At 74.2% G+C, this 57,671-nt stretch carries 19 protein-coding genes, 1 tRNA gene and 1 pseudogene (2 of these 21 only partly in view); 18 read left to right on the top strand and 3 right to left on the bottom strand.

Features of this window, described 5'->3' with window-relative positions; translation table 11 throughout:
* On the bottom strand, positions 1–1,313 hold the 5' portion of the coding sequence (locus tag A6A06_RS24560) for a thiamine pyrophosphate-binding protein (protein ID WP_073764524.1). Its footprint begins 346 nt before the window's first position; only the first 1,313 of its 1,659 coding nucleotides appear in the window; its start codon is at positions 1,311–1,313; the stop codon falls past the left edge of the window.
* 360 nt (positions 1,314–1,673) lie between these two features.
* Here A6A06_RS24560 and A6A06_RS24555 point away from each other — a divergent pair.
* The 16 genes and pseudogenes from A6A06_RS24555 (at position 1,674) to A6A06_RS24480 (ending at position 53,018) form a co-directional block, all read left to right on the top strand.
* A tRNA-Leu gene (locus A6A06_RS24555) sits at positions 1,674–1,758 on the top strand.
* A gap of 515 nt (positions 1,759–2,273) precedes the next feature.
* Entirely contained in the window at positions 2,274–5,156 is a 2,883-nt protein-coding gene (locus A6A06_RS24550; protein WP_199931121.1) for a helix-turn-helix transcriptional regulator, read from the top strand.
* Between the two features lie 359 nt (positions 5,157–5,515).
* Positions 5,516–6,562 carry a 3-deoxy-7-phosphoheptulonate synthase gene (gene aroF, locus A6A06_RS24545; RefSeq protein ID WP_073763511.1) on the top strand — a complete coding sequence of 349 codons (1,047 nt, stop codon included), beginning with the start codon at positions 5,516–5,518 and terminating at the stop codon, positions 6,560–6,562.
* Between the two features lie 253 nt (positions 6,563–6,815).
* Positions 6,816–7,247: pseudogene (locus A6A06_RS24540) on the top strand (winged helix-turn-helix domain-containing protein); the annotation flags it as partial.
* A gap of 463 nt (positions 7,248–7,710) precedes the next feature.
* Positions 7,711–8,703 (top strand): ParB and winged helix-turn-helix domain-containing protein, encoded by a 993-nt coding sequence (locus A6A06_RS24535; RefSeq protein WP_242440921.1) that lies wholly within the window; start codon positions 7,711–7,713, stop codon positions 8,701–8,703.
* Between the two features lie 465 nt (positions 8,704–9,168).
* Entirely contained in the window at positions 9,169–11,235 is a 2,067-nt protein-coding gene (locus tag A6A06_RS24530) for an ABC transporter ATP-binding protein (protein WP_073763509.1), read from the top strand.
* 104 nt (positions 11,236–11,339) lie between these two features.
* Entirely contained in the window at positions 11,340–20,810 is a 9,471-nt protein-coding gene (locus A6A06_RS41070) for a non-ribosomal peptide synthetase (protein WP_073763508.1), read from the top strand.
* Positions 20,807–25,462: a non-ribosomal peptide synthetase gene (locus A6A06_RS24520; RefSeq protein WP_073763507.1), complete on the top strand. Its 4,656-nt coding sequence runs from the start codon at positions 20,807–20,809 to the stop codon at positions 25,460–25,462. Before A6A06_RS41070 ends, A6A06_RS24520 begins: the two co-directional genes overlap by 4 nt.
* Positions 25,463–25,524: 62 nt before the next feature.
* Positions 25,525–40,542 carry a non-ribosomal peptide synthetase gene (locus A6A06_RS24515; RefSeq protein ID WP_079194302.1) on the top strand — a complete coding sequence of 5,006 codons (15,018 nt, stop codon included), beginning with the start codon at positions 25,525–25,527 and terminating at the stop codon, positions 40,540–40,542.
* 36 nt (positions 40,543–40,578) lie between these two features.
* Positions 40,579–47,154 carry a non-ribosomal peptide synthetase gene (locus tag A6A06_RS24510; protein WP_073763505.1) on the top strand — a complete coding sequence of 2,192 codons (6,576 nt, stop codon included), beginning with the start codon at positions 40,579–40,581 and terminating at the stop codon, positions 47,152–47,154.
* Positions 47,151–47,375: an MbtH family protein gene (locus A6A06_RS24505; protein WP_073763504.1), complete on the top strand. Its 225-nt coding sequence runs from the start codon at positions 47,151–47,153 to the stop codon at positions 47,373–47,375. The genes A6A06_RS24510 and A6A06_RS24505 overlap by 4 nt, the downstream gene beginning before the upstream one ends.
* A 69-nt stretch (positions 47,376–47,444) precedes the next feature.
* The gene (locus A6A06_RS24500) at positions 47,445–48,731 is read left to right on the top strand and encodes a cation:proton antiporter (protein WP_073763503.1); all 1,287 of its coding nucleotides are present in this window, start codon (positions 47,445–47,447) and stop codon (positions 48,729–48,731) included.
* Between the two features lie 65 nt (positions 48,732–48,796).
* Positions 48,797–50,314, top strand: a complete 1,518-nt coding sequence (locus A6A06_RS24495; protein WP_242440920.1) for a tryptophan 7-halogenase — start codon at positions 48,797–48,799, stop codon at positions 50,312–50,314.
* Between the two features lie 25 nt (positions 50,315–50,339).
* Positions 50,340–51,530, top strand: a complete 1,191-nt coding sequence (locus A6A06_RS24490; protein ID WP_073763501.1) for a cytochrome P450 — start codon at positions 50,340–50,342, stop codon at positions 51,528–51,530.
* An 8-nt stretch (positions 51,531–51,538) separates the two neighbouring features.
* Entirely contained in the window at positions 51,539–52,753 is a 1,215-nt protein-coding gene (locus A6A06_RS24485; protein WP_073763500.1) for a cytochrome P450, read from the top strand.
* A gap of 49 nt (positions 52,754–52,802) precedes the next feature.
* Complete coding sequence (locus A6A06_RS24480; protein WP_073763499.1) at positions 52,803–53,018, top strand: ferredoxin; 216 nt, start codon at positions 52,803–52,805, stop codon at positions 53,016–53,018.
* A 156-nt stretch (positions 53,019–53,174) separates the two neighbouring features.
* On the opposite strand, the gene A6A06_RS24475 is transcribed toward A6A06_RS24480, so the two are convergent.
* Together A6A06_RS24475 and hppD are read right to left on the bottom strand one after the other, a co-directional pair.
* Positions 53,175–54,374: an alpha-hydroxy acid oxidase gene (locus tag A6A06_RS24475; protein WP_073763498.1), complete on the bottom strand. Its 1,200-nt coding sequence runs from the start codon at positions 54,372–54,374 to the stop codon at positions 53,175–53,177.
* Positions 54,364–55,461 carry a 4-hydroxyphenylpyruvate dioxygenase gene (gene hppD, locus A6A06_RS24470; RefSeq protein WP_073763497.1) on the bottom strand — a complete coding sequence of 366 codons (1,098 nt, stop codon included), beginning with the start codon at positions 55,459–55,461 and terminating at the stop codon, positions 54,364–54,366. Before hppD ends, A6A06_RS24475 begins: the two co-directional genes overlap by 11 nt.
* 374 nt (positions 55,462–55,835) lie before the next feature.
* Here hppD and A6A06_RS24465 point away from each other — a divergent pair, with 374 nt between their 5' ends.
* Complete coding sequence (locus tag A6A06_RS24465) at positions 55,836–57,239, top strand: aminotransferase-like domain-containing protein (RefSeq protein WP_073763496.1); 1,404 nt, start codon at positions 55,836–55,838, stop codon at positions 57,237–57,239.
* Positions 57,236–57,671, top strand: partial view of a prephenate dehydrogenase gene (locus A6A06_RS24460; protein ID WP_073763495.1) — the start only. The gene runs 701 nt beyond the window's last position; only the first 436 of its 1,137 coding nucleotides appear in the window; its start codon is at positions 57,236–57,238; the stop codon falls past the right edge of the window. The genes A6A06_RS24465 and A6A06_RS24460 overlap by 4 nt, the downstream gene beginning before the upstream one ends.

Genomic DNA, 57,671 nt, shown 5'->3' with positions numbered 1-57,671 from the left:
CCGAAGAGCGCCACCACCTCCTTGTCCGGCCGTGCCTTCTTCGCGGCCATCACGAACGGCACGCCGACGCCGAGCGTCCCCAGCGGCCCCGGGTCCATCCAGTGGCCCGGCGCCTTCGGCTGCACCACCTGCCCGGAGAAGGTGACGATGTCGCCGCCGTCCCCGATGAAGAGCGAGTCCTCGGCCAGGAAGTCGTTGATCTCGCTGACCAGGCGGTACGGGTGGATCGGCGCGGCGTCCGAGCGGAGCAGCGGCAGCCGCTCGGCCACCGCGGCCTCCTCGGCGGTCCGCAGCTCCTCGATCCACTCCTTGCGCCGGCCGGTGCCCGTCTCCAGGCGGCCGGAAGCGGCCTGCGCGGCGGCGGCCAGGACCAGTCCGGCGTCGCCCACGATGCCCAGGTCGACGTCCCGGTTCCGGCCGACGGTGCGGTAGTCCAGGTCGATCTGGACGACGGTCGCGGTGGGGGAGAGGCGCCGGCCGTAGCCCATCCGGAAGTCGAACGGGGTGCCGACGATCACGATCAGGTCGGCGTGCGCGAAGGCGTGGCGGCGGGAGAGCTGGAAGTGGTGCGGGTCGCCGGGCGGCAGCGTGCCGCGGCCCGCGCCGTTCATGTACGCGGGCACGTTCAGGGCCCGTACGAAGCCGGCCGCCGCGTCCGTGCCGCGCGTGGTCCACACCTGGCTGCCGAGCAGGACCGCCGGCCTCTCGGACCGTACGAGCAGGTCGGCCAGCTTCTCGACGGCGTCCGGGTCACCCGTCGACCGGGTGGAGGCGCGGTAGTGCCCCGCCCGGGGCAGGCGCGCCGCGTCGCGCGGCACCTTCCCGTCCAGCACGTCCCGGGGTATCTCCAGGAACGCGGGCCCCGGAGCACCGTGGAAGCACTCGCGGAACGCCATCGAGACCATGTCCGCCGCCCGCGCGGTGTCCGGGACGGTCGCCGCGAACTTGGTGACCGGCGTCATCAGCTCGACGTGCGGGAGGTCCTGGAGCGACCCCATCTTGTGCTGGCTGCGGGCACCCTGGCCGCCGATCAGCAGCATCGGCGACTCGGCGCGCAGGGCATTGGCCACACCCGTCACGGCGTCCGTCGTACCGGGGCCCGCGGTGACCACGGCACAGCCGGGCCTGCCGGTGATCCGGGCATGGGCGTCCGCCGCGTGCGCGGCGACCTGCTCGTGCCGTACGTCCACCACGTCGATGCCCTCGTCGGCGCAGCCGTCGTAGATGTCGATGATGTGACCGCCGCAGAGCGTGTAGACGACGTCCACGCCCTCCGCTTTGAGGGCTTTGGCGACCAGGTGACCGCCGGAGATGAGGTCCTGGGGGGCTGGGGAGGTCTGGGGGGTCTGAGGAGCCTGGTGGTTCGGGGCGCCGTCGGGCACGGGGCATCGCTTCCCTTCGATGGCTTGCGCTTCCGGGGGCGACGCGGTGCGGCCGGACCCGGGCTGCCGTCGTAGATCGCATACAGTCGACGAATACTGTATGGAGTCTTATCCCGCACCGGGCCGCCGATGTCCAGGGCCGAGGGTGCCGTTCAAGCCACCGGGAGGGCGCCCGGCCGGTGGCATAACCTGCACTTATGCCCGCAGGGGACACGCCGGTGAAACCCACTCCGAAACCTTGGTATTGTTGTCCATGTCGCCGCGGGGAACACCCCGCGAAGACCACACCTGGTCCGGGTGGCGGAATGGCAGACGCGCTAGCTTGAGGTGCTAGTGCCCTTTATCGGGCGTGGGGGTTCAAGTCCCCCCTCGGACACACATCACAACCCCACGGTCTCTCACGGACCGTGGGGTTTTGTCGTTGGCCCGCGCGCTGCGCCAGGGGCGGTTGCGAGGGTCGGCGTGCGCCCCCCGGGCGTGCTCCCTGCCCGGAGGTCGGGATGTGGGCTGGGGCTTGTGGGGTGGGTGGGGTGGAGTGGGGGTGGTGAATTCTGGTGGTGTGGAATCGGGGCTGTTTTCCGATGGGTTTTGTTACTTTCGGTGAGGGTTTTGGGAGAGGTCGCGAAGGGGGGCCGGGAGGGGAATGGTGGACTCCTGAAATACTTTCCGGGGCGGCCTGGTCGGAGGGCCCGGCCGAGGTAATGTTGATGGAATAAGGAACATGTTAGGCGGAACGATCGGCGCCGGTGCGGACGCGGGCGGTGACTGTTCCGGAGGCCGGGAAAACCGGTCGTGTGGATTTCCTGTGACTGTTGGAGCCGAAGGGTCGGTCGCGACTGGGTATCTGTCCAACTGAACGACGGGAGTCCGGATACGGGGGTGAACCGGCTCATGAAGTTGGTGGAGCGGGACACGGAACTCTCCGTCCTGGAGGGCGCACTCGACGCGTGCGCGGCCGGACGCGGGGGAGTGGTGGTCGTCAGCGGCGCGGTGGCCGGCGGGAAGACGGCGCTGCTGCGTGCCTTCCGGGAGCGGGCCGCGCCCACGGGCGCCCTGTGGTTGCAGGCCACGGCAGCCGCTGCGGAGAAGGGCATGCCGCTGCGGGTGGCCGGGCAGCTGCTGCGTACCGCCGAGCTGGCCGGGGCCGGCGCGGAACCGGTGGTCTGGCTGCCGCCCGCGGCCGGGGGCGGCGGCGCGCCGGTGCGGGCGGCCGGGGACACCATTCCCGCGGAAGTGGCCGTGAACGTTTTTCCGCGGGTGTGCGGCATTCTGTTCGCCCAGGCCAGGAAGCGGCCGGTGGTGGTGTGTATCGACGATGTTCACCAAGCCGATGCCTATTCGCTGGAATGTGTGTTGTATGTGGTGCGGCGACTGGATGTCAGCAGGATTCTGGTGGTTCTCGGGGAGAGCAGTGGTTCGGAGTGGGAGGACAGTCCGGCACGGCAGGAATTGCTACGGCGTCCGGGGTGCCGCTTTCTTCGGGTCGGTCCATTGCCGCGGGACGGCGTCGTCGCCATGCTGGCCGCCGGGCAGAAAGGGCGGCGGTCGGCGCCGCCCGTTTCGGAATTCCACCGGCTGAGCGGTGGCAGCCCGCTGCTGATGCGGGCGCTGCTGGACGACTACGCGGACGCGGAGCGGGCGGGGAGCGCCGAGCTGGTGCCCGGTGAGGCGTACGAACGTGCCGTGGCGCTGTGCCTGAGCCGCAGCGACGTCCTCACGCGCCGTGCGGCGTGGCTGCTGGCGGTGCTCGGGGAGCGGGCCGCGCGTGTCGAGCCCGCCGAGGTGCTCGGGGTGTCCCGCCCGGAAGGCGAACGCAGTCTGCGGGCCCTGCACGACATGGGGCTGCTTGCCGCGGGCCGGTTCCGCCACGAAGCGGGCCGGACGGCGGTGCTGCGCCGGGCGGCGCCGCCGCGCAGTGCGGGCCTGGAGGCCCGTGTCGCCCAGGTGCTGTACGAGCACGGTGCGCCGGCGGGCGTACTGGCCCGCCATCTGCTCGCCGCCGGGACCGCGGACGCCCCGTGGGCGCTGCCCGTACTGCTGGAGGCGGCCGAAGCCGCGCTGGCCCGCGACGAGGTGGGGTTCGCGCTGGACTGCCTGCGCGTGGCCGGGAACAGCTGCGCGGACGAGCGGCAGGCGCTCAAGGTCAGGGTCGCGCTGGTGCGGGCCGGGTGGCGGGTCGATCCGTCCGCCGCCGTACGGCATCTGCCGGCGCTCACCGACGCGGCCCGGGACGGCCGTCTCACGTCTCGCGACATGAAAGCGCTGGCCGGCCATCTGCTGTGGTACGGCAGGGCAGACGATGCCCTGGAGGTACTCCGGGGTGTGGAGCCGGAGGAGGGAGCGACGAGGGCGGGAGCCGGTGGTGGTGCGGGGCCGGGGCTGGATCCGGCGCGGGTCTGGTTCGCTTACGGGTATCCGGGGCTGGCGGGAAAGTACCGGGCCGAGGCGGCCGCAGGCCCGTACCGGAGTGCGGCGGCGGGCGCCCGGGGCCCTGGCCTGACGCCGGAGCAGGACACCCAGCAGCGCGCGCTCGCTCTGATGGCGTCCGTGCTGGACCAGGGCGGGGCCGGGGACGTGATCGGACGCGCGGAGCGCATCCTCCACGAGACCCGGCCGGAGGACCGCACCCCGGCGGCGGGCCTGGCGGCGCTGGTCGCGCTCGTCGTCGCCGACGGGCTGCGGGAGGCCGCACGCTGGTGCGACATCCTCCTCGCGGAGGCGCGGGAGCACCGGACACCGATGTGGCAGGCGCTGTTCGCCTCGGCCAAGGCGTTCATCGAGATCAGACTCGGCGAGCTGGCCGCGGCGGAGGAGTCGGCGCACACCGCGCTCACCGTCGTTCCGCCCGAAGGATGGGGGGTGGCCGTCGCGGCGCCGGTCGCCGCGCTCCTGTACGCGAAGGCCGCCATGGGGCGGCTGGACGAGGCGGCGGCGCACCTGGAGGTCCCCGTGCCCGACGCGGCGTTCCGGACGCCCGGCGGGCTGCTGTACCTCTGGGCGCGCGGCCACTACCACCTCGCCGCGGGCCGGCCGTACGTCGCGCTGGAGGACTTCCACCGCTGCGGGGACCTGATGGCGGGGTGGCACCTGGACCTGTCCGCGCTGGTGCCGTGGCGCACCGACGCCGCGCAGGTCCACGTCTCGCTGGGGGACGACCGCCGCGCGCGGGCCCTGCTGGAGGAGGAGCTGACCCGTACCGGGTTCCGCCCGCTGTGGACGCGGGGCGTCGCGCTGCGGGTGCTGGCGGCGCTGGCCGAGCGCGCGGACCGGCCGCGGCTCCTCGGTGAGGCGATGGACATCCTCCAGCGCAGCGGGCACCGGCTGGAGCTGGCGTACGCGATGGCGGAACTGTCGTACAGCTACTGGGACATAAACGACGACGGCCGGGCACGGGTCGCGGCGCGCAAGGCGCAGCAGCTGATGCGGGAGTGCGGTATCAAGGCGCCCGTCCTGAAGGCCTCGCCGGTCGGCGCGGCGCGTGCCTGTCCGCCCGAGCGGTCCGGTGCGTGCGGTGCGGGGCAGAGCGCCGAGCTGAGCGGCGCCGAGCTGCGGGTCGCGACGCTCGCCGCCCGCGGGTACACCAACCGGCAGATCGCCGGGTCCCTGTTCATCACGATCAGCACCGTGGAACAGCATCTGACCAGGGCGTACCGGAAGCTGGGCGTACAGCGCCGTACCGACCTGGCGACGCGGCTGGGGCCGGACGCCGAGGCGGGCGCCGGGCTGGAGGGGTGCGGTGACGGCGCTCAGCGGGACTGCCTGCGTGTCGGGTAGCCAGGGCGGGCGGGGTGGGCGACGGCGTGCGGTGCTGCGGTGGATGTTGCGCGGTTGGACACTCGTGCCGGTGCGTGTGGAATCATTGAAGGCGTTATCACATTCCGTGAACTCCGTTGCAATGCAAGGCAGTTGCCGTACCGAGGCGACTCGACCGGAGTTGGCGGGTGCACGCGTGACAGGGCCTGGCCCGGAAGTGTCCGGGCGGGCGGGGACCGGGTGAACGGTGCCGCGGAGATCCGCCCGAAGCGCCCTGGTCCCAGCAGTCGATCCGGCGCACGGCGGTGCGGGCGTGCGCCGGTTTCTCGTCAACCACATCGGGCCGGCCGGTGCCGGCCGAGCAACGGGAGGAACCCCTCATGGTGGTGGTGATGGCCCCAGGGGCCACGCAGGAGGATGTCGACGCCGTCGTCGGCCTGGTGCGCTCGGCGGGTGGTGATGCCTTCGTCAGCCGGGGAGTGACGCGGACGATCGTCGGACTCGTCGGGGACGTGGACGCGTTCGAGGCGCTGAACCTGCGCAGCCGCAAGGGGGTTCTCGACGTCGTGCGGATCTCCGTGCCGTACAAGCTGGTCAGCCGGGAGCACCACCCCGCGCGGTCGGTCGTGCGGGTCGGCGGTGTGCCGATCGGGCCCGACACCCTGTCCGTCATCGCGGGCCCGTGCGCGGTCGAGTCCGCCGAGCAGACGCTCACCGCGGCGCGGATGGCGCAGGCCGCCGGGGCGTCGCTGCTGCGCGGCGGCGCGTTCAAGCCGCGCACCTCGCCGTACGCCTACCAGGGGCTGGGCGAGGCCGGGCTGCGCATCCTCGCCGACGTGCGGGCCGAGACCGGGCTGCCGGTGGTCACCGAGGTCATCGACCCCGGCAGTGTCGAACTGGTCGCCTCCTACGCGGACATGCTCCAGATCGGCACCCGCAACATGCAGAACTTCGCGCTGCTCCAGGCGGTGGGTTCGGCCGGCAAGCCCGTGCTGCTCAAGCGCGGGTTCGGCGCGACCATCGACGAGTGGCTGATGGCCGCCGAGTACATCGCGCAGCGCGGCAATCTGGACATCGTGCTGTGCGAGCGCGGCATCCGTACGTTCGAGACCGCGACCCGCAACACGCTGGACATCAGCGCGGTGCCGGTGGTCCAGCGGCTGTCGCACCTGCCGGTGATCGTGGATCCGTCGCACTCCGGCGGCCGCCGGGAGCTGGTGCTGCCGCTGATGCGGGCGGCGCTGGCGGTCGGTGCGGACGGCGTCATGATCGATGTGCATCCGGCGCCGGAGACGGCGCGGTGCGACGGTGACCAGGCGCTGCTGGAGGCCGACATGCGCGAGATCGCCAGTACGGCCACGATCCTGTCGCCGTTGATGGGCCGGACGCTCACGCAGCCGATGCCGGTGGCCGCGGTCGCCTCCTGATGTCCCCGGCCCCTGCCGGCGGAGTGCGCGCCGCCGGTAGGGGTACCCCGACGGGCGGCTGGACGAAAGCGCACACGACCCACCGTCCGGCCGATTGGTACAGGCCATTCTCGGCGCGTGCGGCCGGACGCGTGTGGCAGCTGGGAACCGGTGTTCCCCGGTGCACGGCGCCGTCCGCGATAGGGGTACCGGTGCTGAACCCGTAATGTCGTCATTGGCTGACGTGGCGCCGATCCTGCGGTATGTCGGAGAGATGCGATACGCACAGGGCGGCGGTCTGACCGCCGAGCGGCGGGAGTTCCGCGAACGGCTGCGGCTGAAGGCGGTCGAGCGGTTCGCGCGGGGCGAGGTCAACGCGGTGATCGCCAGGGATCTGCGGGTGAGCGTGCGGTCGGTGCAGCGGTGGCGCAGGTCCTGGCAGCAGGAGGGGGAGCGGGCGCTGGACTCGAAGGGGCCGGCGTCCCGGCCGCGGCTGAGCCCGGCCCAGTTCCGCCAGTTGGAGGCGGAGCTGGCCAGAGGGCCGGGGGCCTACGGATGGACCGGGCGGCGCTGGACGCTGGAGCGCATCCAGACCGTGATCGCGCGGCGCTTCCACGTCACGTACACGGTGCAGGGTGTGCGCAAGCTGATGCGCCGTCACGGGTGGACGTACCTCGCTCCGGCGGGCGAGGGGGCCGGGCGGGACGCCGGCGGCTGGGCGCGCGCGGAGGACGGGCGGGGCGGGCGCCCCGCACGGCCATCGCGGACCGAATGATCGGAATGGGCGGACGCACCATTTTCCGGGGCGGGGTGACGCCGGTGAAGGGAGTGATTCCGGCGGTTCGCGGAATGCGACATTGCAGGTTCAGGTGCGTCAGGTAGGGGTGCCCCGTAGATAAAGGCACTGTTAGAGTATGTATCTGAATGGGGGAAGATGGTTTGTTTGACAATGTGTTCCGCTTCGCGTCGGGCGTTTTCTGCGTGCGCGGGAACCTTCCTCCCCCGCCGGGAGTTGTAGCGGGTCGAGAAGCGGGGGTGGGTGCTACGCCTGAACGGCCCGGCGATGTCCAAATCGGGCAGACGTCGCCGATGCACGGGCCTGCCGTACGTCGTTAGGGTGCGTCAGCGCGAGCTTGCGCACGGGGGAATCACAACGCGAGGAGCCTGGAGTGGAACCTGGGCAGGCGCACCTGGATATGCAGACGGTCGTCGAAGTGGAGATCGAATCACTTTCGGTGGCCGGTTCTCCGCGCATATCCGGGGAAGATTCGGAACATGTGGAAATGCTGACGGTGGCGCAGGCGCCGCTGCCGCCCATCATCGCGCACCGCGCGACGATGCGGGTCATCGACGGTATCCATCGACTACGAGCCGCCGAACGGCGCGGCGACGACAAGATCGCGGTGCGGTTCTTCGACGGTGACGAGGCCGACGCCTTCGTCCTGGCCGTCGAGTCGAACATCACGCACGGCCTTCCGCTGTCCATGGCGGACCGCAAGAACGCGGCCGAACGCATCATCCGTTCACACCCGTTGTGGTCGGACCGGATGATCGCCTCGGTCACCGGTATCGCGCCGGGCACCGTCGCGGAGATCCGCCGGCGGGTGTCCGGCGCCGCCGCCGGGCGCGGCAGGATCGGCCAGGACGGCCGCTTCCGGCCGCTCAACGGAGCCGAGGGCCGCCGGCTCGCCGGCAACCTCATCACCGAGAACCCCGGTCTGTCGCTGCGGCAGATCGCGCGGGCGTCCGGGATCTCACCCGAGACGGCGCGCGATGTCCGCAACCGGCTGCGCCGGGGCGAGGAACCGCTCCTGAAGGGCCGGGGCCGGCAGGCGCGGGCCCCGCAGGAGCAGGTGCCCGTGGGGGCCGCCGTCCCGGGTGACGGCGGCGACGCCGCGGTACCGGCCCGGATGCCGGCGCAGGACCGGACGGTGGTCGTACGCCGCCTCAAGGTCGACCCGGCCCTGCGGTTCAGCGAGACCGGACGCACGCTGCTGCGGCTGCTGAGTATTCACACGATCAGCGCGGAGGAGTGGGACGACATCATGGCAAACATTCCTCCGCACTGCAGCGGCATCATCGCCCAACTGGCCCGTGAGTGTGCGGATATCTGGGCGGACTTCGCCCAGCGGGCCGAGCAGAATGTGGCCGAGGCCGTCTGACAGGCGGCCGGGCCGTGTCCAAGTGAGGAAAGCAACCGGTTGGACGGCCTCCGGGCCGTCCAACCGCACCTGGTGAAATGCGCGATACGGTCGGTACCGGCGGGCGGACGCGAAAGCGTCGCCCGTCGGGCCGCCCGGCACCTGGCACCGTGAATTATCCGGTGTACCGGTGTGCCGCGGGCCGGTGATTCACCTTCACCTTTTCCGTGGACGGCCAGAAGACCCCGGTGCCGCCCCGGGCGGATAGGCCTGGCTGGCGGGAGTTGCCATGGGTATCGTCGCAATGACGCACCGCACCGGGGCACCTTGCGGTCACCGCACCGCGGTCGGCCAAAGTTCGTGAAAGCTCGCCGAATATGACGTCAAAGGGCGCCCGCGGGTGCCGTCTTTCCCGTGCGGCCGACCGCATGGACAGGAATAAGGAACCAGGAACCAGGAATCCCGACCCAGGAGGTTTCCGCTGATATGTTTGCCGGACAAGGCTCGGGCATCATGCTGGCGACGTACGACGACCCGGGCAATTCCACGGCTTCGCAGCGGCTCCGGCCGGGAACGCTCCGCCGGATTCTCGCCTATGCGAAACCCCATCGCCGCGAATCGGTCCTCCTGCTGCTGCTGACCGTGGTGGACTCGCTCATCATCGTCTCCACGCCGCTGCTCCTCAAAGAGATCATCGACGTCGGCATCCTGCAGAAGGACACCACGGTGCTGACGGTCGTCTCGCTCATCGTCGCGGGCCTCGCCGTCCTCGACGCGCTCCTGCAACTCGCGCAGAGCTGGTACGCGGGCCGGATCAGCCAGGGCGTCAGCTACGACCTGCGGGTGCAGGCGTTCACCCACGTACAGCGCCAGCCGCTGGCCTTCTTCACCCGGACCCAGACCGGGTCCCTCGTCAGCCGGCTCAACACGGACGTGGTGGGCGCGCAGCACGCCCTGGGCACCCTGCTGGGCTCGCTGTCCAGCGTGTTCACCCTGGTCCTGGTGCTCGGCAGCATGTTCTACCTGTCGTGGCTGGTCAGCCTGATCGCGCTGGCGATCCTGCCGGTGTTCATGATTCCCGGCGCGCTGGTCGGACGGCGGCTGACGCGCTACTCCCGCGAACAGATGCAGATGAACGCCGAGATGGGCGCGACCATCGGCGAGCGCTTCAACGTGGCGGGCGCGATGCTCTCCAAGCTCTTCGGCCGCCCGCGGGAAGAGGGGCAGCTGTTCGCGAAGCGTGCGGGCAAGGTACGCGAGGTCGGCATCACCTGGACGGTCCTGAGCCGCCTCACGGTCATCATCATGACGCTGCTCGCCGCCGTCGTCACCGCCCTCGTCTACGGCCTCGGCGGCGCCATGGTGGTCAACGGGACCTTCCAGGTCGGCACGCTGGTGGCGCTGGCCGCCCTGCTGGCCCGCCTGTACGGGCCGATCACCCAGCTGTCCAGCGTCCAGGGCGAGGCGCACACCGCGATGGTCAGCTTCGACCGGATCTTCGAGCTGCTCGACCTGAAGCCGCTCATCACCGAGCGCGCGGACGCCACCGAACTGCCCGCGCCGGGCAGCGGACCGGCCCCCGAGATCACCTTCGACGAGGTGTCCTTCCGCTACCCGCGGGCCAGCGAGGTCTCCCTGGCGTCGCTGGAGTCCAACGCGCTGCCGGCCGACGAACGCTCCCAGGAGCCGCCCGAGGTGCTGCGCGACCTGAGCTTCACGGCGCCGTCCGGCAAGCTCACCGCCCTGGTGGGCCCCTCCGGTGTGGGCAAGACGACCGCCACGCACCTGGTGTCACGGCTGTACGACCCGTCGGCGGGCAGCGTCCGCATCGCCGGGCAGGACCTGCGCGATGTCACCCTCGACTCGCTGCGCCGGACCGTCGGGGTGGTGTCCCAGGACGCCCACCTCTTCCACGACACCATCCGCAACAACCTGAACTACGCCCGCCCCGGCGCCACCGAGGAGGAACTCGTCGAGGCGTGCCGGGCCGCGCAGATATGGGACACGATCAACTCCCTGCCCAGCGGGCTCGACACCGTGGCGGGCGACCGCGGCTACCGGCTCTCCGGCGGCGAGAAGCAACGCCTGGCGCTGGCCCGGCTGCTGCTGAAGGCGCCCTCGATCGTCGTCCTCGACGAGGCGACCGCGCACCTGGACTCGGAGTCCGAGGCGGCCGTCCAGCGGGCCCTGAAGACGGCGCTGCACGGCCGTACGTCCGTCGTCATCGCCCACCGGCTGTCCACCATCCGCGAGGCCGACCAGATCCTGGTGTTCGACGAGGGCGGCATCCGCGAGCGGGGCACGCACGAGGAACTGCTCGAAGCCGGCGGGCTCTACGCGGAGCTGTACCACACGCAGTTCGCCCGGCAGGCCGTCAACGGCAGCGGGCCCGCGCCGGACGCGCCCGGCCCCGAGGAGGAGCGCCGTCCGCAGGAGGCGGCGCCGCAGATGATGCCGGGCGGCATGGTCTTCTTCGACGGGTCGGGGCCCGACGACGGGGGCGCGCCGGGCGGCGGGGTGTGGCACACCGGCCAGGGCCCCGGCGGGCGCTGACCGGCGGCCGCTCACACGGGGAGGACGCGCCACCGCGGCGGGGGACCGCCGCGGTGGCGCAGCAGGCAGAAGCGAGCACGGGGTTGTCCGTCGAAGGGGGAGACATGGAAGGCCAGGCACAGTTCACTGCGCCCCTGACCGATTGCCAGGAGGGGACGTGGCTGGCCCAGCGCGCGGAGAACCCGTCACGGCAGCACGACATCAGGCAGTACGCCGATGTCACGGGCCGGCTCGACACGGACGTCTTCCAGCGGGCGCTGCGGCAGGCCGTCGCCGAGACGGAGGCACTCCGTCTGCGGTTCACCCGGGACGGCGGCGTCCCCGTACAGGTGATCGGGGCGGCCGGGGAAGAGCCCGCGCTGCGGCGCGTCGACCTCACCACCGAGAACGAACCGTGGGAAGCGGCACAGGCGTTGATGCGCGCGGACGGCCGCCACCCGGCCGACCCCATCGCGGGAGACCTGTCCGCGCACATCCTCTTCCAGCTGGCTCCCGACCGGTACGTCTGGTACCAGCGCCACCACCAGCTGCTGGTCGACCACTTCGGGAGCACCCTGCTGGCCCGCCGCGTCGCCGCCCTCTACAGCGCGATACTCCGCGGCGAGCCGTACCGCCCCCCTGGACACGCCCCGCTGCGGGAGCTGTGGGAGCAGGACTCCGCCTACCGGAAGTCGCCGCACCACGACGCCGACCGCCGGTACTGGCACGAGCACTTCGCCGACCGCCCGGAGCCGGCCACCGTGCCGGGCCACCGGTCGGCCACCCGCGACGCCCACCCCCGCGCCTCCGGAAGCCTGTCGGCCGCGGGCCGCGAGGCGCTGCGGACCGCGGTGGACCGCACGGGCGTCAGCCGGGGCGCACTCGTCATAGCCGCCGTCGCCACCTTCGTGTGCCGTACGACGGGTGCGGACGAGGCGCTCCTGAGCTTCCCGGTCGACGGGCGTACGGGTACCGCGGCCCGGCGGACGCCCTGCGCGACGGCCAACGTGCTGCCGCTGCGGCTGCCCGCGTCGCCCGGCGACAGCCTGTCCGGGCCGGCCCGCGCGGCGCAGCGGGAGATCGACGGGCTGCTGGAGCACCGGCGGTACCGGGGCGAGCGCCTGCACGCCGAACTCGGACGGCCGGGCGGACGGCGCAACTTCGGGCCCTCCGTCGCCGTCCCGTCCAGCAGCATGGGCCTGCGCTTCGGAGAGTGCCGGGGCACCCTCCACGACCTGCCGGGCGGGCCCGTCGAGGCGTTCTCCGTGGTGGTGCGCGAGCTGCCGGACGACGCCGGGACGAGCGTCGTCCTCGAAGCCGACCCCGCGCTGTACGACCAGGAGTGGGCCGGTGCGGCCCACCGGGCCTTCGTCCGGCTGCTGGAACAGGCGGCGGCCGAACCCGAGGCGCCCGTCGGGCGGTTCGGTGTGCTGGGCGCGCCGGAGCACGGGCTGGTCGTGGAGGGGTGGAACGCCACCGGGGCCGAAGGGCCGGGCACCTCGGTGCCGGAGCTGATCGCCCGGCAGGCCGCGCGGCGGCCCGGCGCCGTCGCCGTATCCGACGGCGGACGGTCGCTCACCTACGCCGAGCTGGACGCCGAGGCGGGCCGCCTGGCCGCGTACCTGACCGGTCAGGGGGTGTCCCGCGGCAGCCGGGTCGCCGTGCTGATGGAGCGTTCGGCGGGACTGCTGGTGGCGCTGCTCGGTGTCTGGAAGGCGGGAGCCGCGTACGTACCGGTGGACGCGGCCTACCCGGCGGAGCGGGTGGCGGTCATGCTGGCCGACTCCGCGCCGGAGGCCGTGCTGTGCACCGGGAGCACCCGGGCCGCGGTGCCGCCGGGCCGGTACGGCCGGCCCGTGGTGCTGGACGATCCGCGGGTACGGGCCGCCGTGGCCGGATGCCCCGCGTGGGATACGGCGGTCCGGGTGGGGCCGGAGGACCTGGCGTACGTGATGTACACCTCCGGCTCGACCGGGGTGCCGAAGGGCGTGTCGATGCCGCACGGCAGCGTCGCCGGGCTCGTCGGGCAGCGGGACTGGTCCGTCGGCGCGGGCGACGCGGTGCTGATGCACGCGCCGCACGCCTTCGACGCCTCGCTGTTCGAGGTGTGGGTGCCGCTGGTGTCCGGCGCGCGGGTGGTGGTGGACGGGCAGGGCGTGGTGGACGGGCCGCGGATCCGTGCGGCCGTGGCGGCGGGGGTCACGGCGGTACATCTGACCGCGGGGTCGTTCCGGGTGGTGGCCGAGGAGTCGCCGGAGTGCTTCGCCGGGCTGCGCGAGGTGCTGACCGGCGGTGACGTGGTGCCGCCCGCGGCCGTCGCCCGGGTGCGGGCAGCCTGCCCCGAGGTGGCCGTACGGCATCTGTACGGGCCGACCGAGGCCGCCCTGTGCGCCACCTGGCACCGGCTGCGGCCGGGCGACCCGGTGCCGTCCGTCCTGCCGGTCGGCCGCCCGCTGGACAACCGCCGGGTGTACGTGCTGGACGCGTTCCTCCAGCCCGTACCGCCCGGTGTGACGGGGGAGCTGTGCATCGCCGGCACCGGCCTGGCGCGCGGCTACCTGGCCCGCCCCGGGCTGACGGCGGAGCGGTTCACCGCCAGCCCCTTCGCCCCCGGCGAGCGGATGTACCGCACCGGCGACATGGTGCGCTGGACCGACGACGGTGAACTGGTCTTCGTCGGGCGGGCGGACGCGCAGGTCAAGGTGCGGGGCTTCCGTATCGAGCCGGGGGAGATCGAAGCGGCGCTGGCGGCCCACCCGGCGGTCGGCGAGGCGGTGGTGGTGGCCCGCGAGGACCGGCCGGGCGAACGCCGGCTGGTGGCGTACGTCGTCGCACAGCCGCCGGAGGGGAAAGCAGAGGAGCCGTCCGAGGGCGGCGCGCGGGACGGGCAGCCGTTCCGCGACGAGCCGGGCGGTGAGCGGACCGCCGTGGGCGTGGGCAGCGCCCCGGAAGCGCTGCTCACCGGGGCGTCCGGCGGTAGCGCCGGGGCGGGCCGGGACACCGGCGCGCTGCTCGCCGCGCTGCGCGAGTTCGTGGGCGGGCGGCTGCCGGAGTACATGGTGCCGTCGGCGTTCGTACCGCTGGACGGGCTCCCGCTGACCGTGAACGGCAAGGTGGACCACCAGGCGCTGCCCGCCCCCGACTTCACCGGGCGCACGTCCGCACGGGCGCCGCGCGGCGCCGCCGAGGAGACCCTGTGCGCGCTGTTCGCGCGGGTGCTCGGCCTGGACCGGGTGGGGCCCGAGGACAGCTTCTTCGAACTGGGCGGCGACTCGATCATGGCGGTGCAGCTCGCCTCGCGGGCGCGCCGCGCCGGACTGGTGCTGACCACACGGCAGGTCTTCGACGAGCGGACCCCGGAGCGGCTGGCACAGGCGGCCGCCTCCCCGGCGGACGAACCGCCGGGTACGGACACGGAGACCGGCGAGGTGCCCTGGACGCCGCTGACTCGCGCGGAGGGCGGGGCCTACGCGCGCTGGGTGGTGCTGGCGGCCCCGGACGGCCTGCGGGCGGACATGCTGTCGGCCGCTGTCGCCGCCGTCCTGGACACCCACGCCGTGCTGCGCGCGCGGACGGCCGCCGGGGACACCGGCCCGCGCCTGGTGGTGCCCGAGCGCGGCACGGTCGACGCGGCCGCTCTGGTCTCCCGGGAGACCGTGGCCGCCGCCGACCTGGACCGGGCCGCCGAACGGGCGGCCCGCGAAGCGGTGGCCCGCCTCGACCCGTCGGCCGGGGCCAACCTCCACGTGGTGTGGCTGGACGCGGGCCCGGCAGAGCCCGGCCGCCTGGTGCTCGCGGTCCACCACGCCGTGGCGGACGCGGAGTCCTGGCGCATCCTCGTCCCGGACCTCCTGGCCGCGTGCGAGGCCGTGGCGGCCGGCCGAACGCCTCGCCCCGGACCGGTGGGCACCTCCTTCAGGCGCTGGGCGGGCCTGCTGGCCGCACAGGCGACGCAGCGGCACCGGGTCGCGGAACTGGACGGCTGGCGCGCCGTCCTGAACGGCGGCGCCGGGCCCGGCAGCCTGCCGGACGGCTTCGCATGCGCGGGTACGCAGCCAGCGGCGGGTACGCAGAAACCGGCGGGTACGGAGAAACCGGCCAGCACACAGACACCCGCAAGCACACGGACACCCGCGGGCACACAAACACCCACAGGCACGCCGAGCCCAACGAACACGGCCCCCACCGCACCGGCCCGCCGCATGGTCTGGACGGTCCCGCCGCAGCAAGCGGCAGTGCTGGTGGACCGGGCCCCGGCGGCCTTCCACTGCACCCCCGACGACGTCCTGCTGACCGCGCTGGCCGCCGCGGTCGCGTACGGGAGCGAAGACGCCGGGACCGGCGGTGTCCTGCTGGACATCGAGACGGACGGCCGCCGCGGGGGCCCGGACGGGCTCGACCTGTCCCGTACGGTGGGCCGGTTCACCGGCGTGCACCCCGTACGGCTGGACCTGTCCGGCACCGCCCTGAGCGAGGTCCTCGCGGGCGGACCGGCAGCCGGGGCGCTCCTCAAGTCGGTGAAGGAACAGGTGCGTTCGGTCCCCGGCGACGGCCTCGGCCACGGCCTGCTGCGCCACCTCGACCCGGAGCCGGACCCCGCGCTCGCCGCTCTCCCGGCTCCCCGGATCGCGTTCAGCTGCTCGGGACGCCCGGAACAGGGCGGCCCCCGCCTCGCGGCCGGGGCCGCCGCGACCGGCCGCGGCGAGCCGTCCCCGTACGCTCTGGAGGCCGGAGCGGCGATCAGCGCCACCGCCGACGGGCCCACGCTGACGCTCACGCTCACCTGGCGGCACCGCGGCGAACAGGGCCGGACCGACGCCGCGGCGCATCGGCTCGGCCGCCGCTGGGTGGAGATGCTGGGCGGCCTGGCCACCCACGCCGCCGCACCGGGAGCGGGCGGCCACACGCCCTCCGACTTCCCGCTGCTCAGCCTCACCCAGGACGGCGTCGCGGAGCTGGAGGCCGCCGTGCCGCGGCCGGCGGACATCTGGCCGTTGTCGTCCCTCCAGGAAGGGCTGCTGTTCCAGACCTCCTTCGAGGAGGAGGGCCCCGACGTCTACGAGACGCAGTGGATGCTGGAGCTGACCGGGCCGCTGGACGCCGCCCGGCTGCGCGCCTCGTGGGAGACGCTGCTGGACCGGCACGCGGCCCTGCGCGCCGGCTTCCACCGGCGTGCGTCGGGCGAGGCCGTGCAGATCGTGGCCCGTGAGGTGCGCCTGCCCTGGCGGGAGATCGACCTGTCGGGTCTGCCGGAGGCCGACGCGCTCTCCGGCATCGAGGAACTGGCCACCCGGGAGCAGGAGCGCCGGTTCGACACGGCCGCCGCCCCGCTGCTGCGGCTGCTGCTGATCCGCCTCGGCCAGGACCGCCACCGGCTCATCGTCATCAGCCACCACATCCTGATGGACGGCTGGTCCATGCCGGTCCTGCTGTCCGAACTGGCCGAGGTGTACGCGGCGGGCGGCGACGGCTCGGCCCTGGCCCCGGCCGCGTCCTACCGCGACTACCTCGCCTGGCGCGCCCGCCAGGACAAGGACGCCGCACGGGCCGCCTGGGCCGCCGAGTTCGACGGCGCCGAGGAGCCGACGCTCGTCGCCCCGGGCGCGGCCGACCGGGGCCCGGTGGACGCCGGCCACGTCGTCACCGACATCCCCGCGAGGACCACCCGCGGCCTCGCCGGGCTGGCGCGCCGCCACGGCCTGACGGTGAACACGGTCATGCAGGGCGCCTGGGCCCTGGTGCTGGCCCGGCTGGCGGGCCGTACGGACGTGGTGTTCGGCGCCACCGTCGCGGGCCGGCCGCCGGAGCTGCCCGGCATGGAGTCCATGGTGGGCCTGCTCATCAACACGGTGCCGGTACGGGTACGCCTGGACGCCGCGCAGCCGGTGCTCGCCATGCTGCGCGAACTCCAGGAGCGCCAGTCCGCGCTGGTGGCCCACCAGCACCTGGGCCTGCCGGAGATCCAGCGCCTGGCCGGTCCCGGCGCCGTCTTCGACACGCTCGTCGTGCACGAGAACTACCCCCGCGCGGTGGCCGCGCCCGACTCCCCGGACGCGCTCGCCTTCGCCGTCCTGGGCACGCGCGAGGCCACGCACTATCCGCTGACCCTGGGTGTCATCCCGGGCGAGCGGCTCCGCGTGCACGTGGCCCACCGCCGCGGCCAGGTCGCGGCGGACCTCGCCGGGAAGCTGGTCGGGCGGCTGGTGCGGGTCTTCGAGCAGCTCATGGAGGACTGCTCGGTGCCGGTGGGGCGCGTGGGCGTCCTGGACCCGGACGAGCACGCGCTGGTGGTGGCGGACTTCAACCGTACGGACGCGCCGGTGGCCCCCGCGACGATGCCCGCGCTGTTCCGTGCCCAGGCAGGGCGGACACCGGACGCCGTCGCCGTATCGGACGGGCGGCGGGCGCTCGGATACGCGGAACTGGCGCACGAGGCCGGGCAGCTGGCCCGGCACCTGACCGGTCTCGGCGTGGGCCCCGAGCGCCGGGTGGCGGTCGTCGTCGAGCGGTCGGTGGCGATGGTCGTCGCCGTGCTGGCCGTGGCGATGGCGGGCGGGGTGTACGTGCCCGTGGACCCCGAATACCCGGCCCAGCGCGTGGCTTTCGTCCTGCGGGACGCGGAACCGGCGGTGGTGGTGTGCACGGCACGGACCCGGGACGCGGTCCCGGACGGGGCGTACGCCGGCACGGTGGTCCTGGACGATCCGGCGGTGGCCGGAGCCGTGGCGCGCCTCGCGGGCGGCCCGCTCTCCGACGCCGAACGGCCCGCGCCGCTGCACGTGGACCACACGGCGTACGTCATCTACACCTCCGGTTCGACCGGTGTGCCCAAGGGCGTCCTGGTGCCGCACCGGGGGCTGTGCAACCTCGTCGCCGACCGGATCGGCCGCTACCGCCTGGGCCCGGACAGCCGCGTCGTCCAGCGCGTCTCGCCCAGCTTCGACGTCTCCATGGGCGACATCTGGCCGGTGCTGTGCGCGGGCGGACACCTCGTCCTGGCCCCGGCGGGACAGCAGTCCTTCGGCGAGGACCTGGCCGATCTGCTGCGCGACAAGGAGGCCACCCATGTGGCGCTGCCCGCCGCGTTCCTGCCCCAGCTGCCGTCCGACGGCCTGCCCCGGCTGCGGGTCCTGGTCACCGGCGGCGAGCCGATGACCGACGAGGTACGCCGCCGCTGGTCCGAGGGGCGGGAGCTGTTCAACGAGTACGGCGTCACCGAGGCGACGGTCACCTCCACGGTGACCGCGCCGCTGACCGGTGACAGCGCCCCCGCGATCGGCCGCCCGATCGCCAACTCCCGGACGTACGTCCTGGACGCCTTCCTCCAGCCGGTGCCGCCGGGCGTCCTCGGCGAGCTGTACGTGGCCGGGGCGGGCCTGGCACGCGGCTACCTGGGGCGCGCGGGGCTGAGCGCCGCGCGGTTCGTGGCGAACCCGTTCGCGTCCGGCATGGGGGTCCCCCCGGCCGAAGGCTGGGGGAGGATGTACCGGACCGGGGACCTGGTCCGGTGGACCGGCGACGGCGAACTGGTCTTCGCGGGGCGGGCGGACGCCCAGGTCAAGGTGCGGGGCTTCCGCGTCGAACTCGGTGAGATCGAGGCCGCGCTGACCGCCCACCCGGCGGTGGCGGACGCGGTCGCGGTGGCCCGCGAGGACCGCCCCGGCGAACGCCGCCTGGTCGGCTACGTCGTACCCGCAGGACCGGGGCTGGACGAACGGTCCGTCCGTACCCACGTCGCCGGGACGCTGCCGGACTACATGGTCCCCGCGGCCGTGGTGGCCCTCGACGCGCTGCCGAGGACACCGAACGGGAAGCTGGACCGCGCGGCACTGCCCGCGCCCGACTTCGCCGGGCAGGTCTCCGGGCGGGAGCCGCGTACGCCCGCCGAGACGGTGCTGTGCGCGCTCTTCGCCGAACTCCTGGGCCTGGACCGGGCCGGCGCCGAGGACAGCTTCTTCGAGCTGGGCGGCGACTCGATCATGTCGCTCCAGCTGGTGTCCCGGGCCCGCGGCGCCGGATTGCTGCTGACCTCCCGCCAGGTCTTCGACGAACAGACCCCGGAACGGCTGGCCGAGGTGGCGGAGCCGGTGCGGGCCGCGCCCCGCGCGGACACCGCCGGGGCGGGGACCGGCGAAGTGCCGTGGACGCCGGTGATGCGGCTGCTCGGCGAGCGGATCACCGGCGGCCGGTTCGCGCAGTGGATGACGGTGGGCGCCCCGGCCGGGCTGGGCCGGGACGTCCTGGCCGCCGGACTGGCCGCCGTCCTGGACACCCACGCCATGCTGCGGGCCCGGGTCGTGCGACGGCCCGGCGGACCGGTGCTGGCCGTCGGCGGCCGGGGTTCGGTGGACGCCGACGCCCTGGTCACCAGGGTGGACGCGGCGCGGGCGCCGGACGGCGCCCTCGACGGCCTCGCCGAACGGGCCGCCCGGGAAGCGGTCACCCGGCTCGACCCGGCCGCGGGCGTCCTGGTCCGCGCGGTCTGGCTGGACGCGGGACCGCACCGGACCGGCCGGCTGGTCCTGGCCGTGCACCACCTCGCGGTCGACGGCGTGTCCTGGCGCATCCTGCTCCCGGACCTGCGGGCCGCCTGCGAAGCGGTCGCGGACGGGCGCACACCCGAGCCCGGCCCGGTCGGCACGCCCTTCCGGCAGTGGGCCGAACTGCTGGCCGGCCAGGCCACGCAGCCGCGGCGCCTCGCGGAACTGCCGTACTGGACCGCCGTACTCGACGGGCCGGGCCCGGTGCTCGGCACCCGCGCCCTCGACCCGGTCACGGACACGCAGGCGACCGTGCGCCACCGCTCCTGGCACGTACCCCGCGAGCAGGCGGCGATCCTGGCAGGCCGGACACCCGCGCTCTTCCACTGCGGCGTGCACGAGGTGCTGCTCGCGGCCCTGGCGGGCGCGGTGGCCCGCGAACTGCCGCACGGCGCTCTCGTCGTGGACATCGAGGGGCACGGGCGCGAACCGGCCGCCGGTGCGGACCTGTCCCGGACGGTGGGCTGGTTCACCAGCGTGCATCCCGTACGGCTCGACCTGTCCGGCGTGGACCTGCACCAGGTCCCGGCGGGCGGGCCGGAGGCCGGGGCGCTCCTCAAGGCGGTCAAGGAGCAGGCGCGCACGGTGCCCGGCGACGGCCTCGGCCACGGGCTGCTGCGCCACCTCAACCCGGAGACCGCCCCCGTGCTGGCCGCCCTCCCGGCTCCGCAGATCGCCTTCAACTACCTCGGCCGGTTCCCCGCGGGCGCCGCCCGGCCGTGGGAGGCGGCGGGCGGCACCGCACTGGGCGGCTCCGACGACCCGGACATGCCCGCACCGCACGCCCTGGAGGCGGGCGCGGTCATCCGCGACACGCCGCAAGGGCCCGAACTGACACTGACGGTCGGCGGACCGGCCGGCGTCCTCGACGACGAGGCCGTCACCCGCCTGGGGCACCGCTGGCAGGACCTGCTCGGCGGCCTGGCCGCCCATACGGCCGCACCCGAGGCGGGCGGCCACACGCCCTCCGACTTCCCGCTCCTGGACCTCGGTCAGGACGAGGTCGAGGAGTTCGAAGCGATTGCGGCACGGCTCGAAGGGGGACTGTCGCTGTGAAGACCTCAACACCCGCCACGGGACCGGCATCCGGCAAGGGCTCGGCGCTCGCCGAGGTGTGGCCGCTGTCCCCGTTGCAGGAAGGGATGCTCTTCCACGCGGGCTTCGGCGACCAGGGGCCCGACGTCTACGTCATCCAGCGCACCCTGACCATCGACGGCCCGCTGGACGCGGCCCGCTGGCGCGCGTCCTGGCAGGCACTGCTCGCCCGGCACGCGGCGCTGCGCGCCAGCTTCCACCGCCGCAAGTCCGGTGAGGCGGTCCAGCTCATCACCCGGGAGGCCGCGCTGCCCTGGCGCGAGGCCGACCTGTCCGGCCTCCCGGAGGCCGACGCGCTGGCCGAGGTCGCCCGGCTGGCCGCCCGCGAGTGCGCGGAACGCTTCGACCTCGGGGTGGCGCCGCTGCTGCGGCTGCTGCTCGTCCGCCTCGGCGACGGCCGCCACTGCATGGTGCTGACGGCCCATCACATCCTGCTCGACGGATGGTCGATGCCCATCCTCTTCGACGAGGCGACCACGGCCTACGCGGCGGGCGGCGACGCCACCGTACTGCGGCGCACCGCCTCCTACCGGGACTACCTGGCGTGGCTGGGCCGGCAGGACAAGGACGCCGCGCGGGAGGCGTGGCGCGCCGAACTCTCCGGGGACGGCGAGCCGACGCTCGTCGCCCCCGCCGACCCGGCCCGTACCCCGGTACTGCCCGACCAGGCCGGGGCGGACCTGCCCGCCGGCCTCACCCGGGCCCTCACCGACCTGGCCCGCCGCCACGGCCTGACCGTCAACACCGTGGTGCAGGGCGCCTGGGCGCTGCTCCTGGCCCGGCTCTCCGGACGCGACGACGTGGTCTACGGCACGACCGTGGCCGGACGCCCGCCGGAACTCCCCGGCGTCGAGTCGATGGTCGGTCTCTTCATCAACACGGTGCCGGTGCGGGTGCGCCTCGACGCGGGGCAGCCCGTGGCGGAGATGCTCAAGAACGTACAGGCCCGCCAGTCCGCGCTGCTGCCGCACCAGCACCTGGGCCTGGCCGACATCCAGAAGCACGCCGGGCCCGGAGCCGGCTTCGACACGCTGGTGGTGTACGAGAACTACCCCCGCTCGGCCGCCGGACCGGGCGGGCCCGGCACGCTCACCTTCACCACGCTGGGCCTGCGCCAGGCCACCCACTACCCGCTGACCCTCGGCATCCTCCCCGGCGACCGCCTGGAGGTGGAAGTCTCCTACCGGCCCGACCTGGTCACCGCCGGACTGGCCCGCGCGCTGACCGGACGGCTGGTGCGGGTGCTGGAGCAGCTGGTCGCCGACCCGTCGGTGCCGGTGGGCCGGATCGGCGTCCTGGACGCGGACGAGCGGCACCGGGCCGTGGAGGGCTGGAACGTTACGGCGGCGGCGACCGCGGGGGCCACGGTGCCGGAGCTGTTCGCGGCACGGGTGGCGTCCGCGCCGGATGCCGTGGCCGTGGCGGACGGGCGTCAAAGTGTCCAGTACGGCCGGTTGGACGCGGACTCGGACCGCCTTGCCGCGTATGTGAGCGGTTCGGGTGTGCGGCGTGGGGACCGGGTCGCGGTCGTGATGGAGCGGTCCGCCGGTCTGATCGCGGCGCTGCTCGGGGTGTGGAAGGCCGGGGCGGCGTACGTGCCGGTGGACGCCGGATACCCGGCGGAGCGGATCGCGTTCCTGCTGGCCGACTCGCAACCGGCGGCCGTGCTGTGCACCGAGGCCACCCGGGCGGCGGTCCCGGCGGACGTGTCCGGGCAGGTGATCGTGCTGGACGACCCGAAGGTGCGGGCGGCGATGGCGGAGGCCCCGGCCGTCGCGCCCCGGCCGTCCGTCACCGCCGGAGACCTGGCGTACGTGATGTACACCTCCGGCTCGACCGGTGTGCCGAAGGGGGTGGGGGTGCCGCACGGGAGCGTGGCGGCGCTGGCCGGGGAGCGCGGCTGGGAGCTCGGCCCGGACGACGCGGTGCTGATGCACGCGCCGCACGCCTTCGACGCCTCCCTGTTCGAGATATGGGTGCCGCTGGTCTCCGGCGCCCGGGTGGCCGTGGCCGCGGCCGGTGCGGTGGACGCGCAGCGGGTGCGGGAGGCGGTGGCGGCGGGCGTCACGGCGCTGCACCTGACCGCCGGTTCCTTCCGGGTGGCGGCGCAGGAGGACCCGGAGTGCTTCGCGGGGCTGCGCGAGGTGCTGACCGGTGGTGACGTGGTGCCCGCCGCGTCGGTGGCGCGGGTGCGCGAGGCGTGCCCGCAGGTGTCCGTACGGCACCTGTACGGGCCGACCGAGGCCACGCTGAGCGCCACCTGGCACCGGCTCCGGCCGGGCGGGCCCGTCCCGGACGTGCTGCCGGTCGGACGCCCGCTCGCCAACCGCCGGGCGTACGTGCTCGACGCGTTCCTCCACCCCGTACCGCCGGACGTGACCGGCGAGCTGTACCTGGCCGGTGCGGGCCTGGCACGCGGCTACCTCGACCGGCCCGGCGCGACGGCCGAACGCTTCACGGCCAGCCCCTTCGTGGCCGGTGAGCGTATGTACCGTACGGGCGACCTCGCACGCCGCACCCCCGACGGCGACCTCGTCTTCGCCGGACGCGCCGACGCGCAGGTCAAGGTGCGCGGCTACCGGATCGAACCGGGCGAGATCGAGGCCGTGCTCGCCGCGGCGCCGGGAGTGGCCGAGGCCGCTGTCGTCGCCCGCGAGGACCGGCCGGGCGAACGCCGGCTGGTCGGCTACGTCGTGGCGGACGGACGGGACGCGGACGGCCCGGAGCCGGACGGGCAGGCCCTGCGCGAGCACGTCGCCCGCACGCTGCCGGACTACATGGTGCCCGCCGCCGTCCTCGTCCTGGACGCCCTGCCGGTCACCGCCAACGGCAAGGTGGACCGCACGGCCCTGCCCGCCCCCGGCTTCGCCGGGAAAGCCGCCGGACGCGCACCGCGCACGGCGGCGGAAGACATCCTGTGCGGGCTCTTCGCCGAGCTGCTGGGCCTGGCACGGGTCGGCGCGGAGGACAGCTTCTTCCGGCTGGGCGGCGACTCGATCATGTCCATGCAGCTCGCCACCCGGGCCCGCCGCGAGGGGGTGGTGTTCAGCGCCCAGGACGTGTTCGAACAGGAGACGCCGGGGGCGCTGGCCGCCGTTGCCCGGCTCGCCGACGAGGTACGCGCGGCACCGGACGCGGGCCTGGGCGAGGTGGCCTGGACACCGGGCATGACGGAGCTCGGAGCGTACGCGCTGAGCAGCGGCTTCGCGCAGTGGATGGTCGTCACCACCCCCGCGGGCCTGCGGCCCGACGTGCTCACCGGCGGGCTGGCCGCCGTCCTGGACACGCACGACATGCTGCGGGCCCGCGTGGAGCACGCGGACCGCGGACCGCGCCTGGTGGTGCCGGGACGCGGCACGGTGGACGCCGCCGCGCTGCTCACCCGTATCGACGCGGCGGACGCACCGGCCACCGCCCTGGACGACCTGGCCGAGCGCGCGGCCCGGGAGGCGACGGAACGGCTGGACACCGCGTCGGGCGTGCTGGTGCAGGCCGTATGGCTGGACGCCGGGCCCGCGGAGCCCGGCCGGCTGGCGCTGGTGGTGCACCACCTGGTGGTGGACGGCGTGTCCTGGCGCATCCTGCTCCCGGACCTGCGGGCCGCCTGCGAAGCGCTGGCGGACGGGCGCGCACCGGAACCCGAACCTGTCGTCACCTCCTTCCGGGAGTGGGCGGGCGCCCTGGCGGCACAGGCCACCGAAGAGCGCCGGGTCGCCGAACTGCCGGATTGGACCGCGGTGTTCGAGGGAGTCGCACCGCCGCTGGGCGGGCGGGCGCTCGACCCGGCGGAGGACACCCTGGCCGGAATGTCCCGGCGGACCTGGACCCTGCCGGGGGCCACGGCCGCCACGCTCGTCGGCAAGGCGCCCGGGGTGTTCCACTGCGGCGTGCACGAAGTGCTGCTCGCGACGCTGGCGGGCGCGGTGGCCCGCGAACTGCCGCACGGCGCTCTCGTCGTGGACATTGAGGGGCACGGGCGCGAACCGGCCGCCGGGGCGGACCTGTCCCGGACGGTGGGCTGGTTCACCAGCGTGCATCCCGTACGCCTGGACGTGTCCGGCATCGCCCTCGACGACGCGTCGCGCGGCGGACCGGCCGCCGGTGAGCTGCTGAAACGGGTCAAGGAGCAGGCACGGGCGGTGCCCGGCGACGGCCTCGGCCACGGACTGCTGCGCCACCTGAACCCGCACACCGGACCGGAGTTGGACACCCTCCCGGGCGCCCACATCGGGTTCAATTACCTGGGCAGGTTCGCCGGTGCGGGCCGCGCCGCGGCGACGGGGGACGCCTGGCAGCCGGCCGGCACCTCGGTGGTCGGCAGTTCGGCCGACCCCCGCACACCTGCCCCGCACGCCCTGGAAGCAGGGGCGTACGTCCAGGACGGACCGGACGGACCGGAACTGGCCCTCGTACTCGGCGGACCCGCCGGCCTCTGGCCGGACACCGCCGTCGAGCGGCTCGGCCGGCGCTGGCTGGACCTGCTGGACGGCCTGGCGGCCCACACCGCAGACCCGGCCGCGGGCGGGCACACCGCCTCCGACTTCCCCCTCCTCGACCTCGGTCAGGACGAGGTCGAGGAGTTCGAAGCCGGTTTCACGGACGGCGCCCCGTAGCCCGCGAGCCGCAGTCAGGACCTCGTAACCCGCTGAACGCACGTCGTTGTGAGGAGTAAGCGATGACCCGATCTCTTGTCGAGGACGTGTGGCCGCTCTCGCCGTTGCAGGAAGGGCTGCTGTTCCACGCCGCCTTCGACGAGGAGGGCCCGGACGTCTACCAGGGCCAGCGCACGCTGGCCCTGGACGGCCCGCTGGACGCGGACCGGCTGCGTGCCTCCTGGGAGGCGCTGGTCGCCCGGCACCCGGTGCTGCGGGCGGGCTTCCGGTGGCGCAGGTCGGGTGACGCGGTCCAGGTCGTCGCGCGCGAGGTCGAACTGCCGTGGCGGGAGGCCGACGTCTCGGGCCTCGGCCGGGCCGACGCCGCCGCCGAGGCCGAGCGGCTGGCCGCGGGGGAGCGGGCCGAGCGGTTCGACCCCGCGGTGCCGCCCCTGCTGCGCCTGCTGCTGATCCGCCTCGGCGCCGAACGGCACCGGCTGGTCATCACCTCCCACCACGTCCTGATGGACGGCTGGTCCATGCCGGTCCTGCTCAGCGAGCTGACCACGGTGTACGCGGCGGACGGCGACGCCCGCGGCCTGCCCGCGGCGGCCCGCTACCGCGACTACCTGGCCTGGCTGAACCGGCAGGACAAGGACGCCGCCCGCGAGGCGTGGCGCGCCGAGCTGGCCGGCAACGACGAACCGACCCTGGTGGCACCGGCCGACCCGGCCCGGCTGCCGGTGGTCCCCGAAAGCCTGATCAGCGAGATCCCCGCGGACCTGACGCGCGGCCTGGTGGAGCTGGCCCGCGCCCGCAAACTGACGGTCAACACCGTGGTGCAGGGCGCCTGGGCGATGCTCCTGGCCCGGCTCGCCGGGCGCGACGACGTGGTGTTCGGCGCCACGGTGGCCGGCCGCCCCGACGAACTGCCCGGTGTCGAGTCGATGGTCGGCCTGTTCATCAACACGCTGCCGGTCCGCGTCCAGCTCGACGGCGGGCAGCCGCTCCACCGGCTCTTCGCCGGAATCCAGGAGCGGCAGACCGCGCTCATGTCCCACCAGCACCTGGGCCTGGGGGAGATCCAGAAGCTGGCCGGGCCGGGGGCGGTCTTCGACACGCTGGTGGTGTTCGAGAACTACCCGGCGGCGCCCGCGGGCGCGACCGGCCCCGACGCCTTCACCCTCCGCTTCCTGGAAGGGCGGGAGACTTCCCACTACCCCTTCACCCTGGTCGTCGTGCCGGGCGAGCGGATGCTCTGCAAGCTGGACTACCGCACCGACCTGTTCGACCGCCGCGCCGCCGAGGCCGTGTTCGCACGGCTGGTACGGGTGCTGGAGCAGGTGGTGGCCGACCCGTCGGCACCGGTGGGCCGGACCGGCGTCCTGGGGGCGGACGAGCGGCACCTGGTCGTGGCGGGATGGAACGCGACGGCGGCGGAGGCGGCAGGGCCGTCGGTGCCGGAGCTGTTCGCGCGGCGCGTGGCGTCGGCACCGCACGCCGTGGCCGTCAGGGACGAGCGGCGGGCGCTGACGTACGGCGAACTGGACGCGGAGTCGGGGCGGGTGGCCGCATACCTGGCCGGTACGGGCGTGCGGCGTGGCGACCGGGTCGCGGTGGTGATGGAGCGGTCCGTCGATCTGGTCGTGGCGCTGCTGGCGGTGTGGAAGGCCGGGGCGGCGTACGTGCCGGTGGACGCAGGGTATCCGGCGGAGCGGATCGCGTTCCTGCTGGCCGACTCGGAACCGGCGGCCGTGCTGTGCTCGGAGGCGACGTGCTCGGCGGTCCCGGTGGACGCGGGCGGCCGGCTGGTGGTGCTGGACTCGCCGGAGGTCACGGAATGCGACGGCCCGGCCCCCGGAGGGCCGGTCGGAGCACAGGACTTGGCGTACGTGATGTACACCTCCGGCTCGACCGGTGTGCCGAAGGGGGTGGGTGTGCCGCACGGGAGCGTGGCGGCGCTGGCCGGGGAGCGGGGCTGGTCGCTCGGCCCGGACGACGCGGTGCTGATGCACGCCCCGCACGCCTTCGACGTGTCGCTGTTCGAGATCTGGGCGCCGCTGGTCTCCGGTGGCCGGGTGGAGGTGGCGCGGCCGGGCGCGGTCGACGCGCAGCGGATCCGCGAGGCCGTGGCGGCCGGGGTGACGGCGGTGCACGTCACGGCGGGGCTGTTCCGGGTGGTGGCGGAGGAGGCGCCGGAGTGCTTCGCGGGGCTGCGCGAGGTGCTGACCGGTGGCGACGTGGTCCCGGCCGGGTCCGTCGCCCGCGTACGGGAGGCGTGCCCGCAGGTGTCCGTACGGCACCTGTACGGGCCCACCGAGGTCACGCTGTGCGCCACCTGGCACGTCCTGCCGCCCGGCGCGGAAGCGGGCGGCGAACTGCCGGTGGGCCGCCCGCTGGACAACCGGCAGGTGTACGTCCTGGACGCGTTCCTGCAGCCCGTACCGCCGGACGTCGTCGGTGAGCTGTACGTCGCCGGTACCGGGCTGGCGCAGGGCTACTGGCGGCGCGCGGGGCTCAGCGCCGAGCGGTTCGTGGCGTGCCCGTTCGCCTCCGGCATGGGGGTCCCCCCGGCCGAAGGCTGGGGGAGGATGTACCGGACCGGCGACCTGGCGCGCTGGACCGGCGACGGCGAACTGGTCTTCGTCGGGCGGGCGGACGCGCAGGTCAAGGTGCGCGGGTTCCGCGTCGAGCTGGGTGAGGTGGAGGCGGCGCTGGCCGCGCACCCGGCGGTCGGCCAGGCCGTGGTGGTGGCCCGCGCGGACGGGCCCGGTGAACGGCGCCTGGTGGGCTACGTGGTGCCCGACGGGCAGGAGGCGGACGCGGACGAGGTCCGCGAGCACGTCGCCAAGGTGCTGCCGGACTACATGGTCCCCGCGGCCGTGCTGGTGCTGCCGTCCCTGCCGGTGACGGTGAACGGCAAGGTGGACCGGGTGGCCCTGCCCGCCCCCGACTTCGCGGGGCGGGTCTCCGGCCGGGCTCCGCGCACCGGGGCCGAGGAGGTCCTGTGCGGCCTGTTCGCCGAGGTGCTCGGTCTGGACCGGGTGGGGGCCGACGACGGCTTCTTCGCGCTGGGCGGCGACTCGATCGGCTCGATGCAGCTGGTGTCGCGGGCCCGCCGCGCCGGACTGGTGCTGACGCCCCGTCAGGTCTTTGACCTCAAGACGGCCGGGCGGCTGGCCGCGGTGGCGGTCCGCACCGGCGCCGCGGCCGGTGAGGCGTCCGACACGGGCGACGGCGACATACCCTGGACGCCCGTGATGCGGGCGCTGGGGGAGCGCGCCGCCCGCCCGGGATTCGCCCAATGGATGATCATGGGTGCGCCGGCCGGGCTCGGAGCGGACACACTGACCGCCGGGCTGGCCGCCGTACTGGACACGCACGCCGTGCTGCGGGCCCGCGCCCGCACCGGCCCGCAGCCCACCCTGCACGTCCCGGACCGCGGCACGGTCGACGCCGCCGCGCTGGTCACCCGTACCGACGCCACGGACGCACCGGCCGACGCCCTGGACCGCATCGCCGAGGACGCGGCCCGCGAGGCCGCCGCGCGGCTGGACCCGGCCGCGGGCGTGATGGTCCGGGCCGTGTGGGTGGACGCCGGGCCGCGCCGGACCGGCCGACTGGTCCTGATCGTCCACCACCTGGTCGTCGACGGCGTGTCCTGGCGCATCCTCGCCCCCGACCTGCGGGCCGCCTGCGAAGCCGTGAGCGCGGGAGAGACACCGGCACTCGACCCCGTCGGCACCTCCTTCCGCCGCTGGGCCGGGCTGCTCGCCGCCCAGGCGTCCGGCGAGAGCCGCACGGCCGAACTGGCCGGCTGGGCCGCCCTGCTGGACACCACGGCCCCGCAGCTCGGCACCCGTACCCCCGACCCGGACACGGACACCGCGGCCACCCTGCGCCGCCGCGCGTGGACGGTCACCGGGGAAGCGGCGGCCGCCGCGCTGAACCGGGCACCGGCGGCGTTCCACTGCGGCGCGCACGACGTGCTGCTCGCGGCGCTGGCGGGCGCGGTCGCCCACTGGCGGCCCGGCACCGGCGCCGGACTCCTGGTGGACGTCGAAGGACACGGCCGGGAACCGCTCGACGGCACGGACCTGTCCCGTACGGTCGGCTGGTTCACCAGCGTCCACCCGGTCCGCCTGGACCTGTCCGGCATCGACCTGCCGCAGGCGCTCACCGGCGGACCCGCGGCCGGCACGCTGCTCAAAACCGTCAAGGAACAGGCACGCGCCGTACCCGGCGACGGGCTCGGGTACGAACTCCTGCGCCACCTCAACCCGGAGACGGGCCCCGCGCTGGCCGCCCGCCCGGCCCCGCAGATCGGCTTCAACTACCTCGGCCGCTTCGCCGCAGGCGCGGACGGCGGCGCCGTCGGCCCGTGGCAGACGGCGGGAGCCACCGCGATCGGCGGCGCCGCCGCCCCGGATCTGCCCGTCCAGCACGCCCTGGAGGCGAGCGCCGTCGTACGCGACACCCCGGACGGACCGGCCCTGGACCTCGCGCTGAGCTGGCCCGCCGCCCTCCTCGACGAGACCGCGGCGGCCGGGCTCGGCCAGGCATGGCTGGACCTCCTCGGCGGCCTGGCCGCGCACGCCGACGGCCCCGGCGCGGGCGGGCACACCCCCGGCGACTTCCCGCTCCTGGACATCACCCAGGAGAGCGTGGAGGCACTGGAGGCCGCCGTGCCGTCCCTGACGGACATCTGGCCGCTGTCGCCCCTCCAGGAAGGGCTGCTGTTCCACGCCGCCTTCGACGAGGAAGGCCCGGACGTCTACGAGACCCAGCGGCTGCTGGAACTGACCGGGCCCCTGGACGCCGACCGGCTGCGCGCGTCGTGGCAGACGCTGCTGGCCCGGCACGACGCGCTGCGGGCCGGCTTCCACCAGCGGGAGTCCGGCGACACCGTGCAGGTCGTCGCGGGGGAAGTGGAGCTGCCCTGGGGCGAGGCCGACGTGTCGCCGCTGCCGGAGCCGGAGCGGCAGGCCGCGCTGGACCGGCTCGCCGCGAACGAGCGGGCCCGGCGCTTCGACCTCGCGGCGGCCCCGCTGCTGCGGCTGCTGCTCGTACGCCTGGCGGCGGACCGGCACTTCCTGGTGGTGACCAGCCACCACATCCTGCTGGACGGCTGGTCGATGCCGATCGTCCTCGACGAGCTCGGCGCGGCCTACGCGGCGGGCGGGGACGGCGCGGGCCTGAAGCGGACCGCCTCCTACCGTGACTACCTGGCGTGGCTGGGCGACCAGGACAGGGACGCCGCGCGGGCCGCCTGGCAGGCGGAACTCGCCGGTGCCGAGGACTCCACGCTGGTGGCCCGCTCCGACCAGGGCCGGGCCCCGGCGGAGCCCGAGACCGGCGCCGCCGACCTGTCCGAGGAAGGCACCCGGGCCCTGACCGAACTGGCCCGGCGGCACGGCCTGACCGTCAACACCGTGGTGCAGGGCGCCTGGGCGATGGTGCTGGCCCGCCTGGCCGGGCGGACCGACGTGGTCTTCGGCGGCACCGTGTCCGGCCGCCCGCCGGAGCTGCCCGACGTCGAGTCGATGGTCGGCCTGTTCATCAACACCCAGCCGGTACGGGTACGGCTCGACGCCGCCCAGCCGGTCCTGCGGATGCTCACCGGCCTCCAGGAGCGCCAGTCCGCGCTCATGGCCCACCAGCACCTCGGACTGCCGGAGGTCCAGGGCCTGGCGGGGCCCGGCGCGGTCTTCGACACCATGCTGATGTTCGAGAACTACCCGCGGACCACCGCCACCCTGTCCGGCTCGATGCGAGCGGGCGGCGAGGTGACGATCTCCCAGGCCAACCTCGTGGCCGGCACCCACTACCCGCTGGCCGTGGGCGTCGTCCCCGGCGACCGGCTCCGGATCTATGTGACGTACCGCCCGGACCTGTTCGACCGGCGCGAGGCCCGGCAGCTGGGGGCGCGCGTCGTGCGCGTACTGGAGCAGATCGTGGCGGACCCGCGGGCACCCGTAGGCCGGATCGGTGTCCTGGACGCGACGGAACGCGGCAGGGCCGTGGCGGAGTGGAACTCCACGGCTGCCGCGGAGCCGACCGCCGTCTCGGTGCCGGAGCTGTTCGCCGGGCAGGTGGCACGGGCCCCCTCGGCGGTGGCCGTGGCGGACGGGCGGCGAACTGTCCAATATGGCGAGTTGGACGCGGAGTCGGACCGCCTGGCCGCGTATCTGAGTGGCCTGGGTGTGGGGCGTGGCGACCGGGTCGCGGTGGTGATGGAGCGGTCGGCCGGTCTGGTGGCTGTGCTGCTGGGGGTGTGGAAGGCCGGGGCGGCGTACGTGCCGGTGGACGCCGGGTATCCGGCGGAGCGCGTCGCGTTCCTGCTGGCGGACGCGGGTCCGGTGGTCGTGCTGTGCACCGGGGCCACCCGGGCGGCGGTTCCGGCCGGTGCGGCCGGGCAGGTGGTTGTGCTGGACACGGCGGAGGTGCGCGCCGCGGTGGCGGCCTGCCCAGTCGGTACACCACAACGGGCAGTCGGAGCGCAGGACTTGGCGTACGTGATGTACACCTCCGGCTCGACCGGTGTGCCGAAGGGGGTGGGCGTGCCGCACGGGAGCGTGGCGGCGCTGGCCGGGGAGCGGGGCTGGTCGCTCGGCCCGGACGACGCGGTGCTGATGCACGCCCCGCACGTCTTCGACGCCTCGCTGTACGAGATCTGGGCACCGCTGGTCACCGGCGGCCGCGTGGTGGTGGCCGCCCCCGGCACGGTCGACGCCCGGCGCGTACGCGAGGCGGTGGCGGCGGGCGTGACGTCCGTGCACCTCACGGCCGGGCTGTTCCGGGTGGTGGCGGAGGAGGACCCGGAGTGCTTCGCGGGACTGCGCGAGGTGCTGACCGGCGGTGACGTCGTCCCGGCCACCTCCGTCGCCCGCGTACGGGAGGCGTGCCCGCAGGTGTCCGTACGGCACCTTTACGGGCCCACCGAGACCACCCTGTGCGCCACCTGGCGGCAGCTGCGGCCGGGGGAGCCCGTGACGGACGACGTGCTGCCGATCGGGCGCCCGCTGCCCCACCGCGGGGCGTACGTGCTCGACGCGTTCCTGAAGCCCGTACCGCCGGGCGTGGACGGTGAGCTGTACCTGGCAGGCGCGGGCCTGGCGCGCGGCTACCTCGACCGCGCCGGTGCGACGGCCGAGCGGTTCGTCGCCTGCCCGTTCCCGCCCGGCATGGGGGTCCCCCCGGCCGAAGGCTGGGGGAGGATGTACCGGACCGGCGACCTCGCCCACTGGACGCACGACGGCGAACTGGTCTTCGCCGGGCGGGCGGACACCCAGGTCAAGGTGCGCGGCTACCGCGTCGAGCCGGGTGAGGTGGAAGCGGCGCTGGCCGCACACCCGGCGGTCGCCCAGGCCGTGGTGGTGGCCCGCGAGGACCGCCCCGGCGAGCGCCGCCTGATCGGGTACGTCGTGCCGGACGGCCCGGCCGTGGACGCCGAGGCGGTCCGCGCCCACGTCGCCGGGCTGCTGCCCGAATACCTCGTCCCGGCCGCCGTGGTGACGCTCGACGCGCTCCCGGTGACCGCGAACGGCAAGGTCGACCGAGCCGCGCTGCCCGCCCCCGACTTCGCCGCGCGCGCCGCGCAGCGGGCGCCGCGCACCGGGACCGAGGACACCCTGTGCGCGCTGTTCGCCGAGGTGCTGGGCCTGGACCGGGTCGGCGTCGAGGACAGCTTCTTCGAGCTGGGCGGCGACTCGATCATGTCGCTGCAACTGGTGTCCCGGGCCCGGCGCGCCGGGGTGGTCGTCACGCCGTGGCAGGTCTTCGAGGAGAAGACCCCCGAGCGGCTCGCCGAAGTGGCGGAGACGGCCGGGGACGGCGCGGACACCCGCCGCGACACACCGGACGACGGGGCGGGCGAGGCCGCCTGGACCCCGGTCGTACGGGCCCTCGGCGTACCGGCCGCCACCCGCGGCGAGTTCGCCCAGTGGGCGGTCCTCGGAGCCCCCGCCGGACTCGGCCAGGACGTACTGGCCGCCGGACTGGCCGCCGTACTGGACACCCACGACATGCTGCGGGCCCGCGTGACGGACGGCCCCGAACCGGCACTGCACCTCTCCGCGCGCGGCGCCGTGGACGCCGCCGCGCTGGTCAGCCGCGTCGACGCCGCGCACGTACCGGACGCCGGCCTGGACGAACGGGCGGACCGGGCCGCACGGGAGGCCGTACGGCGCCTGGCACCCGCCGACGGCGTCCTGGTCCAGGCGGTGTGGCTGGACGCCGGACCCGCGCGGACCGGCCGGCTGGTGCTCGCCGTCCACCACCTGGCCGTCGACGGCGTCTCCTGGCGCATCCTCGTCCCGGACCTGCGAGCCGCCTGCGAAGCCGTGGCGGCGGACCGGACACCGGACCTCGACCCGGTCGGTACGTCCTTCAAGCAGTGGTCGGCCCTGCTGGCCGAACAGGCCGCGGACCCCGCCCGCACCGCCGAACTGGAGCACTGGACCGCCCTGCTGGACGGCCCCGACCCGCTGGCCGGTGAGCGGGCCCTCGACCCGGCACAGGACACCGCGGCCGCGATACGCCGCCTCACCTGGACCGTGCCGGGGCCCACGGCCGCCGTCCTCGCGGCCCGGACACCGGCCGCCTTCCACTGCGGCGTCCACGACGTGCTGCTGGCCGCGCTGGCCGCCGCCGTCACCCGGCGGCAGGAGGAACGCGGCCAGGACACCGGCGCCGGAGTCCTGCTGGACATCGAAGGGCACGGGCGTGAACCGGTCGCGGGCGCCGACCTCTCCCGTACGGTCGGCTGGTTCACCAGCACGCACCCGCTGCGGCTGCGCCTGACCGGCCTCGACCTGACCCAGGCCCTGGCGGGCGGGCCCGCGGCCGGCGCGCTGCTCAAGTCGGTCAAGGAACAGGCGCGGGCGGTACCCGGCGACGGGCTCGGATACGAGCTGCTGCGCCACCTCAACCCGGAGACCGGCCCCGCGCTGGCCGAGCTCCCGGCCCCGCAGATCGCGTTCAACTACCTCGGCCGGTTCACCGCCGGAGCCGCCCCGGAGACGACGGCGCCCTGGGAGATGGCCGGTGAGACGGCACTCGGCGGCTCCGTGGACGCGGACATGCCCGCCCGGCACGCCCTGGAGGCGGGCGCGGTGATCCAGGACGGCCCCGACGGGCCCGCACTGACCCTGACCCTCGGCTGGCCCGGCGGCCTCCTGGACGAGGACGCCGCGCAGCGGCTCGGACAGCACTGGCTGGCGGCGCTCGGCGGCCTGGCCGCGCACACCGACAGCCCTTCCGCGGGCGGGCACACCCCCTCCGACTTCTCCCTCCTGGAGCTCACCCAGGACACCGTGGCGGAACTGGAGACCGCCGTGCCGTCCCTGGCCGACATCTGGCCGCTCTCGCCCCTCCAGGAAGGACTGCTGTTCCACGCGGCCTTCGACGAGGACGGCCCCGACATCTACGAGGGCCAGCGGATGATGGAGCTGGCCGGGCCGCTCGATGTCGCCCGGCTGCGGGCCACGTGGGAGACGCTGCTGATCCGCCACCCGTCCCTGCGGGCCAGCTTCCACCCCCGCGCGTCGGGCGAGACCGTGCAGGTCATCGCCCGGGACGTACCGCTGCCGTGGCGCGAGGCGGACCTGTCGGCACTGGCCGACGACGACGTACCCGCCGCCCTCCAGGAGCTCGCCGACAGCGACCGCGAGCACCGGCTCGACCTGACGGTGGCGCCGCTGCTGCGGCTGCTGCTGGTCCGGCTCGGCGAGCGGCGGCACATGCTGGTGCTGACCAGCCACCACATCGTCAAGGACGGCTGGTCCCTGCCGGTCCTCATCAACGAGATGGCGTCGGTGTACGCGGCGGGCGGCCACGACCGCACGCTGCCCCCGGCCACCTCCTACCGCGAGTACCTGTGCTGGCTGGAACGCCAGGACAAGGAAGCCGCGCGGGCCGCATGGCGCGCGGAACTGGGCGGGGTGGACGAGCCGACCAGCGTGGTGCCCGCCGAACTGGTCCGCGCGCCCGCCGTACCGGAACGCATCCGCTTCGAGCTGACCGACGAACTCACCCGGGGCCTGACGGACCTGACCCGCGGGCTCGGCCTGACGGCCAACACCGTCCTGCAAGGCATGTGGGCGCTGTTGCTGGCCCGGCTGACCGGCCGCGACGACGTCGTCTTCGGGACCACCGTCGCCGGGCGCCCGCCGGAGCTGCCGGGCGTCGAGTCCATGATCGGCCTGTTCATCAACACCCTGCCGGTACGGGTGCACCTGGACGGCGCGCAGCCGGTCGTCGAGATGCTCACCGACCTCCAGCGGCGCCGTACCGCGCTGCTGGCCCACCAGCACGTCGGACTGCCGGAGATCCAGCACCTCGCCGGACCCGGCGCGACCTTCGACACGCTCGTGGTCTACGAGAACTACCCCCAGCCGCCCGAGCAGCCCGCCGACCCCGACTCCCTCGCCGTCCGCCCGGCCGGCATCCCCGAGGACCGGGGCCACTACCCCCTCACCTGGATCGTGGCACCCGGGGAACGCACACAGGGCGACTTCATCTACCGGCCGGACGTCTTCCCGCGCGCCCGCGCCGAGCGGATGCAGGCCGCCCTGGTCCGCGCCCTGGAACAGGTGGTGGCGGACCCGCGCACGCCGGTGGGCCGCGTCCGCCTGCTGGGCGAGGACGAACGCGAGCTGGTCGAGACGCGGTGGAACCGGACGGCGGCGCCCGCCCCGCCCGCCACCCTGCCGGAGCTGTTCGCCTCCCAGGCCGCGCGGTCGGCGGACGCGACCGCACTGGTGACGGACGACCGCACGCTGACCTACGGCGAACTGGCGCAGGAGGCAGGCCGCCTGGCCCGCCACCTCGCCGCGCTCGGCGTCGGGCCGGAACAGCGCGTCGCGGTGGCCGTGCAGCGGTCGGCCGCGATGGTCACCGCCGTGCTGGCCGTGTCGATGGCGGGCGGCGCCTTCGTACCCGTCGACCCGGACCACCCGGCGGAGCGCGTCGCCTGCGTACTCGCCGACGCCGGACCGCCGGTGGTGCTGTGCACCACGCAGACCCGGCACGTCGTACCGGACGGATTCGCCGGACGGGTCGTGGTCCTGGACGACGCGGCGGAGGCGGCCGGGATCGCGGCCCTGCCGGGCGGCCCCCTGACCGACGCCGAGCGGACCGCGCCGCTGCGCCCGGCCCACGCCGCCTACGTCACCTACACGTCCGGCTCCACCGGACAGCCCAAGGGCGTCGTCGTCCCGCACACGGGCGTGGGCAACCTGGCCCGCGCCCAGATCGAACGGTTCGCGGTCACCCCGGACTCCCGGGTCCTGCAGATGGCGTCACTGAGCTTCGACGCCGCCGTCTCCGAACTGTGCATGGCCCTGCTGTCCGGCGCGGCCTCGGTCGTCCCCGGCCCCGAAAGCCTGCCGCCCCGCATGGCACTGGGCGCCGCGCTGCGCCGCTGGGACATCACCCACGCCACCGTCCCGCCGAGCGTGCTGGCGGTGGCCGAGGAACTGCCCGCGGCGCTGGAGACCCTGACCGTGGCGGGCGAGGCGTGCCCGCCGGGCCTGCCCGCGCGCTGGGCCGGGACACGGCGGATGGTCAACGCGTACGGACCGACCGAGACGACGGTGTGCGCGGCGATGAGCGCGCCGCTCACACCGGGCACCGGCGCGGTACCGATCGGCCGCCCCATCGCCAACTCCCGTACGTACGTGCTCGACACGTTCCTCCAGCCGGTCCCCCCGGACATCGACGGCGAGCTGTACGTCACCGGCGTCAACCTCGCCCGCGGCTACCTCGACCGGCCGGGCCCGACCGGGGAACGCTTCGTGGCCTGCCCGTTCGCACCCGGCGAGAGGATGTACCGCACCGGCGACGTGGCGCGCTGGACGCAGGACGGCGAACTGGTCTTCGTCGGCCGCGCCGACGCCCAGGTCAAGGTCCGCGGGCACCGCATCGAACCGGGCGAGATCGAGGCCGCGCTGGCCGCCCACCCGGCCGTGGGACAGGCCGTCGTGGTGGCCCGCGAGGACCGGCCCGGCGAACGCCGCCTGGTCGGCTACGTGGTCGCGGACACGGCCACCGGCGACCGGGACGAGCAGCTCGAACAGGAACAGGTCGGCGAGTGGCAGGACCTGTACGACACCCTGCACGCCCACCCGGAGTCCGACGTCCTGGGCGAGAACTTCGCGGGCTGGAACAGCAGTTACGACGGGCAGCCGATCCCGCTGGAGCAGATGCGCGAATGGCGGGAGCGGACCGTCGAGAGCATCCGCGCCCTGCGCCCGCGCCGGGTGCTGGAACTCGGCGTCGGCACCGGCCTGCTCCTGTCCCGGCTCGCCCCCGACTGCGAGACGTACTGGGGCACCGACTTCTCCGCCTCCGCGATCGGAGAACTGCGGCGGCACGTCGACCGCGACCCCGCGCTGGCCGGGCGCGTCGAACTGCGCACCCAGGCCGCGCACGAGGACGACGGCCTGCCCGCCGGATACTTCGACACGATCGTGCTCAACTCGGTCGCCCAGTACTTCCCCAACGCCGGATACCTCCAGGAGGTCGTGGAGCTGGCCGTACGGCTGCTGGCACCGGGCGGCGCGCTGTTCGTCGGCGACGTACGCAACGTCCGCCTGCTGAGGGCCCTGACCACCGCCGTGCACGCGGGCCGCGCCGCACACGACGGCGACGTGGCCGCGCTGCGCCGGGCCGTGGAGCGCAGCGTCGTACTGGAGAAGGAACTCCTGGTCGACCCGGAATTCTTCACGGCGCTGCGGGACCGGCTGCCGGACACCGCCGGAGTGGACATCCGCGTCAAGCGGGGACACCACCACAACGAGCTGACCCGGTACCGCTACGACGTGACGCTGCACAAGCGGGGATCCGCCGTGCTCTCCCTCGACGGCGCGCCCGCGCGGGCCTGGACGGGCCGCGACGGCGGCCTCGCCGCGCTGCGGCGCCACCTGGACGGCGAACGGCCGGACCGGCTGCGCGTCACCGGCGTGCCCAACACCCGGGTCGCGTACGAGGCGGCGCTCGCCCGCGTCGTCCAGGACGGCGGGGACCCGGCACAGCTGACGGCCGGCGGCGCGGGACACCGCCCCCGGCTGCCGGACGCCGACACCCCTGACGTCGAGGCGTTCCACGAGCTGGGGGAGAGCCTCGGCTACCGGGTGGCCGCCACCTGGTCCGCCGGGACGCCGGAGGCGCTGGACCTCGCGTTCGTCCGCTCCGGACCGGCCGACGGCAGCGCGCCGGTGGACACGTACGTGCCCGTCGGCGGCCCGGCGGACCCGGCGGTCGCGCTGACCGCGTTCACCAACGCGCCGGCCGCGGGCCGCGACACCGGAGCGCTGCTGGCCGCCCTGCGCGAACACGTCGCCGAGCGGCTGCCCGAGTACATGGTCCCTGCGGCCCTGGTGCCGCTGGACCGGCTGCCGCTCACCCCGAACGGCAAGATCGACCGCCGGGCGCTGCCCGCGCCGGACTTCGCCGGACAGATCTCCGGACGCGCACCGCGCACCCCGGTGGAGGAGACCCTGTGCACCCTGTTCGCCGAAGTGCTCGGCCTCGAACGGGTGGGCATCGACGACAACTTCTTCCACGTGGGCGGCGACTCCGTCATGTCGATGCAGCTGGCCTCCCGGGCCCGCCGCGCCGGACTGACCCTGACACCACGCCAGGTCTTCGAGCAGCCGACGCCCGAACGCCTCGCGGAGACCGTGGAAGCGGCACAGGCGGCCGACCGCGCACGGGCGGCCGGGAACGTGGGCACCGGAGCCGTCGCGCCGACCCCCGCCATGCGGGCGCTGGGCGGGCACGCCTTCGACCGGGGCCGCGCCGAGTGGATCGTCGTGACCGCCCCGGCCGGTCTGGAAACACACACGCTGACCGCCGGGCTCGCCGCCGTACTCGACACGCACGACATGCTGCGGGCCCGCGTACTGCCGGACGGCGACGGGCAGCCGGAGCTGGTGGCCGGCGAACGCGGCACGGTGGACGCCGCCTCGGCCGTCACCCGTATCGACGGCGCAGGCATCCCCGACGGTGACCTGGACACCGTCGCGGACCGGGCCGGACGCGAGACGGCGGAACAGCTGGACCCCGCCACGGGGCCCGCCCTCCGGGCCGTGTGGCTCGACGCGGGAGCCGGGCGTACCGGACGGCTGGCGCTGGCGGCCCACCACCTCGTCGTGGACGAGCCGTCCTGGCGCATCCTGGTCGCCGACCTCGCAGCGGCCTGTGCCGCCGTGGCGGCCGGGGCCGTACCGGAACTCGCGCCCGTCGGCACGTCCTTCCGGCGCTGGGCCGCGGAACTGGACGGGCAGGTACCGGAGAAGAGCACCGGGCCGCTCCCGCAACAGCCCACGCCCGCCCACGTGCACCGCCGGTCGTGGACCGTACCGCGCGACACCGCCGCCACCCTGCTGCACCGGACCCTGCCCCTGTACCACTGCGACGCCCACGAGGTGCTGCTCGCGGCGCTGGCGGGCGCGGTCACACGCCAAGGCACCGGCGAACCCGTCCTGGTGGACGTCGAAGCGGACGGCAGGCAGCCGACGGCGGATCAGGGCGACGGTGAACTGGCCCGTACGGTCGGCAGGTTCACCCTCGTCCGGCCCGTGCGGCTGGACCTGTCCGGCGCCGATTTGGACGGGGCTTGGGCAGGCGGACCGGCGGCCGGTACGTTGTTGAAGGCCGTCAAGGAACAGCTGCGTGCCGACCCCGGGGCCGGCACGGTCCCGGACGCCCTGCCGGAACCCCGCCTCTCCTTCGCCCACCGGGACCGGCCCCGCACCGGACCGGCGGACGCGCCCTGGCAGCCCGCCGGACCCGCGGCGGCCGGCGGCACGTCCCGGCCGGAGCTGCCCGCCGGGTACGCCCTGGAGGCGGACACGGCCGTCCGGGGCACCCCGGACGCACCGGAACTGACCCTCACGCTCGGCAGGCCCGCCCACGCCGCGGACGCGGCGGCCGACGAGCGCATCGGCCGGGCCTGGCTGGACCTGCTGGCCGCCCTGGCCGCGCACACCACCGATCCCACGGCGGGCGGTCACACCCCCTCCGACTTCGGGCTCCTCGATCTCGCCCAGCAGCAGATCGACGAGCTGGAGGCCGGGTTCAACGACGACAAGCGCTAGCGACCGAGCACGACGAGGCGTTGTGAGGAGAAAGCGATGACCCGATCCATGGTCGAGGACGTGTGGCCGCTGTCACCACTGCAGGAGGGGCTGCTCTTCCACGCCACCTTTGACGAGGAGGGGCCGGACGTCTACACGGTGCAGTCCGCACACGCCGTCAACGGACCTTTGGACGCGGGCCGGCTGCGCGCGGCGTGGGGAACCCTGGTCGCCCGGCACGCGGCGCTGCGCGCCTGCTTCCGCCGGGTCAGCGGGGCCCGCATGGTGCAGGTCATCGCCCGCGAGGTGGAACTGCCCTGGCAGGAGACCGACCTGTCCGGACTCGCGCCGGACACCGCCGACGCCGAGGCCGAGCGGCTGGCCGCCGAAGAGCGCGCCCGCCGCTTCGACCTGGCCACGGCGCCCCTGCTGCGCGTCCTGCTGATCCGCCTCGGCGCCGACCGGCACCGGATGGTCGTCACCAGCCACCACATCCTCATGGACGGCTGGTCGATGCCGATCGTCCTCGCGGAGCTGTCCGCGGCGTACGCGGCGGACGGCGACGGCACCGCCCTCCCGCCGACCGCCTCCTACCGCGACTACCTCGCCTGGCTGAACCGGCAGGACAAGGACGCCGCCCGCGAGGCGTGGCGCTCCGAACTGTCCGGTGCCGACGCGCCGACGCTGGTCGTCCCGGCGGACCGGACCCGCGCCAGTGTGGTGCCCGAGGACGTCCTGATCGACATCCCCGCGGGCCCCTCCAGGGACCTGACCGAGCTGGCCCGCCGCCACGGGCTGACCCTCAATACCCTGTTCCAGGGCGCCTGGGCACTGGTACTCGCCCGGCTGGCCGGCCGGACCGACGTGGTCTTCGGCGCCACCGTCGCCGGCCGCCCGCACGACCTGCCGCACGTCGAGTCCATGGTCGGCCTGTTCATCAACACCCTGCCGGTACGGGTACGGCTCGACGGCGCACAGCCCGCCGTGGAGATGCTCACCGCACTCCAGGAACGCCAGTCGGCGCTCCTCCCGCACCAGCACCTGGGCCTCTCGGAGGTACAGCAGCTGGCCGGACCCGGCGCGTCCTTCGACACCCTCGTGGTCTACGAGAGCTTCCCGCGCCCGCCCGCCGGGCCGGACGACCCGCAGGCCCTGACCCTGGAACCGGCCGGGCTCTCCCGCAACGCGGCGCACTACCCGATCACGCTCGGCGTGTTCCCCGGCGACCGCATCAGCCTGCGGCTGTCCTCCCGCCCTGACCTGTTCGGCGAGGAGGCCACCCGGCTGATCGGACAGCGGGTGGTACGGGTGCTCACCCAGCTGGCCGCCGACCCCACCGTGCCGGTGGGCCGCGTCGGCGTCCTGGAGGAGCAGGAGCGCGGCCTGGTGCTGGCGGGGTGGAACGCCACCGCCGTCAGGACCCCGGGCACCTCGGTGCCGGAGCTGATCGCCGGGCAGGCGGCGCAGGTGCCGGGCGCGGTCGCGGTGAGCGATACGCGGCGCTCGCTGTCGTACGCCGAGCTGGCCCGGGAGTCGGACCGGCTCGCGGCGTACCTCGCGGACCGCGGCGTGGCCCGCGGCGACCGGGTCGCGGTGCTGATGGAACGCTCCGCCGACCTGCTCGTGACGCTGCTCGCGGTGTGGAAGACGGGCGCCGCGTACGTCCCGGTGGACCCCGGATACCCCGCCGAGCGGGTCGCGTTCCTGCTGGCGGACTCCGCCCCGACGGCGGTCGTGTGCACGGCGGCCACCCGCGAAGCGGTGCCGGTCGACGCGGCGGCGGAACTGGTGGTGCTGGACGACAACCGGGTACGGGCCGCCGTCGCGGTCTGCCCGGCCGACGCCCTCGTACCCGTACGCGTGGGAGCGGAGGACCTCGCGTACGTGATGTACACCTCGGGCTCGACCGGTGTCCCCAAGGGCGTGGCCGTGCCGCACGGGAGCGTGGCGGGCCTGGTCGGCGACCTGGGCTGGTCGGTGGGCCCGCGGGACGCGGTGCTCATGCACGCGCCGCACGCCTTCGACGCCTCGCTGTTCGAGATCTGGGTGCCGCTGGCCTCCGGCGGCCGTGTGGTGGTCGCCGCGCCGGGCGCCGTGGACGCGCAGGACATCCGCGCCGCGGTGACCGCCGGGGTGAGCGCGGTGCACCTGACGGCCGGCACGTTCCGCGTCGTGGCGGAGGAGTCGCCGGAGTGCCTGCACGGTCTGCGCGAGGTGCTGACCGGCGGTGACGTGGTGCCCGCCACGGCCGTCGCCCGGGTGCGCGCGGCCTGCCCGGACACCGCCGTACGCCATCTGTACGGGCCGACCGAGACCACGCTGTGCGCGACCTGGCACCTGACCCGCCCGGCCGAGGAGCCGGCCGCGGTCCTGCCGATCGGCCGCCCGCTGGGCAACCGCCGGGTCTACGTCCTGGACGCGTTCCTCCAGCCGGTGCCGGCGGGTACGACGGGCGAACTGTACGTGGCGGGCGCCGGACTGGCCCGCGGCTACCTCGGCCGTGCAGGACTGACCGCCGAACGCTTCGTGGCCTGCCCGTTCGCACCCGGCGAGCAGATGTACCGCACCGGCGACCTGGTGCGCTGGACGGAGGAGGGCGAGCTGCTGTTCGCCGGCCGGGCCGACGACCAGGTCAAGATCCGCGGCTTCCGGGTGGAGCTCGGCGAGGTCGAGGCGGCCCTGGCCGCGCACCCGGCCGTCGGCCAGGCCGTGGCCGCGGCCCGCGAGGACCGGCCCGGCGAACGGCTGCTGGTCGGCTACGTCGTCCCCGACGGCCAGGAGGTCGACAGCGACGAGGTCCGCGAACACGCCGCCAAGGTCCTGCCCGGCTACATGGTCCCGGCCGCGGTGATCGTGATGGGCACGCTGCCCGTCACCGCCAACGGCAAGGTCGACCACAAGGCCCTGCCCGCACCCGACTTCGCCGAGCGGGTCGCCCGGCGGGCACCGCAGAACGAGACCGAGGAGACCCTCTGCGGCCTCTTCGCCGACGTGCTCAAACTCGAACAGGTCGGCGCCGACGACGACTTCTTCGAGCTGGGCGGCGAGTCCGGCCTCGCGATGCGCCTGATCGGGCGCATCCGCGAGGAGTTCGACGCGGCACTGAACCTGCGGCAGTTCTTCAGCGCCCCCACCGCCGCCGGTGTGGCCCGGACCCTGGCGACGAAGGCCCGCCCGGTCCTGAACCCGGCTGGTCACGACGGCGAGGCACCCGCGACCGTCGCCCAGCTGCGCACATGGCTGATGACCCGGCTGCACGACAGCGGCCCGGCCCACCAGTTCTCGGCCGCGCTGCGCCTGACGGGCGCGCTGGACCGGGCGGCCCTGCACGCAGCGCTCGGCGACGTGGCGGCCCGGCACGAAATCCTGCGGACCACCTTCTCCGGCGCCCGCAACGAGCTGCGCCAGCACATCATGCCCGCCACCGACGCCGCCGCCCGCCCCGGGCTGCCGGTGACCACGGCGACCGAGGAGGACCTGCCGGACCTGCTGGCGGCGCACGCAGCCCACGCGTTCGACCTGACCCGCGAAGCGCCCTGGGCGCCGCGCCTGTTCGCACTGTCGGACACCGACCACGTCCTGCTGGTCACCGTCCACCGGATCGCCGCGGACGAGCAGTCCCTCGACCCGCTCTTCCGCGACCTGTCCGCGGCCTACGGCGCGCGCAGCGAGGGCCGGGCGCCCGAACGGGCGCCCCTGCCACTCCAGTTCGCCGACTACGCCCAGTGGGAGCAGGAGCTGCTCCGCGGCGCCGACGAACCCGAGAGCCTGGTCAGCGACCAACTCACCTACTGGCAGGACACCCTGGCCGGGCTGGCCGGCGAACTGGAACTCCCCGCCGACCGGCCGCGGCCCGCACTGCCCTCCCGGCGCGTCGGGAAGGTGCCGCTGCGCCTGGACGCCGCCGCGCACGCCCGGCTGATGGAAGCCGCCGAACCCCGCGAGGCCACCGGCTTCATGGTCGTACAGGCCGCACTGGCCCTGCTGCTCACCCGGCTCGGCGCGGGCACCGACATCACCCTCGGCACCCTCCGGGCCCGCCGGGACGAAGACGGCCTGGAAGGGCTGGTGGGCCCCTTCGACGGCCCGCTGACGCTGCGTACGGACACCTCCGGTGACCCCGGCTTCCTCGAACTGCTGCGCCGCGTCCAGCAGGCGCACCGCGAGGCCGTCAACAACCAGGACGTCCCCTTCGAGCGCCTGGTCGACGCCCTGCCGCTGCCGCCCTCCGTCGACCGGCACCCCGTGTTCCAGGTCGGTCTTGAGATCCACGAGGGCAAGACCGAGGTGTGGGACCCGTGGGAGCTGCCCGGCCTGCGCACCGGCCGCCTCGACGTCGGCGGCGCGACCGGTGAACTGGACCTGTCGCTCGACCTGACCGAACGGCAGCGCGCCGACGGCGGCCCGGACGGCATGGACGGCCACCTCACGTACGCGGCCGACCTGTTCGACCAGGACACCGCGCAGGCCTTCGCCGACCGGCTGGTACGCGTACTGGAACAGCTCGCGGCCGACCCCGAACTGTGCCTGAACCAGGTGGACGTCCTGCTGGACGAGGACGAGTTCCGCCGCCTGGTGACGGACGGGAACGACACGGCGGCCGAGGTCCCGGCCCGCACCGTGGTCGAGCAGCTGGCCGCGCAGGCGGCCCGCGCCCCCGACGCGGTGGCCGCCATGGACCGCAACGGCGTGCTCACCCACGGCGCGCTGGACACCGCGAGCAGCCTGCTGGCCCGCCGGCTCACGGAGCTGGGCACCGGCCCCGCGGACGTCGTCGCCGTCGCGGAACCGGTCACCGCCGCGTTCCTGGTCGCCCTGACCGGCGTCCTGAAGACCGGTGCCACCTGCCGCCCGATGGACTCCAACCGGCCGGTCGGCGACCTCGGTGCCGCCCTGGACGCGCACCGGCCCGCCGCCCTGGTCTGCACCTCGGACACGGCCGGGCACCTGCCCGCGGACGGCCCGGTGCCGCTCGTCGTACTGGACGACCCGGTCACGGCCGCGCCCAACGGAGCCACCGACACGGTGGGACCGCCGCCGCGGCTCCCGCTGCCCGCCCAGCCCGCGCTGGTGCTCGACGACGCGGCACCCGGCGGCGCCGCCGCGGTCGTCGACCACCGGACGCTGGCCCACCAGACGGCGTACCGCGCCCACGCCACCCCGGCGGTCCGCGGCACGGCGCTGCTCGACACCCGGGCACCCGTCGCGGCCCTCGTCACTCCGCTGCTCGCGGCCCTGTGCGCGGGCGGCAGCGTCCGCCTCGGCGCTCCGGAGGACGTACGCACCCCCACCGGGCCCGGCACCGACCACCTGCTGGTGACCACCCGTTCCCTGCTGCCGACGCTCCCCGAACCGCCGGACGGACGGCCGTCCACGGAGGTCCTCGTGGTGTCGGCCGGGCCGCCGGAGGCCGACGACGACCTGCTGAAGTGGCGGGAGCTCCACCCGGACGTCACCGTGGTCACCGGTCACGGCGCCGCCGGAACGGCGGGCCCCTGGCTCGAACACCGCGCCGCCCCGGGAGAGCCCGTACCGTCGGCGCTGCCCACCGGCCGGCCGGTGTGGAACACCCGCGCCCACGTCCTCGACGACCGGCTCCGGCCGGTCCCGCCCGGCGTCACGGGCGACCTGTACGTGGCGGGCGCGGCGACGGCACGCGGCTACGAGGGCAGCCCCGCACGGACCGGCGCACGGTTCGTCGCGAGCCCCTTCGGCGCACCGGGCGAGCGGATGCTGCACACCGGCGACCGGGCCCGGCGCACCACGGCCAGCCTGATCACCCTGGCGGACGCGAGCCGGGTACGCCCGCGCGGGTCCGGCGCGGCCCGCGGCACCAGCAGGGGCGACCTGGGCGTCCTGCTGCCGCTGCGGTCGCAGGGCAGCCTGCCGCCGCTCTTCTGCCTCCACCCCAGCCTGGGGCTGAGCTGGGGCTACCGGGGCCTGCTGCCGCACCTGCCCGCCGACCGGCCGGTCTACGGAATCCAGGCGCGTGGCCTGGCCGGGCCGGAGCCGCTGCCGCTGAGCATGGACGAGATGGCCGCCGACTACGCCGACCAGATCCGCACCGTCCAGCCCACCGGCCCGTACCACCTCCTCGGCTGGTCCTTCGGCGGTACCGTCGCCTATGCGGTCGCCACCGCGCTGGAGGCCCAGGGGGAGAAGGTCGCGCTGCTCGCGCTGCTCGACACCTACCTCGGCGGGGACACCGGCGAGTTCTTCGACGAGACACCCGCAGCCCGCGACGGCGAGGACGTCACGATGCGCCGTGAACTGGGCGAACAGGGCCCGCCGGACGCGGACGGCGGCGGCGCCGGACTGGGCCTGGACGAACAGCTCCTGGCCAACATCAGGGAAGTGACCGTCAACTCGGGCCGGCTCTCCTACGGCTACACCCCGAAGCGGTTCGGCGGCGACCTCGTCGTCTTCGTCGCGACCGCCGACCGGCCCGCCAACTCCCAGGCCTGGGACGCCGTAGGAGGCTGGCGGCCCTTCGTCGCGGGGGACATCGAGCCCCACGACATCGCCATCGACCACAACAACATGCTCCAGCCGGCGCCCTTGGCACAGATCGGGCGCATCGTCGCAGAAAAGCTCCGGGCCATGCGGCCGACAGGGGAAAGGAACCCGTCATGACCAATCCTTTCGACAACGAGAACGGCACCTTCCTGGTGCTCGTCAACGACGAGGGCCAGCATTCACTCTGGCCCGCCTTCGCGGAAATTCCCGAGGGCTGGACCTCCGTACACGGCGAGGCCGGCCGTCAGGAATGCCTCGACTACATCGACGAGAACTGGACCGATATGCGTCCGAAGAGCCTGATCGCCGAAATGAGTGCGAGTCACGCCGCGTCCTAGACGTATACGCGGCGTGGCCGACAAGGGGGCGGTCCGGACGCGGGCCGCCCCCGCGGGGGAGGTCCCGAAGTGAGTACGGAAACCGTGGTGACCGTGGTGATCGGCGACGTCGCACTGATCGTCGTCGTCTCCTGGCTGCTGGGGGCCGCGGCCCGCCGGATCGGCCAGCCGGCCGTCATCGGCCAGATCGTGGCGGGCATCGCCCTGGGGCCGACCCTGCTGGGCCGGCTCCCCGGAAACCCGACGGCGCACCTGTTCCCTCAGGAGGTCCTGCCGTACCTGACGGTGCTGTCCCAGGTCGCCATCGTGCTCTTCATGTTCGTGGCGGGCTACGAGATCGACGTGCGGCAGCTGCGCCGGGGCGGCCGGGCGGCGGCGACGGTGGCGCTGTTCGGGCTGCTGGTGCCCGCCGGGCTGAGCGCCGGAACGGTGCGGTTGCTGCCCGGCGCCTTCGAGGCGGTCGACCCGCACCACGCGGGCGGCCGGTCCTTCCTGCTCTTCATGATGGTGGCCACCTCCATCACCGCCCTGCCGGTGCTGGTCGCCATCGTCCGCGAGCGCGGCCTGGCGGGCACGCACGCCGGTACGGTGGCGACCACCGCCGCCGGGTTCATGGACGTGGCGGCGTGGCTGGTGCTGGCCGCCGCCCTCGTGGGCACCGGCCACGCGCCGGGCGTGCCATGGGCCCTGACGCTGCTGCTGATCGTGGTGTTCGTGGCCGGCATGTTCCTGGTGGTGCGCCCGGTGCTCGGCTGGTGGCTGCGGCGCTCCCGGGCACTGATGGCCAACCAGGTCACCATCGCGCTGGCGCTCGCCCTGGGCAGCGCCTGGGTCACCGCGTCGCTGGGCCTGCACCCCGTCTTCGGCGGGCTGCTGGCCGGGCTGGCCATGCCCCGACGCGACGGCGTACCGGACGCCGACGTGCTGCGTCCGATGGAGCAGAGCGCGGGCCTGCTGCTGCCGCTGTTCTTCGTCACCACCGGCCTGTCGTTCAACATCGGTTCCCTGGACGGCGCCGGAGGGCTCCTCCTGGCGCTGATCGTGGCCGTCGCCACCGTCGGCAAACTCGTCCCGGCCTACGCGGCGTCCCGGCTGAGCCGGCTCGATCCGCACCGGTCGGCCCTGGTGGCCGCCCTGGTCAACACCCGGGGCCTCACCGAACTGATCGTTCTGAACGTGGCACTGGAATCCGGCATCATCGGGCCCGACCTTTTCACCGTCCTGGTGCTCATGGCCCTCATCACCACCTTCATGACCGGACCGCTGCTGTCCCTGATCGGACGGCGCAGTACACCGGAGCCCGGTGTCAAACCGCCTTCCTTGACGGTTTCTCAGAGAAAATTAACAATCGAATAGCAGGCGGACGGGAATCTGCACGCAAACGTACAGATGCATTCCGCCCGGATTTGGGGGAGAGGGCCGTGGCGAATTCAACGAACGCAGGGAACTCCGCTCACTCGGAGACGTTCGACGTGGTGGTCGTCGGCGGCGGGCCGGCCGGCTCGACGCTGGCCACGCTGGTGGCCAAGCAGGGGCACCGGGTGCTGGTGCTGGAGAAGGAGTTCTTCCCCCGCTACCAGATAGGCGAGTCGCTGCTGCCGTCGACGGTGCACGGGGTGTGCCGGCTGACGGGAGTCGCGGACGAGCTGGCGGCGGCGGGCTTCACGCGCAAGCGGGGCGGCACCTTCCGCTGGGGGGCGACGCCCGAACCGTGGACGTTCTCCTTCTCCGTCTCGGAACGGATGGCGGGGCCCACGTCGTACGCGTACCAGGTCGAACGCTCCCGGTTCGACGAGATCCTGCTCCGCTACGCCGGCCGGTCGGGAGCGGTGGTGCGCGAGGGGTGCGCCGTCGCGGACGTCATCGCGGACACCGAGCGGGTACGGGGCGTGCGCTACACCGACGCCGACGGCGTGGAGCGCGAAGCCTACGGGACGTTCGTGGTGGACGCCTCGGGCAACAGGAGCCGCCTGTTCCAGCGGGTGGGCGGCGAGCGGAAGTACTCGGAGTTCTTCCGCAGCCTCGCGCTGTTCGGCTACTTCGAGGGCGGCAAACGGCTGCCCGAGCCGAACTCCGGCAACATCCTGTCGGTCGCCTTCGACAGCGGCTGGTTCTGGTACATCCCGCTCAGCCCCACCCTGACCAGCGTGGGAGCGGTGGTACGGCGCGAGATGGCGGACAAGATCCAGGGCGACCGCGAGAAGGCGCTGACGGCGCTGATAGCCGAGTGCCCCCTGATCTCGGAGTACCTGTCCGGCGCCACCCGGGTCACCGACGGCCAGTACGGCGAACTGCGCGTCCGCAAGGACTACTCGTACCACCAGACGACCTTCGCCCGCCCCGGGATGCTGCTGGTGGGAGACGCGGCGTGCTTCGTCGACCCGGTGTTCTCCTCCGGCGTGCACCTGGCGACCTACAGCGGCCTGCTGGCGGCGCGCAGCATCAACAGCACACTGGCGGGCCTGGTCGAAGAGACCGTCGCGGTGCGGGAGTTCGAGGCGCGCTACCGGCGTGAGTACAGCGTGTTCTACGAGTTCCTGCTCTCGTTCTACGAGATGCACCGCAGCGAGCAGTCCTACTTCTGGCAGGCGAAGAAGGTCACCCACCACGACCGGTCCGAGATGGAGGCGTTCGTCGACCTGGTCGGCGGCGTCTCGTCGGGGGAGACGGCGCTCTCCGACGCCGAGTCGGTGGTCGAACGGCTCCGGGCGGACTCGGCGGAGTTCGCGGGCGCGGTGGACCAGCTGGCACACAGCGAGGACGGCAGCATGCTGCCGCTGTTCAAGTCCGCCGTGGTCAGCCAGGTGACACGGGAGGGCTCGCAGGTGCAGATGCGGGCACTGCTCGGCGCGGACGCCGAACCGGAGACCCCCCTCGTCCCCGGCGGACTCGTCTCGTCCCCCGACGGCATGTTCTGGCTGGCCGCCGGCAGCGGCTGACCACGAGGAAGGAAAGGATCCGCGGATGCCCGACACACCCGAGATTCCCGCCCACTACCGCAGGGACCGCTTCGACCCGGTGCCCGAACTCGCCCGGATGGCCAGGGAGACACCCCTGGTCGAGACCGACGTGACCATCGGCCCCTCCCGGCAGCTGGGCTGGGTGGCCACCGGCCACGCCGAGGTGCGGGCGGTGCTCTCCGACGCCGAACGGTTCAGCACCCGGCCGCCCGCCGACAGCGAGGAGGACGCGCAGAACCTGGTGCAGGCGGGCAATCTCCTCCAGTACGACCCGCCCGACCACACCCGGCTGCGGAAACTCCTCACGGCCGAGTACACGGTGCGGCGGATGCGCCGGCTGGAGCCCCGCGTCGAGGAGGTCGTCACCGACTGCCTGGACACGATGGAGCGCGTCGGGCGTCCCGCGGACCTCGTACGGTACTTCGCCTGGCCCATCCCGGGCCTGGTCAGCTGCGAACTGCTCGGCGTGCCCCGGGACGACCAGACGGAACTGGCGCGCTACCTCGACATCACCCGCGACGTCGGCCGCACCCAGGAACAGCAGCTGGCCGCCGGCAAGGCGTACTGGGCGTACATGGGGCAGCTCGCGGAGCGTCGCCGCCGCAACCCCGGCGAGGACATGATCGGGAACCTCGTACGCGAACAGGGCACGGCCGTCTCCGACGCGGAGCTGGCGGGCATCGGCGCGACCGTGATGGCCGCCGGTTTCGAACAGGTCGCCAGCATCATCGGCCTGGGCACCCTGCTGCTGCTGGAACACCCGGACCAACTCGCCCTCTGGCGCGACACCCCCGAGCTGACCGACCGCGCCGTGGAGGAGATGCTCCGCTACCTCACGGTCATCCACACCGCGTCGCCCCGCACCGCGCTGGAAGACGTCACCATAGGCGGCCAGGAGATCAAGGCCGGGGAGAGCGTGGCCTGTTCGCTGCTGGCGGCCAACCGCGTACCGGCCGCCGGAGAGCCCGCCGACGTCTTCGACATCACCCGGGAGCCGACCCCGCACATGGCCTTCGGCCACGGCATCCACCACTGCCTCGGCGCACCCCTGGCCAGGATGGAACTGCGCATCGCCTTCCCGGCACTGCTGCGCCGCTTCCCCGGCCTCCGGCTGGCCGTACCGCCCGAGAAGGTGCGCTTCCGGCCCGCCCGGTCACGTCAGTACGCCCTGGAATCCTTGCCCGTCGAATGGTAGGAGGCGCAATGCCGGAGGAGACCCAGCACCAGTTCGACCACGCCCGCCGGGCGGGCTTCGGCCCGTCGGACGACATCCGTCAGCAGCGCGCCGAGGGCGCCGTCATCAGGGAAGAGGTGGCCCCGGCCCCCGGCGCCGCGACCGAGCCCATCTGGATGGCCCTGGGATACGAAGCGGTCCGCCAGGTGATGGGCGACCACGTCCGCTTCAGCAACCAGCGCCGGTTCCGCGCCCAGGTCACGCGCGGCGGGAGCAAGCACCGCCCGCAGGAGATGTCCGGCCACCTCATGGACTACGACCAGCCCGAGCACACCCGGCTCCGCAAGATGCTCACACCGGAGTTCACGGTGCGCCGCATCCAGCGGCTCAAGCCGGTGACCGAGCAGATCGCGGAACGCTGCCTGGACGCCATGGAGCGGGCCGGACAGCCCGCCGACCTCGTCGACCTGTACGCGAGCCCGATCTCCGGCGCGGTCCTGTGCGAACTGCTCGGCGTGCCCCGCGACGACCGGCGCGAGTTCCTGGTCAAGCACCAGTGGCAGCTGGAGCAGGACCGCGGCCGCAAGGACCGGGCCGCCGCCCAGGCGTACACCTCCGGCTACCTGCGCGCGCTGGTCAAACGGCAGCGCAAGGACCCCGACGAGGGGTTCATCGGCCAGCTCATCCGCGACCACGGCGACCGCTTCGACGACGAGGAACTGCTCGGCATCTGCGGCCTGATGGTGCTCGCCGGACTCGACAACGTCACGGGCATGATCAGCCTCGGCGTGCTGGCCCTCCTGGAACACCCGGACCAGCTCGCCGTGCTCCAAGCGGACCCGGAGAAGAACGTGGACCGCGTCGTGGACGAACTGCTCCGCTTCCTGTCCGTGGCCCACGCGCCGACCCCGCGCACCGCCGTCGAGGACGTGGTCGTGGCCGGACAGCTGATCAAGGCGGGCGAGGAAGTCGTCTGCTCGATCCCGATGGCCAACCGCGACCCGGCGCTCGGCCCCGACGTCGACCGGTTCGACGTGAACCGCGACCCGCTGCCGCACATCGCCTTCGGGCACGGCATCCACCACTGCATCGGTGCCGCACTCGGCAGGATGGAACTGCGCACCGCCTTCCTGGCCCTGTGGCGCCGGTTCCCCGGCCTGCGGCTGGCCGTGCCCGCCGCGGACGTGCCGCACAAGACGAACTCCATCGCCTACGGCCTGGAGCACCTGCCGGTCGCCTGGTGACGGCCGGGACCCACCAGGGCGCGCGGCGCCCGGAGACGAGGAGAGGACGATGGTCGAGGTACGGGTGGATCCGGAGATCTGCGCCGCTTCCGGCATGTGCAAGCTGCTGGTGCCCGCGGTCTTCGACCAGTCGGAGGAGGACGGCACGGTGCTGCTCACCGACGCGACGCCCCCCGCGGAGCTGGCGGCGAAGGTGCGCACGGCGGCCCTGCGGTGCCCGGCCGGCGCCATCGCGGTGCACGAGATGGAGACGGACGCCTCGTGACACCACCGGCCCGGCCCCGCGCCGGGCCACCGGAGAACACCACGAAAAAGCTCCTGGTGGCCGGAACCCCGGCCACCAGGAGCTTTCGCGTTGCCACGGGACAGCGTTGCCACGGGCAGCGGCGCCACGGGACAGTGGCGCCGCGGAGCACCGGTGCTACGGATCACCGGCCTCCACCCGGACGCTGCCGGGCCGGTCCCCGGCGGCACCCCGCCCGGCCGGCCCGGCCGCGGGCCCGCTCCCCGCCGTCACCGCACGCAGCCGCCGCGCGTCCGCGACCGTGGCGCAGCCCGCCAGGCCCAGCGCGTCGGCCAGTTCGGCGGCCAGCAGACCGAGCACCCGGCGCACGCCCGCCTCCCCGGCCGCGGCCAGACCCCACACCGGCGGACGCCCGACCAGCACCCCGGACGCGCCCAGCGCCAGCGCCTTCAGCACGTCCGTACCCGAACGCACGCCGCTGTCCAGCAGCACCTGGCAGCTCCCGCCCACCGCCTCGGCGATCTCGGGCAGCGCCTCGACGCTCGGCAGGGCGCTGTCCAACTGACGACCTCCATGGTTGGACACCACGACGGCGTCGACACCGAACTCCGCGGCACGCACCGCGTCCTCGGGCGCCAGCACCCCCTTCAGCAGCAGCGGCAGCCGGGTGCACGCCCGCAGCTCCGCCACGTGCGACCAGGACAGCGCCGCGGAGAACTCCTGCCCGGTGTGCACCGCCACCGCCGAGGTCCCGGCGGACCGCCGGTGCGCGGCCGAGGCGCCACCGCCGTCGAGATGCGCCGCGCGCACCCGCGCGGGCAGCGAGAACTCGTTGCGTACGTCGCGCATCCGCCGCCCCATCCACGGCACGTCCACGGTCAGCATCAGCGCCTCGCAGCCGGCGTCCTCCGCGCGCCGCGCCAGCTCCAGGGCCCGGCCGGGCTCGCGCAGCCAGTACAGCTGGAACCAGACGCGGCCGCCGAGCGCGGTGATCTCCTCCACCGGCACGGTGCTCAGCGTGCTCACCGTGAACGGCACGCCCGCGGCCTTCGCCGCCCGCGCCGCCGCCAGTTCACCGTCGGGATGCACCAGGCGCTGGTACGCGACCGGTGCCACCGCCACCGGCATCGCCGCCGGCCGCCCCAGCAGCTCGGCGCCGGTCGTCAGCCGCGACACGTCCCGCAGCACCCGCGGCCGCACGAAGACCCGGTCGAACGCCTCCCGGTTGGCGGCGAGGGTGCGCTCCCGGCCGCTGCCGCCCGCCACGAAGTCCCGCACCCCGGCGGGCAGCACCGCGGCGGCGGCACGCTCGATGTCCTCAAGGGTCAGGAGCGTGTCCGCCGCCGCGCCGCCGGGCGCCGGGTCCTCACAGGACACGCTGGCCCTTCTTCTCCAGCTCCACGGCCTCGTACAGCGCCTTGATGTTGGAGCTGCCGAACGTCTCCGCGCCCTGCCGCTCGATGATCTCGTAGAAGATCGTGCGCCGCGGGTGGGCGGAGGAGGTGAAGATCTGGAACAGCTGCCCGCCGTGGTCCTGGTCCGCCAGCAGGCCGGTCGACCGCAGGTCGTCCAGGCTGTGGTCGCTGAGCGCGATCCGCTCGCCCAGCAGGTCGTAGTAGGCGGCGGGAGAGCTGAGGAACTCCACGCCGCGGCCGCCGAGGGTACGGACCGCGTGCACGGCGTCGTCACAGGAGAACGCGAGATGCTGGACCCCCGCGCCGTGGTGGCTCTTGAGGAAGTCGTCGATCTGCCCCGGGTCGGCCGTGGTGTCCGGTTCGATGAGCGTCAGGGTGACCCGGCCGGTGGAGCTCTGCACGACCTTGGAGTCCATCGCCTGCGCACCGACGACGATGTGCTCCTCGAAGATCTCCCGGAAGCCCAGGGCCCGTTGGTAGTACTCGACGGTCGCGGCGAGGTCGCCGTTGTTCAGGCACACCGCGATGTGGTCCAGTTCGAGCAGCCCCACCTCGCTGGGCACCGGCCGCCGGGACTGGAGGGTCGGTACGAAACCGGCCGGCAGCCCGGGGCCCTCCTCCGGGGCGCGCTGCACCAGCGTGTGCACCACGTCGCCGAAGCCGCTGACGGTGGCCGTCGCGCCGCCGCCGGGCTCGTGCCGGGCGGGCTCACGCAGCGGCTGGGCGCCGTTGGCCACCGCGTGGGCGAAGGCCCCCTCGACGTCGGCGGTGCGCAGCGCGATGTCCGCGACGCCCTCGCCGTGCGCGAGGACGTATACCGACGCCGGGTGCCGGTCGGAGGTCGCCATGGTGAGCACCAGGGTGATGGTGCCGTGCCGCAGGGCGATGCTGCGGTGGTCGGCGGAGCCGCCGGTGCCGACGACGGTGAACGCGTACTTGTCGACCCAGGCGAACGCCGCCGCGTCCAGGTCGTCCACGTACATCTCGACGTACTCGATCGCGAGGTCGCTGACAGCAGCCGTTGCCGCTGTGGTTTTCGAAACTGTCATGAGAGTCCCCGTTTGAAGGAATGATCTGGACGCGGCTCGTCGAGCCCGCTCGCCTGCCGGAGTGGACGGATTACCTGCCGCACGACCGGCGCCGGTGGCCGGACCGGCCTAATCCGTGGACCTCTTCGTGAGTTCGCCACTGCCGCCGGACAGCGGAAGGCGAACAATTTTGGTGGTGCCCGACATTACACCGGCACTACCGCTGTCGCACGTGTCAAGAAATACGGCACGACCGGCCCGCCGACGCGGTATCACCTTGACCCCGTACACGCCCCGGAGAACCATTGCTGTTGATCCGGCCCTGGGGGATGCTGAGGGCCGGCGCGGCACCCGACGCGCGCGCCGTACCCCTTCCTGACGGACAGAAGGCAGCCATGGAAATCATGCAACCGGAAATCTTTGCCGAGCTGAATACCGCAACGCTGCACGCATCGCTGGCCGACGCCTCGATGGAGTCCATGAATCTTCTGAATCAGATCGCCGACAGGTATCCGGAAGCGATCTCTTTCGCGGCCGGGCGGCCGTACGAAGGATTTTATGACGCGTCCCAGGTGCACGAATACCTCCAGGTCTTCTGCGATCACCTGGCGGGCGAGCGCCGGATGACGGAAGCGGAAATCGCGCGGACCCTGTTCCAGTACGGCGAGACGAAAGGCATCATCGCCGGGCTGATCGCGCGGAGTCTGGAGGTGGACGAGGGCATCGAGGCCGTGGACGGGTCCGTGGTCGTCACGGTCGGCTGCCAGGAGGCGATGTTCCTCGTCCTGCGCGCGCTGCGCGCCGACAGCAGCGACGCGGTGCTCGCGCCCCGGCCCGCCTATGTCGGACTGACCGGTGCCGCGCTCCTCGCCGACCTGCCCGTGCTGCCGGTGCACACCGGGGAACACGGCATGGACTTGGACGACCTGCTCACCCAGTTGCACAGCGCGCGCGCCGCGGGCCGGCGGGTGCGCGCCTGTTACGTGACGCCCGACTTCGCCAACCCGGTGGGCGTCAGCATGGAACTGTCCGAACGCCACCGGCTGCTGGAGATCGCCGAAAGGGAGGACCTCCTGCTGCTGGAGGACAACGCCTACGGCGTCTTCCACACGTCCGCCGAGCGGCCGCCGACGCTGAAGTCCCTGGACCGCGGCCGACGGGTCGTCTATCTGGGGTCGTTCGCCAAGACCGGGGTGCCCGGGGCGCGGGTCGGGTACGTGGTCGCCGACCAGCGGGTCACCGGCGACGGCGGCGACGGGCTCCTCGCCGACGAACTGTCGAAGATCAAAAGCATGCTCACCGTCAACACCTCACCGATCGCCCAGGCGGTCATCGGCGGCAAACTGCTCAGCCACGGCTACAGCATGGTCGAGGCCAACCGCCGGGAGACGGACGTCTACCGGCGCAACCTCCGCCAGGTGCTGACCGGACTGGAACGGCGCTTCGCCGACTGCCCCGGCGTCACGTGGAACGAGCCGACCGGCGGCTTCTTCATCGTGCTCAGCGTGCCGTTCACCGTCACCGACGCCTTCCTGGAGCACGCGGCCCGCCGGTACGGCGTGCTGTTCACCCCGATGCACCACTTCTACGGCGCGTCCGCACAGTGCCGCCAGCTCCGGCTGTCCATCAGCACCCTCACCCCCGAGCGGATCGAGGAGGGCCTCGACCGGCTCGCCGCCGTCATCACCGAGCGGCTCCGCGCCAACGGCGGCGCGGCGGCCCATGAGGCAGGTGCGGAGGACGGGGCCGCCACCCCGCCCTCCGCACCTGCCGACCCGCGTCCGGGCGGTACCCGGTGATCCGCACCCTCGCCGTCGTCGGCACCGGACTGATCGGCACCTCACTCGCGCTCGCCGCGGCCCGCCGAGGCGTCACGGTCTACCTCCAGGACAGCGACGCGTCGGCCGTACGGACCGCTGCCGCGCTCGGCGCCGGCATACCGGGACCGCCGCCCGAACCGGTGGACCTGGCGGTGATCGCCGTCCCGCCCAGCCTCGTGGCCACCGTCCTCGCCCACCACCAGACGCGCGGCCTGGCCTGCACGTACACCGACGTCGCCAGCGTGAAGTCCGAACCGGAACGCGCGGTCCTGGCCGGGGCACCCGACCCGACCCGCTACATCGGCGGCCACCCGCTGGCCGGCCGCGAGCGCTCCGGGCCCCTCGCGGCCCGCGTGGACCTCTTCCAGGACCGCGTCTGGGTGCTCACCCCGTCCCGGCTCACCTCCCGCA

This window comes from Streptomyces sp. CB02923 (genome assembly GCF_001905005.1).
In the GTDB taxonomy this organism is placed as follows: Bacteria; Actinomycetota; Actinomycetes; order Streptomycetales; family Streptomycetaceae; genus Streptomyces.
The sequence above is the reverse complement of the archived record's forward strand: the minus strand, read 5'-3'. Positions and strand labels throughout refer to the sequence as shown.

Coding starts and splice junctions, on each gene's coding strand:
- A6A06_RS24550 (WP_199931121.1), top strand. CDS start 2,274: ATGAAGTTGGTGGAGCGGGACACGGAACTCTCCGTCCTGGAGGGCGCA.
- aroF (WP_073763511.1), top strand. CDS start 5,516: ATGGTGGTGGTGATGGCCCCAGGGGCCACGCAGGAGGATGTCGACGCC.
- A6A06_RS24530 (WP_073763509.1), top strand. CDS start 9,169: ATGTTTGCCGGACAAGGCTCGGGCATCATGCTGGCGACGTACGACGAC.
- A6A06_RS41070 (WP_073763508.1), top strand. CDS start 11,340: ATGGAAGGCCAGGCACAGTTCACTGCGCCCCTGACCGATTGCCAGGAG.
- A6A06_RS24515 (WP_079194302.1), top strand. CDS start 25,525: ATGACCCGATCTCTTGTCGAGGACGTGTGGCCGCTCTCGCCGTTGCAG.
- A6A06_RS24510 (WP_073763505.1), top strand. CDS start 40,579: ATGACCCGATCCATGGTCGAGGACGTGTGGCCGCTGTCACCACTGCAG.
- A6A06_RS24505 (WP_073763504.1), top strand. CDS start 47,151: ATGACCAATCCTTTCGACAACGAGAACGGCACCTTCCTGGTGCTCGTC.
- A6A06_RS24490 (WP_073763501.1), top strand. CDS start 50,340: ATGCCCGACACACCCGAGATTCCCGCCCACTACCGCAGGGACCGCTTC.
- A6A06_RS24485 (WP_073763500.1), top strand. CDS start 51,539: ATGCCGGAGGAGACCCAGCACCAGTTCGACCACGCCCGCCGGGCGGGC.
- A6A06_RS24480 (WP_073763499.1), top strand. CDS start 52,803: ATGGTCGAGGTACGGGTGGATCCGGAGATCTGCGCCGCTTCCGGCATG.
- hppD (WP_073763497.1), bottom strand. CDS start 55,461: ATGACAGTTTCGAAAACCACAGCGGCAACGGCTGCTGTCAGCGACCTC.
- A6A06_RS24465 (WP_073763496.1), top strand. CDS start 55,836: ATGGAAATCATGCAACCGGAAATCTTTGCCGAGCTGAATACCGCAACG.